Origin of the sequence: Lachnoclostridium sp. An118 (genome assembly GCF_002160985.1) — a bacterium.
Classification (GTDB): Bacteria; Bacillota; Clostridia; order Lachnospirales; family Lachnospiraceae; genus Claveliimonas; species Claveliimonas stercoravium.
On sequence record NZ_NFLQ01000016.1, the window covers coordinates 1 to 57,671 of the forward strand.

36 protein-coding genes, 2 tRNA genes, 2 pseudogenes and 1 other annotated feature (1 of these 41 running past the window's edge) are annotated in these 57,671 nt (G+C 54.6%); of the genes and pseudogenes, 30 read left to right on the forward strand and 10 right to left on the reverse strand.

Features of this window, described 5'->3' with window-relative positions; all coding sequences use genetic code 11:
- Positions 1-193: 193 nt before the first annotated feature.
- The 3 genes from B5E62_RS12720 to B5E62_RS12730 form a co-directional block, all read right to left on the reverse strand.
- A tRNA-Gly gene (locus B5E62_RS12720) sits at positions 194-264 on the reverse strand.
- A gap of 35 nt (positions 265-299) precedes the next feature.
- A tRNA-Gly gene (locus B5E62_RS12725) sits at positions 300-370 on the reverse strand.
- Between the two features lie 155 nt (positions 371-525).
- Positions 526-843 (reverse strand): sporulation initiation factor Spo0A C-terminal domain-containing protein, encoded by a 318-nt coding sequence (locus tag B5E62_RS12730; RefSeq protein ID WP_191384747.1) that lies wholly within the window; start codon positions 841-843, stop codon positions 526-528.
- A gap of 185 nt (positions 844-1,028) precedes the next feature.
- Here B5E62_RS12730 and B5E62_RS12735 point away from each other — a divergent pair, with 185 nt between their 5' ends.
- From B5E62_RS12735 to B5E62_RS12755, 5 genes are all read left to right on the forward strand, one after another.
- The gene (locus B5E62_RS12735) at positions 1,029-1,658 is read left to right on the forward strand and encodes a GH25 family lysozyme (RefSeq protein WP_162610308.1); all 630 of its coding nucleotides are present in this window, start codon (positions 1,029-1,031) and stop codon (positions 1,656-1,658) included.
- A 97-nt stretch (positions 1,659-1,755) separates the two neighbouring features.
- Positions 1,756-2,451 (forward strand): response regulator transcription factor, encoded by a 696-nt coding sequence (locus B5E62_RS12740; protein ID WP_087174928.1) that lies wholly within the window; start codon positions 1,756-1,758, stop codon positions 2,449-2,451.
- Positions 2,452-2,463: 12 nt separating this feature from the next.
- Positions 2,464-5,088: a sensor histidine kinase gene (locus tag B5E62_RS12745; RefSeq protein WP_087174929.1), complete on the forward strand. Its 2,625-nt coding sequence runs from the start codon at positions 2,464-2,466 to the stop codon at positions 5,086-5,088.
- 110 nt (positions 5,089-5,198) lie between these two features.
- Positions 5,199-6,380, forward strand: a complete 1,182-nt coding sequence (locus tag B5E62_RS12750; protein WP_087174970.1) for a class I SAM-dependent methyltransferase — start codon at positions 5,199-5,201, stop codon at positions 6,378-6,380.
- Positions 6,377-8,806, forward strand: coding sequence for a hypothetical protein (locus B5E62_RS12755; RefSeq protein WP_087174930.1), 2,430 nt, complete (start codon positions 6,377-6,379; stop codon positions 8,804-8,806). The genes B5E62_RS12750 and B5E62_RS12755 overlap by 4 nt, the downstream gene beginning before the upstream one ends.
- 114 nt (positions 8,807-8,920) lie before the next feature.
- Here the strand turns inward: B5E62_RS12755 and B5E62_RS12760 are convergent, their stop codons facing one another.
- Together B5E62_RS12760 and B5E62_RS12765 are read right to left on the reverse strand one after the other, a co-directional pair.
- Positions 8,921-9,418, reverse strand: coding sequence for a QueT transporter family protein (locus B5E62_RS12760; RefSeq protein ID WP_087174931.1), 498 nt, complete (start codon positions 9,416-9,418; stop codon positions 8,921-8,923).
- Between the two features lie 269 nt (positions 9,419-9,687).
- Entirely contained in the window at positions 9,688-10,530 is an 843-nt protein-coding gene (locus B5E62_RS12765; RefSeq protein ID WP_087174932.1) for an acyltransferase domain-containing protein, read from the reverse strand.
- 139 nt (positions 10,531-10,669) lie between these two features.
- Between B5E62_RS12765 and B5E62_RS12770 the strand changes: the two genes are divergently transcribed.
- The 8 genes and pseudogenes from B5E62_RS12770 (at position 10,670) to B5E62_RS12805 (ending at position 35,097) form a co-directional block, all read left to right on the forward strand.
- Positions 10,670-11,527 (forward strand): tyrosine-type recombinase/integrase, encoded by an 858-nt coding sequence (locus B5E62_RS12770; protein ID WP_242957912.1) that lies wholly within the window; start codon positions 10,670-10,672, stop codon positions 11,525-11,527.
- Positions 11,528-11,830: 303 nt separating this feature from the next.
- Positions 11,831-12,772 carry a transcriptional regulator gene (locus tag B5E62_RS17080; protein WP_242957914.1) on the forward strand — a complete coding sequence of 314 codons (942 nt, stop codon included), beginning with the start codon at positions 11,831-11,833 and terminating at the stop codon, positions 12,770-12,772.
- A gap of 61 nt (positions 12,773-12,833) precedes the next feature.
- Positions 12,834-28,787 carry a Spy0128 family protein gene (locus B5E62_RS12780; RefSeq protein WP_087174933.1) on the forward strand — a complete coding sequence of 5,318 codons (15,954 nt, stop codon included), beginning with the start codon at positions 12,834-12,836 and terminating at the stop codon, positions 28,785-28,787.
- A gap of 365 nt (positions 28,788-29,152) precedes the next feature.
- Positions 29,153-30,544, forward strand: a complete 1,392-nt coding sequence (gene asnS / locus B5E62_RS12785; protein WP_087174934.1) for an asparagine--tRNA ligase — start codon at positions 29,153-29,155, stop codon at positions 30,542-30,544.
- A gap of 118 nt (positions 30,545-30,662) precedes the next feature.
- The gene (gene vanR / locus B5E62_RS12790) at positions 30,663-31,352 is read left to right on the forward strand and encodes a VanR-ABDEGLN family response regulator transcription factor (protein ID WP_087174935.1); all 690 of its coding nucleotides are present in this window, start codon (positions 30,663-30,665) and stop codon (positions 31,350-31,352) included.
- The gene (locus tag B5E62_RS17690; protein ID WP_087174936.1) at positions 31,342-32,643 is read left to right on the forward strand and encodes a sensor histidine kinase; all 1,302 of its coding nucleotides are present in this window, start codon (positions 31,342-31,344) and stop codon (positions 32,641-32,643) included. Before vanR ends, B5E62_RS17690 begins: the two co-directional genes overlap by 11 nt.
- A pseudogene (locus B5E62_RS12800) lies at positions 32,546-33,547 on the forward strand (metallophosphoesterase family protein); the annotation flags it as partial. The gene B5E62_RS17690 and the pseudogene B5E62_RS12800, both read left to right, overlap by 98 nt.
- Positions 33,544-35,097 carry an ATP-binding protein gene (locus tag B5E62_RS12805; RefSeq protein ID WP_087174937.1) on the forward strand — a complete coding sequence of 518 codons (1,554 nt, stop codon included), beginning with the start codon at positions 33,544-33,546 and terminating at the stop codon, positions 35,095-35,097. The pseudogene B5E62_RS12800 and the gene B5E62_RS12805, both read left to right, overlap by 4 nt.
- 131 nt (positions 35,098-35,228) lie before the next feature.
- Here the strand turns inward: B5E62_RS12805 and B5E62_RS12810 are convergent, their stop codons facing one another.
- The 4 genes from B5E62_RS12810 to murC form a co-directional block, all read right to left on the reverse strand.
- Positions 35,229-36,413 (reverse strand): ribose-phosphate pyrophosphokinase, encoded by a 1,185-nt coding sequence (locus tag B5E62_RS12810; RefSeq protein WP_087174938.1) that lies wholly within the window; start codon positions 36,411-36,413, stop codon positions 35,229-35,231.
- Between the two features lie 32 nt (positions 36,414-36,445).
- Positions 36,446-37,438, reverse strand: coding sequence for an ATP-binding protein (locus tag B5E62_RS12815; protein ID WP_087174939.1), 993 nt, complete (start codon positions 37,436-37,438; stop codon positions 36,446-36,448).
- A gap of 41 nt (positions 37,439-37,479) precedes the next feature.
- Entirely contained in the window at positions 37,480-38,583 is a 1,104-nt protein-coding gene (locus B5E62_RS12820) for a DnaD domain protein (protein WP_087174940.1), read from the reverse strand.
- Positions 38,584-38,728: 145 nt separating this feature from the next.
- Complete coding sequence (gene murC, locus B5E62_RS12825) at positions 38,729-40,108, reverse strand: UDP-N-acetylmuramate--L-alanine ligase (protein ID WP_087174941.1); 1,380 nt, start codon at positions 40,106-40,108, stop codon at positions 38,729-38,731.
- A 457-nt stretch (positions 40,109-40,565) separates the two neighbouring features.
- Here murC and B5E62_RS12835 point away from each other — a divergent pair, with 457 nt between their 5' ends.
- From B5E62_RS12835 to B5E62_RS12855, 5 genes are all read left to right on the forward strand, one after another.
- A complete protein-coding gene (locus tag B5E62_RS12835) occupies positions 40,566-41,840 on the forward strand; it encodes a glucose-1-phosphate adenylyltransferase (protein ID WP_087174942.1) in 1,275 nt (424 codons plus the stop codon).
- A complete protein-coding gene (gene glgD, locus B5E62_RS12840) occupies positions 41,837-42,955 on the forward strand; it encodes a glucose-1-phosphate adenylyltransferase subunit GlgD (RefSeq protein WP_087174943.1) in 1,119 nt (372 codons plus the stop codon). Before B5E62_RS12835 ends, glgD begins: the two co-directional genes overlap by 4 nt.
- 49 nt (positions 42,956-43,004) lie before the next feature.
- Positions 43,005-43,292 (forward strand): septation regulator SpoVG, encoded by a 288-nt coding sequence (spoVG, locus tag B5E62_RS12845; protein ID WP_033125804.1) that lies wholly within the window; start codon positions 43,005-43,007, stop codon positions 43,290-43,292.
- Positions 43,293-43,456: 164 nt separating this feature from the next.
- Positions 43,457-46,045 (forward strand): PEP/pyruvate-binding domain-containing protein, encoded by a 2,589-nt coding sequence (locus B5E62_RS12850; protein WP_087174944.1) that lies wholly within the window; start codon positions 43,457-43,459, stop codon positions 46,043-46,045.
- Positions 46,046-46,111: 66 nt separating this feature from the next.
- Entirely contained in the window at positions 46,112-46,414 is a 303-nt protein-coding gene (locus tag B5E62_RS12855) for a hypothetical protein (RefSeq protein ID WP_087174945.1), read from the forward strand.
- Between the two features lie 48 nt (positions 46,415-46,462).
- Here B5E62_RS12855 and B5E62_RS12860 read toward each other — a convergent pair whose 3' ends face one another.
- Entirely contained in the window at positions 46,463-47,170 is a 708-nt protein-coding gene (locus B5E62_RS12860; protein ID WP_087174946.1) for an RluA family pseudouridine synthase, read from the reverse strand.
- Between the two features lie 217 nt (positions 47,171-47,387).
- Positions 47,388-47,601, forward strand: a binding site (T-box leader).
- A 164-nt stretch (positions 47,602-47,765) separates the two neighbouring features.
- On the opposite strand from B5E62_RS12860, the gene proS reads away from it, so the two are divergent.
- The 12 genes and pseudogenes from proS to ftsH all read left to right on the forward strand — a co-directional run.
- Positions 47,766-49,208 carry a proline--tRNA ligase gene (proS, locus tag B5E62_RS12865; RefSeq protein WP_087174947.1) on the forward strand — a complete coding sequence of 481 codons (1,443 nt, stop codon included), beginning with the start codon at positions 47,766-47,768 and terminating at the stop codon, positions 49,206-49,208.
- Between the two features lie 220 nt (positions 49,209-49,428).
- Entirely contained in the window at positions 49,429-50,748 is a 1,320-nt protein-coding gene (locus B5E62_RS12870) for a CCA tRNA nucleotidyltransferase (RefSeq protein ID WP_242957917.1), read from the forward strand.
- An 80-nt stretch (positions 50,749-50,828) separates the two neighbouring features.
- Complete coding sequence (locus B5E62_RS12875) at positions 50,829-51,836, forward strand: phosphotransferase (protein ID WP_087174949.1); 1,008 nt, start codon at positions 50,829-50,831, stop codon at positions 51,834-51,836.
- 169 nt (positions 51,837-52,005) lie between these two features.
- A pseudogene (locus B5E62_RS12880) lies at positions 52,006-52,296 on the forward strand (HU family DNA-binding protein); the annotation flags it as partial.
- A 112-nt stretch (positions 52,297-52,408) separates the two neighbouring features.
- Positions 52,409-52,648, forward strand: coding sequence for an RNA-binding S4 domain-containing protein (locus tag B5E62_RS12885; protein ID WP_087174950.1), 240 nt, complete (start codon positions 52,409-52,411; stop codon positions 52,646-52,648).
- A 49-nt stretch (positions 52,649-52,697) separates the two neighbouring features.
- Positions 52,698-52,982, forward strand: coding sequence for a sporulation protein YabP (yabP, locus tag B5E62_RS12890; protein WP_087174974.1), 285 nt, complete (start codon positions 52,698-52,700; stop codon positions 52,980-52,982).
- Positions 52,983-52,985: 3 nt separating this feature from the next.
- The gene (yabQ, locus tag B5E62_RS12895) at positions 52,986-53,318 is read left to right on the forward strand and encodes a spore cortex biosynthesis protein YabQ (RefSeq protein ID WP_087174951.1); all 333 of its coding nucleotides are present in this window, start codon (positions 52,986-52,988) and stop codon (positions 53,316-53,318) included.
- A gap of 72 nt (positions 53,319-53,390) precedes the next feature.
- Entirely contained in the window at positions 53,391-53,714 is a 324-nt protein-coding gene (locus B5E62_RS12900; protein ID WP_087174952.1) for a septum formation initiator family protein, read from the forward strand.
- A gap of 103 nt (positions 53,715-53,817) precedes the next feature.
- Positions 53,818-55,221 (forward strand): SpoIIE family protein phosphatase, encoded by a 1,404-nt coding sequence (locus tag B5E62_RS12905; RefSeq protein ID WP_087174953.1) that lies wholly within the window; start codon positions 53,818-53,820, stop codon positions 55,219-55,221.
- A 90-nt stretch (positions 55,222-55,311) separates the two neighbouring features.
- Positions 55,312-56,739 (forward strand): tRNA lysidine(34) synthetase TilS, encoded by a 1,428-nt coding sequence (tilS, locus tag B5E62_RS12910; RefSeq protein WP_087174954.1) that lies wholly within the window; start codon positions 55,312-55,314, stop codon positions 56,737-56,739.
- On the forward strand, positions 56,696-57,223 hold the full coding sequence (gene hpt / locus B5E62_RS12915) for a hypoxanthine phosphoribosyltransferase (RefSeq protein WP_087174955.1): 528 nt from the start codon (positions 56,696-56,698) through the stop codon (positions 57,221-57,223). The genes tilS and hpt overlap by 44 nt, the downstream gene beginning before the upstream one ends.
- A gap of 17 nt (positions 57,224-57,240) precedes the next feature.
- On the forward strand, positions 57,241-57,671 hold the 5' portion of the coding sequence (ftsH, locus tag B5E62_RS12920; RefSeq protein WP_087174956.1) for an ATP-dependent zinc metalloprotease FtsH. 1,420 nt of this gene lie beyond the right edge of the window; 431 of the gene's 1,851 nt are visible here — the first part of the coding sequence; it begins with the start codon at positions 57,241-57,243; its stop codon lies off the right edge, out of view.

Below are 57,671 nucleotides of genomic sequence, written 5' to 3' on the forward strand. Positions count from 1 at the left end.
GGGCTTATAAAAGTGCCTCTACTCTCGGTGCTGCCATTCTAAATCTCTCAAAAAATGGGCAGATTGGTACTTTGGGTAGACATAGCTATTTTTTTATTGCAGTTTGCGGAAACTCAAGGTTTATGGCAATAGCAGCATTCAGGCATCATAAAAGCCGGAGACACTGATCTTACAGCATCTCCGGCCTGTCAAGAGCAGATAACGGGAGTCGAACCCGCCTTTCCAGCTTGGGAAGCTAGCGTCATACCGATAGACTATATCTGCATATTTCTAGTATAACAGCTTTTGTAAAAAAATCAAGCGGGTGATGGGAATCGAACCCACGTATCCAGCTTGGAAGGCTGGTGTTCTACCATTGAACTACACCCGCGAACGAATGTTATCTTATCATAGAAAGTTGCAAAATGCAAGGGAAAATGTGAAAATCAAAATAAATCTATATAAATATCCATATCAGGCACGTGGGAGCCTGCCTGTCGTGGCGGGAAAGAAAAGCAGGAAGGGAGGAGGCCCGTTTTGCTTCTGCTACCTTAAATGCCCTGTCAGGATATCGACAAATTCACCGGTTGTAGGCTTGCTGAAAAGAGGGCAGGGAGAGATAGCCTGCAAAAGATTTTTGTTTCCTCTTTCCCAGCACACGGTAATAACTGTGCGCAGATCACGCTCCACACTCCCCGCGCTGGTGTGACAGATTTCTGCGATTTTAGGATATAGTAATTTGCTGATGCCGAGCAGGTAGTCCTCGTCTTCAAGGCAAAGTGAAACCGCAACGATCAAATATCTATATCCCCGATATGTAGCACCAATTCCAAGAGAACGCACAAGGTATTGAATATCTTTCATTTCAGCGATAACTATAACTCCCTTCCTGCCTGGCAGAACTCCACATTCTATATTATCGGAAAGCAGCCCGCTTCTAATTATAAACGACATTATCCGACAATCCACGATAAAACAAGACGCACAGAGAACTCTTCGGGAAAAAAGACATATACTGATCAGGAGAAGGTATAAAAGGCGGTGGATTTGTGGGAGCCTTCGGAATTGATGTGAGCAGCCTTCAGGGGAATGTGGAATGGCCGGAGGTGAAGAGAGCAGGCGTGGGCTTTGCCATGCTCCGTGCCGGGTTTGGCAGCGGCAGCATTGACGTCCAGTTCCGCAGGAACGCCCAGGAGTGTGCCAGGAATGGGATCCCCTTTGGAGCGTACTGGCTCTCCTACGCCTGCGCGCCGGAGATGGCGAGGGAGGAGGCCCGGCAGTGTCTGGAGATCATGGAAGACTACCAGGTGGCATACCCGGTGTGCATTGCCTTTGGGCAGGACTCGGTCCGGTATGTCCGGTCCCGGGGGGTGACAGTGACAAGGGAGCTGGCCACCCGGATCGTGGAGGCTTTTTGCGGGAGGGTGGAGGAAGCGGGATGCTCTGCCATGTACTATAGCGGCCCGGACTTTCTGGAGCGGATGTTTGACGGCAGGCTCCGGGAGAAGTATGCTCTCTGGTTTGCCGGGGACGCCGGGAGGGCCGGAGATGGAGACATTGCCATGTGGCAGTACAGCAGGAGAGGAAAGGTCAGCGGGATCGACGGGGACGCGGGGCTGGACCTGGCTTTCTGTGGGGAGGCGGGAACAGGGGGAGAAGCCATCGGGAGCACTATCTGAAGAAATCTTATTCGGTTTCATAATTTCTTAAGAATTTCCCCATCTGCCTCTTAAAAAATCCCTGCTATTCTTGTAATATGTAAGGGAGGTGATAAAGATGGCAAAAATATTAGTATGTGATGACGACAGAGAAATTGTGGAGGCGATCGATATATATCTGACCCAGGAGGGCTATGAAGTGCTGAAGGCCTACGACGGGCAGGAGGCGCTGGGCGTGCTGAAGGCAAACGATGTGGACCTTCTTGTGATAGATGTCATGATGCCCCGCCTGGACGGGATCCGGGCAACGCTGAAGATCCGGGAAGAGAACAATATTCCCATTATCATCCTTTCTGCAAAGTCGGAGGACGCAGATAAGATCCTCGGACTCAATGTGGGGGCGGACGACTATGTGACAAAGCCGTTTAATCCGCTGGAGCTGGTGGCCAGGGTGAAATCCCAGCTGCGCAGGTACACCCAGCTTGGGAGCACGGCAAAGGAGACAGACGCGGCAGTGTACACGACAGGCGGGCTCTCCATCAATGATGACCTCAAGGAGGTGACCGTGGACGGTGAGCCGGTGAAGCTGACACCGATCGAGTACAATATCCTGCTGCTTCTCGTGAAAAATCAGGGTAAAGTTTTCTCTATTGAACAGATTTATGAAAATATCTGGAATGAGGATGCCATCGGAGCGGACAACACAGTGGCGGTGCATATCCGGCACATCCGCGAGAAGATCGAGATCAATCCGAAGGACCCCAGGTACCTGAAGGTGGTCTGGGGCGTGGGCTATAAGGTGGAGAAGCTTTAGAAGGGAGAACATATGAATAAGTGGTATAGATCAGCTCCCGTGAAGGGAGTGCTGCTCCTGGTCCAGCATGTGCTCGTGGTCCTGGCGGTCATCAGTCTTGTGTGGCTGGCGGCCTATCCGGGCATGACCCAGGATATTTTCTCGGGGGAGACAGAGACCAGCTACGCCCGGTCAGAGGGCTTCGGACAGCAGGCATATTATGACTCCCAGAGCATACTAAACGCTCTGGCGGACAAGGAGGACCTGGAGACAGACGGACAGCTGGATGAAAATAAGCTGGTGGACATCCGGACAATATGCGACACAGGACATATTTCAGGAGAGAATCAAAACGGCCTGGCGTACACCGTCCGCGAGCTGGTGGACTGGGGAGAGAGGCTGAACAGCGGAAATCTCTCCTACAGTGACAACATGTCATCCTACGGCGGGGAGGATTCTGTCGTGGTGTGCCAGAAGCCGGACGGCACATACGAGTATTACTACTATGAGGACCTGAGGAGCCGGATCGATTCGGGAGAGCTGTTTTTCATGACAGACCCGGATACCGGGGTCACATCGGAGGACATCCTGTCCTATCTGCAGGCGGGTACCCTGTATGAGGGGGACAGCATGGGAACTGTGGTGGACCAGAACAACCAGGTGATCTACCGCACCATCTGGAACTATGACAGCTTCTGGCTGCAGGAGGGGGCCAAACCAAACGGGGCCCAGTCCATCCTGGATGTGGTGAACGATGACGAGCGCTGGAACGGAAAGCTCTACGACGCCTACTCGGACATCTACTCAGCCATCGACCTGGTGACGTCGAAAATGAGCAACTATGAGGCGGCAAGCGACACATGGGAGGAAGGAAACACCAATCTCACCTATATCTATGCGGATACCTCCTCCGGAAGGGTGAGCACAAACAGAGCGGCCTTTGCGGATTATGACAGCCTGGAGGAAAATATCCAGAAGCTGAAGGAGGAAGGCAGCTACACGGTGGTCCGCCCGGCTCTTGCCGACTTTGAGAGCAATATGAACGGCGTGGAGGGAAATGACTGGAGACATACCGTGGAGAATATGGGAACCGCGGGAGAGGATTTCGTTTACGCAGTGGGGATCAACACAGACTACCCGGTGCAGGACAGCTACTACGGGCAGAACCAGCGATATGAGAAATATGCGCCTGCCATCCAGGGAGTGATCGCCATGGGCATCCTCTCGGTGGTCGGTATCCTGGGCGTCCTCGTGTGGCTCACCATTGTGGCCGGCCGCACAAACAGGGACGGGGAGCTTCACCTGAACTTTTTTGACCGGATCAGGACAGAGCTGGCGGCGGCGCTGACCGTGGCGGCATGGTTCTTCCTTGTATACCTGGCCACCAATGTCTACGGACCTTTTGTGGGAGTTGTCTATCAGGGGGACGCGTCCTACTACTACACGGAGACCGCATTTGACATCAATGTGGCGGATGTGATGATCGTGTCCCTGATCGCGGTGCTCAGCTGTGCCATGTTCATGGTCGGTTACCTGAGCCTGGTGCGCAGGATCAAGGGAGGCACTCTCTGGAAGAACAGCATCCTGAAATGGCTGTGCGGATTTTCGCACAGGGTGGCCCGGCATATGGGCGAGGTGTGGCGCATCGTGCTGGCGCTGCTGGCAGTGCTGTTCCTCCACTTCCTCGTGCTGGAGTCCGGAGGGAGTGTATTCCTTTTTGTGCTCCTCATGTTTGCGGTGGATATCCTGGTGGCGGTCTATATGATCCAGCAGGCCATCGGAAGGAACAAGCTGGGCGCAGGCATCGAGAAGATCGCGGCCGGGGAGGTGGACTACAAGATTCCTCTGGAGGGGCTTAAGGGCGGCCAGAGAGATATTGCGGAGAAGATAAACACCATTGGGGCGGGGCTTGACGCGGCCCTGGAGGCCAGCATGAAAAATGAGAGGCTGAAGACGGACCTCATTACCAATGTGTCTCACGACATCAAGACGCCCCTCACCTCCATCATCAACTACGTGGACCTCCTGAAGAGGGAGAATTTCACAGACCCGAAGATACAGGGGTATCTGGATGTGCTGGAGGCCAAGGCCCAGAGGCTGAAGACCCTGACGGAGGACGTGGTGGAAGCGTCCAAGGTGAGCTCGGGGAATATTTCCCTGGAGTACATGAACATCAATCTGGTGGAGATGATCCAGCAGACCAGCGGGGAATTCGAGGAGAAATTCAGCGCCCGGGGACTGAAGGAGATGCTGACACTCCCGGAGGAGGAGGCCATCATCCATGTGGACGGGCGGCGCATGTGGAGAGTGCTGGAAAATATCTACAACAATGCGGCCAAATACGCCATGGAGGGCACCAGGATCTACGCGGACCTGACAGTGGATGCAAAGACCGTGACCTTTAATCTGAAAAACGTGTCTGAGCAGCCCCTGAACATTGACGCGGATGAGCTGACCGAGCGCTTTATCCGGGGGGATGTATCCCGGAGCACGGAAGGGAGCGGGCTGGGACTTTCCATTGCGAAATCCCTGACGGAGATGCAGGGAGGTACATTTACGCTCTATCTGGACGGCGATCTGTTCAAGGTGACCATCACCTTCCCAAGGGTGGCCAGGGAGAGGGCCCCGGAGGTGCGGGAGACGGCGCCGGAGCGGTAATGGCGCGGGAATGAAAAGAGAAGCAGGATAAAGAATGAACGGGGATTGGTATTTTCTGAAAAAGACCAGTCCCCATTTACTCATTTCCCATCTTGCGCTATAATATGGCTATGGAAAATTTAAGAGTAGTTTTTGAAGAAAATTTAAATACAGATTTTATCTCCGCCACCCTGAGCAGTCCAAGGACAAAGGGCGGCGCGGTCAAAGTGAAGGTGCGCCCCCTGCTGAAGAAGGGCACACTTTTCTTTCAGTTAGAGGAGTTTAAGGGGAACCAGGCGTTCCACCGGAACCTGCCGGCAGACGAGGCCTGTGCGGCCCTTCTTCTCTATATGGAAGAGATGAAGCAGCTCCAGATGGAGACGAGGCAGTCCTCCATCACGGCTCTGGTGAGCAAAAAGGGGAAGGTTACCGTGAAGAAGAAGGCCAGAAGGGAGCCGGCAAAGGAGGCGGACCTGTCCCACAACAGGCAGAAGAGATATATCCTTGAGGAGGGCGTGCCCGTGCCCTTCCTGGTGGACCTGGGGGTCATGACCGGGGAGGGGAGGGTGGTCCACGCAAAATTCGACAAGTTCCGCCAGATCAACCGCTTCCTGGAATTTATCGAAGACATCCTGCCCCGCCTTGAGGACAGGGCCCGGGGTGGCGGGGAGCTGACCATACTTGACTTCGGATGCGGGAAATCCTACCTGACCTTTGCTATGTACTACTATCTCCATGAGCTGAAGGGGTATGATATCCGTATCATCGGCCTGGACCTGAAGAGAGATGTGATCCGCCGCTGTAATGAGCTGAGTGAAAAATACGGCTATGAAAAGCTGCGGTTCCTGGAGGGGGACATTGCGGATTACACCGGCGTGGACAGGGTGGACATGGTAGTCACTCTCCACGCCTGCGACACGGCTACGGACTATGCGCTGGCAAAGGCCATAGGGTGGGACGCCAGGGTCATCCTGTCGGTGCCCTGCTGTCAGCATGAGCTGAATCGGCAGATAGAGAGCGATGTCCTGGAGCCGGTGCTGAAATACGGGCTTATCAAAGAGAGAGTGGCAGCCCTGGTGACAGACGCCCTGCGGGCCCAGTATCTGGAGCGGGAGGGCTATGAGACCCAGATACTGGAATTCATAGACATGGAGCACACGCCGAAAAATATACTGATCCGGGCTGTGAAGACCGGAAGGAAGGGGAGCAATGAGAAGAAGCTGCAGGCATGCGAGGAGGCGCTGCATGTGCGCCCCACGCTTGGGAGGCTGTTAGATACCAAGTCAGATGCGGAGCGAGGAACAGACAGATGAAGAGACGCCTGATACACGCGGGCATACTGGCCGCCGTCTTCGTCGCGGCGGTCATCGTGTTCAGCTATGTGACAAACAGAGGAAACAACAATATGACTGCGGACCTGGGGACAGCGACCCTGCCCTCGGTGTCCTTTGCCTGTCAGGGATATGAGGTGAATTATCTGACCGGCTATGTGCGGGAGATGGATGTGACTACCATGCGGGACAGCATCACCCCGGTGACAGACCAGACCCTGGAGCTGCACATCCAGACCTACGACGCGCGGGTCCAGTCCCTGGACTATGAGGTGTACACCCTGGACGGCTCCCGGCAGCTCTCCCAGGAGAGTGTGGATGATCCCCAGGAGACCGTGAGCCTTACCTTTGACGCGGAGCTTTTGACAGAGGAGCGGCTCCTCCTCCTGACCCTCCATGTGGACGGCCGGGAAATCTACTACTATACGAGGATAGCGGACGGGACGGGCTTTTCCCTTCCGGAGTGCATGAAATATATTTCCGACTACCATGTAAATGCTATGGGAAAGGTGGAGAACGTGGGTGTGGGGGCAGCCCTCGAGCCAAGCGGTGAGGAGGGGACGAGCTTTTACCATGTGACCATCAATTCCGACTATGACCATGTGTCCTGGGGAAGCCTGCAGCCCCAGGTGACGGGGACTGAGCGGTGGAAGATCACCGAGTCCAACTCTACATACACATCGGTCATCCTGGAATACCAGGTGCAGTGTGCGGGAGAGGAAAATGAGCAGGACCTGTATAGGGTGAAAGAATTTTTCCGTGTGAGGAACGCGTCCGGCACGATGTATCTCCTGGACTATGACCGGACTATGGAGCAGGTATTTGACCCCTCCCAGACGGTGCTGAGCGAGAAGGGGATCCTCCTTGGCATCACGGACCCGGAGGTGCCCTATCTTGTCAGCGAGGATGGCACCCGGGTGGCCTTTATCCAGGCGAACGAGCTCTGGTACTACAACCAGGAGGCGGATGAGATGTCCCTTCTCTTCAGTTTTATGGACTCAGAGAGCAAGGACATCCGCAATTTGACGGATGAACACGAGATCCGTCTTCTGCGCATGGATGGAAATGGGAATGTCACCTTTGCCGTCTACGGCTATATGAACCGGGGTTCTCACGAAGGGGAAGTGGGGGCGGCCATCTACTACTATCAGGCTGAGCAGAATAACATTGACGAGAAGGCGTTTATCCCCAGCAGCAAGTCCGCCGCGGTTGCCTCGGAGGAGCTGGGAAAGCTGGTCTACTACAGCGTGGACCGGGAGATGCTCTATGTGCTGGCAGGGGGCACTCTCTATGAGATCGATATGGCCAATGAAGAGCAGACAGTCCTTGCGGAGGGCCTGGAAGAAGGGCAGTACGTGACCTCGGACGACGGGCAGATGGCGGCCTACCAGACCAGCGGCACGCTGTACGAGGCTTCGGAGGTCACCGTCATGGACCTGGAGACCGGGGACAGCTACACGGTGCAGGCGGAGCAGGACGCCTCCATCCGGCCACTGGGATTTGTGAACGCGGATTTTGTGTGCGGCATGTCCAGACAGTCGGATGCGGGCCGCACAGTCTCCGGCGAGGAGGTCTATCCCATGTACAAGGTAGAGATACGCAGCAGTGCCGACAAGGTGCAGAGGACCTATCAGTCGGACAGCGACTATGTGCTGGGCGTGGAGGTGTCCGGCGGCATGATCAACCTGGAGCGGGTGGTGAAGAGCGGGGACTCATACACGCAGATAGCATCCAGCCAGATCACGAGCAATGAGGAGAAAAAGGAGAGCAACATTTCCCTCGAGTCCTATGTGACAGACCTGAAGGAGACTCAGATGAGACTGACCTTTGCGGACGGCATTCCAGACAGGGATCCCAAGGTGCTGAGGCCCAAGCAGGTGCTCTATGAGCAGGCGGCCCAGGTGGCCTTCGAGGAGACAGGAGAGGGGGATGTGTACTACGTATACGGAACGGGGCGCTTCCAGGGAACCTACGACAGGGCCGGGGACGCCATTGTAAAGGCGGACGAGGTCAGCGGCGTAGTGGTGTCCGGGGACCAGAAATATGTGTGGGAGAGAGGAAACCGGTATCTGGAATATCTCATCACGGACAGGGACGACGCGGTGAACGCTCTGCGGGAGAGACTGGCGGGGGACGCCTCCGCCGTGGACGCGGTCCGGGAGGTGCTGGGCGGCCAGATCCTGGACCTGACCGGGTGCACCACAGAAGAGATGCTGTACATTGTCAATAACAACATGCCTGTAGTGGGCGTTGTGGGGGACGGGAGCTCTGTGATCCTGATCGGCTACGACCAGTCCTATGTGACCTACATCGAGACGGCAACGGGAAACAGGACGGCGATCTCCTATGAGCAGATGGACAGCCTTCTGGCGGGAAGCGGACGCACATTTATCAGTGCATTAGAATAAGAACAGAACAAAGAGAAAGGGGCGCAGGACGTCTGTGTGTATCACATCACAGGACCGTCCTGCGCCCCTTTTTTATTTATCCGGGCAAAACAGTAGATTTATGCCGGGTCCGGCCTACATGGCAGCAGCCCTTGGAAATAAAGTGTTCCGATAGCGGTTCAGCGCATAGTAGACAATGAGTCCCAGGATGGTACAGGAAAGCACCTCTCCGATGCCTACTGTCAGCATGAGGAAGGGCAGCGGCAGGTTTACGCCGTAGGCGATCCGCAGCACCAGGGGGACGATGCCTACATTCGCGATGATGGGAGGCAGTGTGCCGATGACCGGCCTGTGGCTCCGCAGCAGCCAGGTGAAGACGGCGCCGATCAGTGTGGCCAGGCTTCCGAAGATGATGTCCGGAAGAAGGGCACCGCCCACAACATTTCCCAGCAGGCAGCCGATGAAAAGTCCCGGGATGGCCGCCGGTGTAAAGAGGGGCAGGATGGTCAGTGCCTCTGCGATCCGCACCTGGATCTCCCCGAAGGAAATAGGTGCGAAAATGTAGGTCAGCACCACGTAGATGGCAGCGATCATGGCTGCCTGTGTCATAAATGCTACATTCTTGTTCTTCATATTCAGTTCTCTCCTTTAGTTTTGTTTTACGAGTGGAAGGTCTCGAACACTCGCGCCTGAGCGGTTCCCAAAGGCCTCCGGTGGATGGCTCTGGGAACTTCCCATAACGCCGGGAATCGGCGGCAAGCCCCTGCAGCCCCTGGTTTTCACCCTGGCGTATGATGGGCCTTGCAACGGAGCATAGTATAGCATGGCAGGATGGAAAAATCAAGGAATGTCCGGGATTTGTCCGATATACCATGTAAGGCAGTGGTCCGGTACTGGTCATATCAGAGATGCAGATCCAGAACTCCTGCGGCTTCCCCTATCCGGCCGCCAGCCAGCAGATATTTTTTCAGATTCCGCTGCAGGGTGGTGCTCTCCGGCAGGTCGGCCAGGGGAATGTCCGGACGCTTGTACACCCATGTGAGGAACTGGTCGTGATCCGGAAATACTTCTGTCACCTTGTACTCACTCTGAAATGAGAGAATGCGGGAGCTCTCCGGCAGACATTCCTTCAGGGCAGGGCTCAGGAGCCAGGAGGTACAAAGAAAGGGGACGCCCTCGTATGCGGGGAAAAGCCGGGCGATAAAGTCCCGCGCTGTATCGTAGGAGCGGTGGCGGGCCTGAGGGGAGAGGTCCGCGTCCGAGGGGATGTGGACGTGGACCGCCTTCTGTCCCCTGTCCTCTGTCAGCTCAAATTCCAGCGTGCCCAGGCGGAAGAGCCGGGCGGAAAGCTGGCGCATGGTCCAGAAATCCCGGTCAAAGCCGAAGGTCCCGTAGCTTTCCAGGTGCTCGTTTATAAAGCGGGTAAAGCATTTCAGGGTCTCGATATATATATCATCGGAAATGCCAAGAGACTGATAGGAATCCCAGGTTTCCCCGCAGCACACGAGCATAAATGTGAGGACCTTCATGCCTCTGGGATCGTCTCCTATCAGTGCTTTCAGGCGTGCCAGGGCATCATCCCAGGCGGCGGGGATAAGAAGAGCCTTTAGAAGGGGGCGGGCCTGTGGGAGGAGCGCCTCAAATCCGTGACTCTGGTGAAAGCAGCGGACATGAGAGCGGCATTCCCCCGGCAGATCGATAGCGTGGCACAGCAGTTCCAGTTCAAAATCAGACAAAAAATTCATGAGCAGATACCCTCCCTTATTAATCTGGCTTTATTGTAGCACAGAAGGGAGACAGCGAAAAGCTGATTGCGTTTTGATGTATGACAGGGGAGTATTATAAGAACACTAAAAGCAAAAAATATATCCAGGAGGATTTGTAATGATGAAAGGTACAGTGAGGAACAGGGAATACAGTCTGGAGAGGTTTCAGGAATATCTGCAGGAAAGAGAGAATTCTCAGGCAACGATCGGAAAATATCTCCGGGATGTAAGAAAATTCTTTTGGTTTATGGATCAAAGAGAAGAGGTCGATAAAGAAGTCCTGATGAGCTACAAGCAGTGGCTTATAGATAATTATTCTGTCAGTAGCGTGAATTCTATGATCGCCGCGCTGAACCAGTATCTTGTATTTGCCGATATGGAGAGACTGAGACTGAAGCGCGTCAGAGTCCAGAGAATGGACATCCAGTATCTGGAAAAGGAGTTGAAAAAGGGAGAATTTCAGAGGCTGGTGAGGAAGGCCAGAGGCCAGGGGAAAGAGCAGATTGCCATGATCATGGAGACGATGTGTGCCACAGGGATACGTGTGAGCGAGTTGAAGTTTTTCCGGGTGGACAATGTAAAGAGCGGGATCGTGAAGGTGTGGAACAAGGGAAAATGCCGGCTGGTCATCCTCCCTGCGCTTCTCAGAAGCAAGCTGCTCCTCTACATCAGCCGGAATCGGATCAGAGCCGGGATCGTGTTCAGGACACGGACGGGGAGAGCGAAGGACCGTTCCAATATCTGGCGGGAGATGAAGGATATTGCGGCAGAGGCAGGAATCGGGCTGAAAAAGGTATTTCCCCACAATCTGCGCCACCTCTTTGCACGGACCTTTTATAAGGAAACAAAAAATCTTCTCAATCTGGCGGATATCCTGGGACACAGCAGTCTGGAGGTGACAAGGATCTACGCGTCGGACGGGCTGACGGCATGGAAGAAAAATCTTGAAAGGATAAAGCTGCTTGAAACAACATAACGTTAATTATGTTGTAAACAAACTGTCCATAAAAACTAAAAATAGTGAATTCTTAATAATTTTATACTACATAATTCAAAAAGTCAATAAAATCGACAATACAATACAAAATATCAATTTATTCTATACAGCATGTGCATTGCGTATATTTATTTCACACGTCCTTCTTTTAACGTCCTCAGCTCACCGATTACCTGAAAGCCCACTTATTTCAAAGGAAACCGTACTTTACAACATAATTAACGTTATGTTGTAAAACAGCTCTCGCTGTACCTGAAAGAGGAGGGGAGAGGAAGAAGAATGATGTCAGAGAAAAATAATCTGATTGGAAAAAGATTTGGGAAGCTGGTGGTCACGGAGTGTACAGGACAGACTCAGGACAGGTACAGGCTGTGGCGCTGCAGGTGTGACTGTGGAGGCGAGATCCTGGCCAACACAAAGCGGCTGAAGGCCGGCACTGTTACAAGCTGCGGCTGTGTTCCCAGGGCAACAGCCCAGCGGGGCAATGTGGCGGAGGATTTGAGCGGAAGGACCTTTGGCTATCTGACCGTGCTCAGGAGAACAGAGAACAAGGGAGGCCGCACCTGCTGGCTTTGCCGCTGCGACTGCGGAAAAGAGAAGGCGGTCCTTGCCAGGGACCTGAAGGCGGGGAAGGTGAAAAGCTGCGGCTGCCATGCCCACGATCACAGGCATAACCGGGTAGATCTGAGCGGGCAGAGGTTCGGCAGGCTGACTGCTATAGAGCCCACTGACCGGAGGGACAGGAAGGGAGCTGTATACTGGCGCTGCAAATGTGACTGCGGTAATGAGACAGAGGCGACAGAGGACGCCCTGGTACACGGAAACTGTGCAAGCTGCGGCTGTCTGAAGAGAGAAAACCAAAGAAAGATTGCCGGCAAGCTTAACCGTATTGATGGCACCTGTGTGGAGATACTGGAGAAGCGGAAGTCCCGCCGGGACAACACCAGCGGCTTCCGTGGGGTGTTTAAGCTGAAGGGAGGCAAATACCGGGTAGACATAGGCTTCAAGGGGAAGCGCTACTATCTGGGAAGCTTTTCCGACTACGGTGAGGCGGTAGCTGCCAGGCTTGAGGCAGAGCAGGCGATCCAGCGGGGATTTCTGGAGTCCTACTATGAGTGGAAGGAAAAGGCGGACCGAGATCCGGGGTGGGGCAAGACCCATCCGCTGATTTTTGAAGTGGAAAAAAAGAGTGGCGGTCTGGTCATAAACAGGCAGAGTACGTGAGAAAAAATGTGGAGACACCCAGGCTGAGAAATAGAAAGGGATCGTGAAAAGGAGGAGGATTATGAAAGGAAGAAGAGTGTTGGCGGGTCTTCTGGCCGCTGTCATGATCATGAACAGCGGTGTGCTTTCTTCCTATGCATCGGATACTCAGGCTCCGGTGGAAGAAAGTGTGCAAACAGATACTGCCCCGTCAGAAGAACAGAGCGGGGACAAGGCGGATACGCAGCTGCCACAGGCAGAGAGCAGCGTCTCGTCCGACAGCGGTGCCGCTGATGTACAGGAAGGACAGGGCACCGGAAACCAGAATGTGGAAGCGCAGGACGCAGAGGGGCAGAATGCGATGCCCCGGGATACACAGACGCCTCCTGCCTCCGGGCAGGATACACAGCAGGCAGCTCCGGCTGCGCCTGCACCAGCACCGGCAGTGGAACTGTCAGTCAGCATTTCGTCCAGCACGGACCGGGCTGCCTACGGTGATACAGTTACACTGACGGGAAATGTGTCAGTGGAAGAGGCTGCCCTGCAGTGGCAGTATTCCAGTGACCAGGGAGCAAGCTGGCAGGATGTAAGCGGACAGACAGGCCCAAGCTATACATTCCAGTATAGTGAGACAAATGCATCCTATGTCTACAGACTTCACGCTGCATACGGCGGAGCGACTGCTGATTCCAACACTCTGACCATTGCACAGAGCAAGACGTTTGCCGAAGTGGCTGAGGAGTATTACGGAGAAAACGGAACAGTGACTCCGGCCACTGTGACCATCTCCCGCCAGACATCCGGCGATACAGTGAAAGCCGGGGAGATTCTTCCTCTGAGACTGGAATATGTCCTGAAAGCGGCGGCGGTTTACAATTACGGTGAGCAGGTAGAACCGTTGTATGATGAGTATACAACGATTGAAGTAAGGCTGCGCCTGCCGGAGGGACTTAGCATCGTCAATGAGGAGGAGATCCTTGATGATGTTAAAGAGCTGATCAGACCGGATGACAGCCAGATACCCGGAGATAAGGAAAATAATATCTGGACTTTTAAGATAGCAGGGGGCGTGCGGGCGACTACGGATACAACGAGAAGCTTTAATGTGAATGTCCGGGTGGACGGCAACGGCGAGATACCGGTGGGGACATGGTTTGACTTCGCAGGTGATGAGGGCGAGCCGGAGAACCTGGCGGAGATCCGGACGGAGTTTACCATCAAGGACCGGACAGATCCGGATCATGTGACGGATGGGAAAACCTATGACAAGACAACTCCTATGAACGGGACGGTCAGTGATGTCCGTACTGAAACCGACGATGAATGGGTAGTTGACAAGACGGCAGTCGATGCCAAGGCAGACAGCAAGAAGGAGAAGGTGACAGTTACCTACACCTTGAACATCGGTCTGAAAGGCAGCGAAGGGGAGGCTGTAAGTAATCCTGCTACCTACGGAAGACCGGGCCGTGTTCCCTTTAAAGACGGAAAGGCAGAGATCAGTCTGAAGGAGACCCCTTCCGTTCATGACAGGGATGGTAACCCGATCACGGCAGAGAGTATTACCATCACCCCGCAGTTCGGAGATAAAAAGTCCATACAGGTTCCGGAAGCAGGCGTTACGGTTACGGTTCCCGTCGATACCTGCCAGGGGAAAGACATCAGCGCAACCACGGATGTGGCGGGAACAGCCCCCTTCTTTTCTTCTTATACAGTAGAAGTGGTTTATCCGTATGAGAAGTTTATCGCCAGCTACAAGGATGTAAACCAGGCAATGCTGAAGGTGGAGAATAATGTGGAGATCTCCTACACGCTGGCAGGAGAAGATCAAATACGCACAGATGACGGCCGTGCAGAGCAGGAAGCCGGCGAAGTGACGCCTCCTGCAGAGCTGACCATCGGAAAATATATCTTTGGCTATAATAATGATGATCCGCAGGACTACATCTATGATAATTTCCCGGCAGGGGACATTGTCAGCGGCCCTGCCAGGTTTCAGATAGAATATGCGGATGAACCAGGGAAATATCCGGATCTGTATGTGAAAAAGGAAGATAATACATATGAGAAGCTGGAGGTGACAGATGGAACAGTCACCATTGAACCGGAGAATGAGGTGCTCTCTCCGACAACGACAGTTTACCTTGATGCGGGAACATATGTAATTACAGAGGTCGCATGTCCTGAAAATACAAGGCGGGTAACGGCAGAAGAGAATGAGGACTATAACGCGGATCCCAGAGAGGTTATCCTCGAAGCGGGTAAAGGCGCAACGACTGATTTTTATAATATAGAGAAGCTTGGCGCGGTCACCGTGGAGAAAAAGGGATTCCGGGACGGTAATGAGACCGTGCTGCAGGATGCAAAGTTCGGTCTTTACACAACGGAGGCCTGCAGGGATGAAGACCAGGTGGGAGAGCCCCTGCCTACTGGAGCCAATGGAAGGGTGACCTTCGACCGGCTGCCATACGGCACTTACTATCTGAAAGAGGTTGAGGCGCCGGAGGGCTATATCAAGGACAGCACTGTCCGGAAAGTGATCATCTCCGAGGAAAACAAGACAGAAACAGTAACATTTACAAATAAATACAACCAGGCCTACGTAGTTATGCAGAAGAAGATCCGGGATGTTGGAACCGGAAGCTATGAAAATGTAGACCAGATATATAGCGGTGAATTTACGGAACGGTTCTCCCTGGAAAAGGAAGTTGCCAAGGGACAGTGGGAGACAGTGGAGGATAAGCTGTCTCTGGGACAGAACGGGCAGATCCTTCAGGCGCTTCCAGTCTACGAGGATGACGGAACGACGCTGATCCGCTACCGCTTTGCGGAACTGCTGCCGGATGGATGGTATGCTCCGGAAGAAACAGAGCTTTCCACTGATAAGACGACAGCCTACTCCGAGGAGTTTACCCTGGAGAATGACCTGGGGAACAGTACAGCCACCCGTCGTGAGATCATCATGAAAAATGACCGGAACGGCAGTATCACTCTCACAAAGAAGTTTTACGAGGCAGCCGCCGGAGGTATGAAAGAGACACAGTCTGGAACGGCTACGTTTGAACTCTATTATAAAAATGGGGAAAAAGGAACTCTGACAAAATATGGCGACAGCAGCTATGAAGTGTCAGCCGGGAATCCCCTTACGATCAGAGACCTGCCAAGGACAGAAGGCAGTGAGGACAGATACTACTATCTTGTGGAGACAGAACTGCCGGAGGGCTACGGCGCGTCACAGGAGGATCTGTCCGGGAACAATGCGGCAGAGCGGACGACAGTGACGATAAACGAGAAAGAACTGACAGCTTACGGTCCCTTTAACTTCACGGAAGAGATGAAAGAAGGATCCGGAGTTGTGCTGGCCCAGGATATTACCATTGCCAATGTGGAACAGAAGGTTCCAGTGGTGGTAAAGAAGGAGAACAGTTACACACATTCGTTTGTGGCCGGCGCGTCCTACACGGTCTCTTTATATGATAAGAAGACAGGTGAAAAAGGGCAGACTGTCATCGGGCAGAGGGAGATTACAGATGCAGCCGGATCTCTGGCGAAGCTGGACCCGGGAGCGACTTATATTGTTGAGGAGACAGTAACGCCTGTCGGTTATCACAATGTAACCGATGCGGATGATCTGATCATAGACCTTACCGATGTGACAGTGGACACAGGCACTAAAGGCAGGGAAGTCACCATCAAAAATGAGCCGGATCCTACCATGACGGTAGAGAAGGTAAAGGTAGACGCGGCAGGGAAAAAGACGGATCTTACAGGTGTGGAATTTGAAGTGTACACGAAGAATGCTGATGGTTCCATGCAGCCTGCGACAGGATATGACGGCAAGAGTCTGTCCCTTACAGCAGGAGGGGCAGCCCTTCAGCTCCCGGCAGGCCAATACTATCTGAAGGAAGTGGTGCCGGAAGACAATCCGAATCAGATCCTGGATCCTTCCCGCCACAGTAATTTATATGCGAAAGAGGATGGCGTCAGCGTCGATGGCAGCTTTTACTTTGGACCTTACGAAGTGAAACAGCAGCAGGCTGTCAATGACCTGGGTACTATTACGAACTACTCAGACAAGGGTGCTGTCCAGGTTAGGAAGTACCGGGCAGCGGTGGGCAGCGGCGCGAAGGTAGAACAGGACGGCGCCACCATCGGAATCTTTACAGAGAATGCAGACGGTGAGCTGGAACGTGTGGCCAGTGTGAAAAGCGCCGACGGTGGTATTGCGGAGTTTAAAGATATCCCCATTTATGATGCGGACGGAGATAAGATCAAGTACATTGTAAAAGAGATAGAAGCCCCTGCCGGTTTCACAGTGAGTGAAGAAGAGTTCCAGGTTGAACTGGAAGCAGGAAAGACGGTGACTACGGATACAAAAAAGGCTCCTCTGGAGTTTGTCAATCAGCCGGTGACATCCCTGACTGTGACGAAATCCTACTATAATATGTGGGAGCATGCTTTTACAGGCAAGTCGTATGCGCTGCCCGGAACAGTCATTGCCCTCTACCAGAAGGAGAGAGAAACGTATACGTTTAAAGAGACACAGGTTGCGGATGAGGACGGAAGAGTCACATTCAACGGCCTGACCCAGAAAGACGAGTATGTAGCCATAGAGGTGCGGGTGCCGGACGATGACGCCTACACCTATCTGGAGCCCAAGGGCAAGAAGGCGTATCTGGATCCGGATTATCAGGAAGATAAAGACCTGCCACCGGAACTTACTGCGTCAGAGCTTGCAAATTACAGCTATGTGACAAAAGCAGCCAATCCATCTGACGTTCCGGAGGGGGCGCAGTCGGGAGAACTTATCAATGTCGAGAACTGGGCGCAGCTCAGAGTTGAAAAATTTGCGATAGAGACACAAGATACAGAGACCACAGATATCGGGGAAAGACGCGAAATCAACAACGCTGAGTTCACCCTCTATCGGCAGGTGCTGGATGATGTAAGCGGCATTGAGGATACAGACAGGGTGCTTACATTTGATTCAGCCGACTGTACAGTGGTAGGCAGCTACACCAGCGGTACTTTCTATGAGGATAAGGAACGTCAGGACGGCTGGTTCAGCACGGATATTCTGAAGTCTGCCAACAACGTGGTGTACTGGCTGGTGGAGACAAAGGCTGGCATTGGTTCTGAGATTATCCCGGAGAACGCTGTCACCCTGATCAAGAGGGAGGGCACAAAGTATAGCAACAACAGCATGTACCAGCTTGTGGATGATGAGGGAAATCCGGTTGGAGATCCGGTGCTATGTACAAATGAGGATACATACCATGATAATAAGGTTACAGAGGATGTGGCGGTAGAAAACAAACCTCTGTACGGAGAGGGAGGCGGTATGTTCTCCACGGTGCGTATTGCCAAGTGGGCAGGAAAATACAATGACACAGGAGAAAAGATACACGAATATACACCTCTTGGAAACGCTGTCTTTGAGCTGTACCTTGCCGATAAAGAAGGCCGTCTGTACGAATCGCTGGGTGAGATGACCACCGGACTGGACAATACGATCCAGGAGGATGAGCCGCAGGGAGACCTGGACGCACTGGCCTCCTCCAGGATGTTTGAGTGGACGGATCTGCAGAAGGACTATGCGGAGAGGCTGGAGAATCCAGATATATGTACAGTAGACAAGGATGGAAATGTCTATGTGCGGGTAGCCATTGTAGAGAAGGATGTGCCTACCGGATACATGGCAGACAAGGATTGCTGCTATATGTACATGTACTTCCAGAACGTGCCTGGGAAGGTGACGGAGATTTTCAATGACGCGTACTATGTAACGGGCGATCAGACGGAAGAGAAGGTTCCGCTTGCAGAGGATCAGAATGACATCCAGTGGGCGCTGTATCCTACCAGAGAGAATGGAGATGGCAGCTATGGGCTGGTTGCTGGTGTAGGTGAGACCAGCAAGTACCGGCTGGTAAACTGGCCGGTGGACGCCTTTGCAGTGACCGTTCAGAAATACGGATATGAAGTGCAGGAGGACAACGAGGGATATACGTCTCAGCAGCTGGATGAATACTATTTCTCCGGCGCGCACACGGACCGCGTGGGGCTGCCGATGGTTATGCGCCTGGACCGTCTGCAGGACGGAAAGTGGACGCCTTATAACTATGACGGCAACACGCAAAGCGGGCAATTCACCACGGATGCATCCGGCAGATACGTGTTCCGCAACGGATTGCGGCTGGGCAGCTACCGCATCGTGGAGGTGAGAAGCGCGTCAGGATATGAGGATCTGGTGAACCAGTACGAGATGATCTATGACGGCAGCACGCCCCAGGGAGCCAGCGGGGAGAGAAGTGCTCAAGCGTACTACTTCAATGTGACGGCGGACAACGTGGATGTCAGCATGTACAACCCGAAGAAGGTTGAGCTTGATATCCGGAAAACGGATGTAGGCGGAACTACAAACCTTTCGGGCGTAACCTATACGCTGATACAGCAGGATGGTTCGGGTAAGGTGACAGCTACCACGGACAACAGTGGTAAAGCTTCCCTGGAAGGTATCGGAACCGGCACCTATAAACTGACCGAGACAGGCAGCCAGACGCACTCCGGCAGCTACTTCAGCGAGTATTTTGAAGCTACGTACGGAGGAAAAGCACTGAATAACCTGGTGAACGGGGATGGGCTTTTCCTGGGATACACGGTTCAGTCTGAGCCAGAGCCGGGAGAGAAAAGCGGACTTATTGTGACGGAGAAAAAAGATCTTTCCAGCTATGGACTGGATGCAGGGCTGTCCCTTGATATAGAGAACCCCCGGAAGGGCGGATTTACGATTCAAAAGACGGATAAGCTGACAAATGGACCTCTGAAAGAGGCGCAGTTCCAGGTGTCCCATCAGAAATTCACAGGATGGGGCGGAGATCAGGCGTTTACAGATACAGGATGGTCAGAGCCTGTGACCTACACAACAGATGAAGATGGTACCTGCCAGGTAACCGGACAGGAGCCGGGACTGTACAGGATAAAGGAGACAAAGGCTCCGGGCGGCTATGACATTACGGATTCCGCTTTCAGATATTTTGTCATTACCGGCGGCATGGACATCGGAACAGTGACACTGGGCGCCCAGGAAGTGACAATGAAAGATCCTAAGGAATCTCTTGCCTTCAAGGACAGCAAACAGGTACACCTGACAGTTACAAAAAAGATCAATAAAGGAGAGCTTTCTGTAAGCGGCAGCAGTGCATTTACATTTGCATTATATAATGAAGCTAAAACGCAGATCGACACGATAAAGATAACCTCTGTTGATGGAGGAGATGTCCAGGGTACTTTCAAGGTGGGACTTAGCCAGGGCGGAACTTATTATCTGAAAGAAACAGGCATACCTTCCGGCTTTGCGTTTGAGTCCCTGGAAGGGACAGCAGGACTGACACTTACAGAGGAAGAAGATGGCTATTACCGGTTTACAGTACCGGAAAGCAACAGTAATCTGGCAGTGACAGCGGTCAACAGGTACCTGCAGGCAGAAGTGGCTGTACTGAAAGTAAATGGAGAGACAGGAGAGCGCTTAAGCGGCGCGGATTTTGCCATCTACCGGATGAACGGCCAGGAGCAGGGAGAAAAGCTGGATGTGACCTTCACAGAGGATGTGGAGAATCAAGGCGTGTACAGGGTTGTGGTTCCTCTTTCTGCTAACCAGAGCGAGACATTCCGCATCTACGAGACAAAGCAGCCGGAGGACTATCTTCTGAACAGCCAGCAGCATGTGGAGGTGACAGTAGGACCCGGAGAAAAGCAGCAGGCACCTGTATGGAATGCTAGCTATGCCAATGATAATGATGAGATGCTGGCCGAAAGGATCTTCCCCAACTACAGGGGGGCCTACATTGATCTGACAAAATATGACAATGTACATGATTCCAAGGATGCAGCGCCCCTTGAAGGAGCCCGGTTCACACTCTACCAGTATAATGAGGATTCGGGTACATGGACGGCCAGCGCTGACGATGTGACCAGCGAGGATGGAACGCTGCGCTTTACCGTGACAGACGGTGAGATTTATGCTGTGGATGAGACGGCCATGCCGGCGGGGTATAACGGAGCCGGACTGGAAGGCGTGTGGACGGATCTGCAGGATGAGAAAGTGGAGGCACAGCAGATAACAGTAGCAGGTACTGGAGGAGAGCCGGAGACAGCAACCGTGTATCCGGTCAACGGCAGTGAGCCGCTGGAGGCAGGACGGTCTTACCGGTATAATGCCTACAATATTCCGCATGTGCCCATGGAGATCCGGAAGCAGAACGTGGATGGAAGCGCTCCGGCGCCTACGGCCACAGTCTCTGTCTATGAGATGCCGGATGGAATGTCCGATACACCGGATCGGGCGGCAGTGGAAGAGCTGCTCGCAGACGGGTCAGCACTGCTGAACGGAGTAGAAGTTGATCAGTTCTCGAAGGATAAGGACTACACTTACGCAGAGGATCCCAGACTGCAGACAACTTTTGTGGCAGGAAAGAGATACCTTGTAGTGGAGACGGACAGCAGTATATCCCAGATCCGGGACGACAGCAGTGTCACCTGGTACACAGTAGTGAAGTACCCGGAAGGCACACGGGCCGGACAGACCGCAGTGCTGAAAAATATAAACGGAACAGCGGATCTTACGCTGGTAAAGAGTGCGGAGCAGGCAGAATACACGAGCCTGTTTACCCAGGGGGCGGATATTACCTACACCATTACTCCTTCTGTAAATAACACATATCCTCTGCACGAATTTGTCCTGGAGGATACAGGGCTGGAAGCCTATTATGAGGATGGCAGCCAGGAGTATCAGCCGATGGGAGAGGGAACGCTTGATGATCAGTATTCCATCACCAGTGTCACGGTGGGACAGTCCAGCCATGACACAGGAGCGTATAAGGAGCCCGGAAATGACACTATCTATGCAGAAGTGACATTTAAAGGATTTGACGGGAAGACATACGAGATGGCACCTGTAAATGTAAGCCAGGGCGCTGCGACTGTGCAGATGCCGGGAGATAAGGGCAGGGCAGAGAGCTTCTCCATCAGATACTATTCAGAAGGCATCGCAAAAGCTTCGGATAATGCTTATGTGCTGGGAACAGACTTTAATCCGGGACCTGTGACGGCCAGAGTACAGGTGCAGAAGCAGGAGGGCGGACCGGATGCCCACGCGATCGCCATGATCCGCAACAGTGCAGACAGTACGCTGAAGTACTATACATGGACCGGGGCGGGTGCAAGAAACGATACGCCTGAAGAAATAACACAATCTGCAGATGCGGATGTAACCTTTAAAGACCAGACAGCGGCTCTTGTAAGTGTGACAAAAGAGGCGGATACGGCAACTGTGAGGCTGGAGGATACTGTAACCTACAGTCTGACACTGGAAAATAAAAGTACACTGACAGCGGAGGAGGCGACCATGAGGGAACCGTTCCTTGTGGATCTTCTTCCACAGGGAACTACATGGGCGCGCACAGATGATGAGTACGGCGTGACGTTAGAGGCAGGCAGCACAGGTATTACGTTGAGCCATACAAGGAGCCAGAGCCATGACGGCGAGACCGCGGTGTTTATATACATGAACGGAAGTCTGGAGCCGGGAGAGCAGGTGACAGTCAAGATCCAGGTGAAGGCAGAGAAGGAGGTTGTAAGCTACGGCCCGGATCTGAATAACTATGTGCTGGCCGGCAGCGATGAAAAAGGAGAAGCAAGTGTGGATAATCCGCGGGCGGCGTCCTTCAAAAATGAAAATGGAAAATGGCCGGAGAGCGTGGATACTGTACTTAGTTCCCTGCCGCAGGACAGAAGAGATGATCTTAAGCAGATCCTGGGAGAGAGGAAGGAACATGGCTTCGTGTCTGCCGGGAACACACTGACGTGGAATACAGGCAGTGAAATGCAGATCGTCAAATCCGGATACGGAAATGTCAATGCAGAAGCGGGATACAGTTCTACGACCCTCTCCACTATTACGAACGAGGGCGGTCTGATGCACTACAGGCTCACAGCGTCCAATACCAATGAACAGGACGGGCGTACAGATATCAGCTTTGTGGATGTGCTCCCGGAGGTGGGAGACGAGACGGCCAACAATGCTGACAGAGACAGCGCCTGGTCGCTGGATCTGAAGGAGGTAGCGAGCGTCTCTGTAATAGATGAGAAGGGGGTTGCGACACCGGTACCTGCCGATAAATACAAGGTATACTGCTACACCACGCAGGGACCCATCGCATCATATACGGACATTTACAATGCGGCTAAGGTTATTAAATATGCTACAGAGACGCCTCCGGCCGGCTGGTCTGAAGGAATACCAACGGATCCGGCAGCACTTTCAGATGTGAGAGCCTTTATCGTGGCAGTGAGCGATGAGTTAAAGCTGGGGGCGCAGGAGAGTCTTGTTGTTGAGTATACTGCGGTTGTAAACAGCGGAGAAGGCTTTGACAGCGACGACCTGACACTGAATGCCTGGAACAATGCAGTAAATACATGTGCCTGTCATTACAGTAGCTACAGCTTATCTGTGGAAAACCCGGTTCCATCACCGGCATCCGAGATCATCGAGTCCAACGCTGTGTCCACCACCATCGTGCCGGAAGGCGCAAAGGTAGGCGGCCATGTATGGATTGACAAAGATAACGATGGCCTGTGGGAAGAGGGAGAGGATATAGCTGATCTGTCAGGCGGCAATCGTCTGATTCAGGATCTTCTGGATAAGATGGTAGTGCAGCTCTACACCTATACAGGAACATCGAACAGCTCCTCGGACACCACGTCTTATGTAAAAGGCTCACAATGGGGAGGGTATTTTGAGTTCGGAAAGGAGAATGCTGACCCGGATGATCCAATGGGAGGCCTTCTCACACCGGCGGGACGTAAGAATGTATCTGATGACACTCTCTATCCGGATAATGTGCTGGATCCGGCCCAGTTGAAGGGAACAGCTCCTGTCACTTACACCATCGGGGCAGATTTCCAGAATGCCAAAGGAAAATTTGAGGTCGCGAAGACGCTCAATGTGCGCAGGATGTCCTTCCAGCCGGGACACATACCAGATGATCATAAGACAGACAACAACTTTACCTACCAGAACTCCAGCGCAGTATCCGAGCGGTTCTACCTGTGGTCGGGAAGTGAGACTTACGATACGACAAAGGATATTGGTCTTGTACCATACCGTGACCTGGAGATCACCAAGGTGGCGGATGACGATCCAAACGAGTTTATCGAAGGCGCACAGTTTACTGTATACGGCCCCTTTGACGAAAAGGCTGAAAGCTATGAACTGAACGAAAAAGTCGGTACTTATACAACAGACTCAGACGGAAAGGTCACAGTGCCGAACCTCCTCTGGTACAAAAAGTACATCATTGTGGAAACCGGAGCCGATGCCGGCAGTGAGGCGGAAGGCTACCTGCTGACCGGTGCGACAGGGAAGGCAACTGTCCCGGGAACAGACATTGAAAATCTGGAAAATGAGAAACCAGCCTGGGTGCTGGGCGTGCCGACAGCCGAGAAAGAGGATGCGCTGGATAAGATGACCGTAACCAATAAGCGCCAGACAGAGGTTCAGCTCACTGCTTCCAAGAAGCTGATGATGAATGGACAGGAACAGAAACTTGAGGCAGATCAGTTTACGTTTGAACTGCTGGACGACGATGGGACAACGGTGCTTGATACCAGGAAGAATGATGACGAAGGAAAAGTCATCTTTAAAAAGCTGATTCTGGAAGGTGCAGGAGAGAGGATCTACTACATCCGGGAGAAGATAGAAGGAGACGATCCAAAAGACGGTATCACCTATGATACATCACTTTACAAAGTGACAGTGAATGTACAGTGGGATGCGGAACAGAATAAACTGGTGCCGGAGATTACCTACGAAAAGCAGGCGAAAGATGAAACTAAGTGGGAGACGGCTTCAGATGTAACTTTTGAGAACATCTACAATGCCACGGGAAGCCTGGACCTGACTGCAGCAAAGACCGTCAATGGTGAAAAGCCCCAGGAGGCAGAAGCGGGAAGATTCAGCTTTACACTGTTATCCGGCGCAGATACGCCAACTGTAAACCAGACGAAATATAATGACGCTGATGGAAGGGTAACATTTGACCCGATCCAGTATGACACAGACGACATCGGTCAGACCTACACCTATACGGTCAAGGAAGGGACGGTTCAGGCAGATAGTGGACTGGCAGATAACTATACACCGGATGGAGCGGAATATACGGTTACAGTTACAATCAGTGATGCAGGAAAAGGAAAGCTGAACGTTGACAAGACGATCACGAAAGATGGTAAAACAGTAGAAGACATCACCTTTAACAATACTTATACGGCATCTGCATCCTGGACGCCCGAAGCTTCCAAGATCCTTACCGGAAGAGATATCACTAACGGGGAGTTCTCCTTTGAGGTGCTGGAAGGAACAGATGTAGTGTCCAGAGGAAGCGTATCTGCGGGAACAGCCGGACAGACGGCAGCCATTAACTTTGACTCCATAGAGTATGACATGGACAACGTGGGAATCCATACCTACACAGTGAAGGAGACCACGAAAAATGGAAACGGCGTCACCGTAGATACGAACAGGTATGAGGTGACAGTCACAGTCAGCGACAACCGGAATGGAAGCCTGGGAATTACAGCAGTGTATCCGAAAGGCGGCATTACTTTCAGCAACAGCTATCAGGCAGAAAAAACTTCTTACGAACCTAAAGTGACCAAGACAGTGACCGGACAGCAGATGCCGGCCGGCGGGCAGGAATTTACCTTTACGCTGAGTCAGATAGACGGACAGAATTATGACGGTGTGACCATGCCGGCCAATGCGACTCTGAAGCTGAAAGCGGAGAGTACGGGAGTGCAGGTGAGCGGAAGCTTTGAAGCCATCACCTTTGCGAAAGCAGGCAGCTATCAGTTTAAGATTGAGGAAGAAGCCGGAAACGCTGCAGGAGTCACATATGATCCGGAAGACTGGATCCTGACCGTATCGGTGAAGGATGATCTCACAGGAAATCTGTACATTGATACGACAGAGACCATCTATCAGACAGAGGACGGCGGGGCCGGCGATGATGCCGCCGCGGCATTTGAGAATATCTACCAGCCGCAGAGTACACCTCTTGCACTGAAGGCAGTCAAGACTGTGACGGGCAATGCGATGCCTGGAGCAAAGGACTTTACCTTCCTTCTGGCGGCAGGCGGAACCTATACGGGAGACCAGCTTGAGATGCCGAAAGACCTGACAGCGACGGCCCATGTGACAGAGACAGGAACACCTGTCGAAGCACTGTTCCAGGAGATTACATTCAAGCAGGCAGGCGAGTACAGCTTTACCATTACGGAGCAGAAGCCGCAGTCCGGACAGGAAGGTGGTTACCACTATAGTGATGCTAGATGGAATGTGGTTGTGAAAGTAACGGATGAGGCAGGACAGCTTAAGGCGGAAGCCACATACACCTGTGCTGATGAAAGCAACCAGACTGGAGCGGCCTTTGAAAACAGATATAACCCGGAGGACGCGCCGTTCACACCAGAGGTGAGGAAGACGCTGAACGGATATGAAGACCTTCCGGGCCAGACAGACTTTACCTTTACACTGACAGCAGCAGAGGATAATCCGGCTGGAGCGTCCCTTGAAAATGGAAAGAGTATCACTACAAGCCTTCCAATGACAGCACAGACAACAGAGGGCAGGGGTACAGCTACCTTCGAGGAGATCACCTTTGACAGAACCGGCATTTACACATTTGCGATCAGCGAAAATGGAACAGACGGCAAGGGATTTGACTACGATGAGACAAAATGGACGCTGACAGTGACGGTGACAGATGACAATGGAACCTTGAAAGCGGAAGGAAGCTACGCTCCCAAAGACGGAACGGCCAACGATGAGGCGGCAGCTTTTACAAACAGCTATACAGTAAAGGAAATTCCGTACACACCAGAGGCCGTGAAACAGTTCACTGAAGACAGTGCGGACAGACCGCAGAATAAAGAGACCTTTACCTTTACGCTGAAGCAGGCAGATGGAAACAGAGAGGGCGGAGCGGTATTTACCAATGGAGAAGAAGCTCTCAAAGCCTCTGTCACGGATGCAGGCAAAGCAGCCTTTGACGGACAGATCACCTTTAAGAAATCCGGACAGTACAGCTTCCTGATCACAGAGGATGTGCCGGATACGAAGTCCTACAACTATGGCTATGATGATACAAAATGGACGCTGCAGGTGAAGGTGATGGACAAAGAAGGACAGCTTACAGTCGAGTCTGTCAGCTATACAGCCGATGACGGCAGAACAGGCGACGGGCAGGCAGTCTTCAGCAACAGCTACAAGGTAGACCCCACAGCTTATGCACCCCAGGTGGAGAAGACAGTGACAGGCGCGGATATGCCTGACGGCCAGAGCTTTACCTTTGATCTGAAGAAGATTGAGGGAGAAAGCTACGAGGGAGTGACCATGCCGCAGGGACAGCCGGGAAGCAGCATCCAGATTAAGACAGACAAGACCGGTGAGAGCTATACAGGTAAGTTTGGCGAGATTGGGTTTGCAAAAGCAGGCGAGTACAGATTTGCCATTACAGAGCAGGATGATACAGCAGACAGCTATCCGGATGAGCATTACGGATTTGGATACGACAAGACAGAGTGGACACTGACCGTGACAGTGGAGGATGTGGGTGGAAAGCTTGACGTGACCAGCACGGCATACGAGTCCAGGGACCATGAGACTTCTGAGACGGAGGCATCTTTTGAGAACAGCTATCAGACAGAGCCCACAGACTATGCGCCGGCGGTTGTGAAGACGCTTTCAGATGACAGCGAGCCTACGCCGGCAGATGAGACGTTTATCTTTACTCTTACAGGAGAAGAGCAGGACGGAGCGGTTCTCCCGTCTGATACAGAGGCGGAAGTGTCCGGGGAAGGCACGGCCCGGTTCGACAACATCCACTTTACAAAGGCAGGCAGGTACAGCTTTACCATTAAGGAAAAACCAGGCAGCGCCGAAGGTTATACCTATGATCCTGCGGAATGGACACTGACTGTGACAGTGGACGATCTGGGCGGAAAGCTCTCGGTGATCGGAACAGTATATGAAGCCAAAGGACAGGAGAGTTCACAGACAGCGGCAGCATTTGAAAATGCTTACCATGTAGATCCGGTTTCGTTTGCACCGGAGGTGCAGAAGAAACTGACAGGAGACAAGGCGCCCGACGACAAGACCTTTATCTTTAACCTGGAAGCAGGGGAAGAGAGTCAGGGAATGGCCCTTCCGGAGGAGACGACAGCAGAGATCACAGGAGAGGGAAAAGCAGCCTTTGATGAAGTGACATTTACAAAGGCAGGTACCTATATCCTTGTGATCACAGAGGAAGATACCAGGGAGCCTGGATACACCTACGATGAGACGGTATGGACAGTGACAGCGGAAGTGGTGGACAAAGGCGGATATCTGGAAGTGGAAGATGTGACTTACCAGTCTTCCGATGAGACGGCGGACAGCAAAAACGCAGACAGTGCAGTATTTACAAACCGCTTTACTTACACAGAGGCAGAGTACACGCCGTCTGTGAGAAAGAACATCAGCGGGGATAAGCCGGGCCAGAACGATACATTTACCTTTACGCTGAAACAGTCACTGTGGGATGACAAAGAGGCAGTGCAGCTGACAGGGGCGTCCGCTTCTGTGGTAAACAGCGGCACAGCACAGTTTGGCAGGATCCTCTTTGGAAAACCGGGAACCTATGAGTTTAAGATCCAGGAAGACAAAGGCAGCGCAGCAGGATATACTTATGACAGGAGCACCTGGACTCTGAAGGTGACAGTGGTGAATGAAGAGAATGTACTCGTTGTGGAAAGCGCCGTGTACACAAAGAACGGCACGAATGTGACCAGCACAGAGGCAGCCGCATTTACTAATACGTACAGTGCAGCGAGAGCAGCCCGGACAGGCGATATATCGCCGTGGCAGCCGCTTGCGGCAGCGCTGATCCTCTCGGGAGGAGTCATCGTTGTCCTGCACAGGAGAAGAAAGCGGCAGGCAGAATAATCAAATCCGGACGTAACGCTTTTCAAAAGTGTTACGTCCGAATCTAAACTAACTGGTGTATAATTGTGTAAAATGTAGCTGGCAGCTTTTCTGCTTGTTGAAGCTGCTGTCATAAAAAACCAAGGGCTTCTCCTGCGTTACGCGGAAGAAGCCCTTGGTTTTTTATGACAGATTAATCATAGTATGAGCGAAAAAAGTATGTAAACAATGGGTTGGCCTGACACAATTACACACCAGTTGGATTAGTTTGGGGCGTAACATTTTTGAAAAGTATTACGTCCCCATTCTGCCTTTTAAAACTGCCATCGGTATGCTATAATGTTTGCAAGTGCTGAAAAAAGATAGTATCAGAAGGAGTAATGATTATGGAACTGACAACGATCAAGGAATTATATAGGAACACAGAAAGTTACCTGGACAAAGAGGTGACTGTGGGCGGCTGGGTGCGCAGCATCCGCGACTCCAAGACCTTCGGGTTCATCGTGGTAAATGACGGCTCTTTCTTTGAGACCCTGCAGGTGGTGTACCATGACAGCATGGACAACTTTGCAGAGATCTCCAAGCTGAACGTGGGAGCTGCCATTATCGTGAAGGGAACACTGGTGGCTACGCCCCAGGCAAAGCAGCCTTTTGAGATCCAGGCTGAGACTGTGGAGGTGGAGGGGGCTTCCGCTCCGGACTACCCGCTGCAGAAGAAGCGCCACAGCTTTGAGTACCTGCGGACCATCGCTCATCTGCGCCCCAGGACAAACACCTTCCAGGCTGTGTTCCGGGTAAGATCCCTTACAGCCTACGCCATCCACAAATTCTTCCAGGAGAGGGGATTTGTCTATGTGCACACCCCCCTGATCACAGGAAGTGACTGCGAGGGGGCAGGGGAGATGTTCCAGGTGACCACCCTGAATCTGAACAATGTGCCTAAGAAGGAAGATGGCACAGTGGACTACTCCCAGGATTTCTTTGGAAAAGAGACTAACCTGACAGTCAGCGGACAGCTCAACGGCGAGACGTTTGCCCAGGCTTTCCGCAATATCTACACATTCGGACCTACCTTCCGGGCAGAGAACTCCAACACCACAAGACACGCGGCGGAGTTCTGGATGATCGAGCCGGAGATGGCATTTGCGGATCTGAACGACAACATGGATCTGGCGGAGGCCATGCTGAAGTATGTCATAAACTATGTGCTGGAGAACGCGCCGGAAGAGATGGATTTCTTCAACTCCTTTGTGGACAAGGGACTTCTGGACAGGCTTCACAATGTTGTGTCCTCCGAGTTTGCCAAAGTGACCTACACGGAGGCTGTGGAGATCCTGGAGAAGAACAACGACAAGTTTGAATACAAAGTTTCCTGGGGCACAGACCTGCAGACAGAGCATGAGCGCTATCTGACAGAGGAAGTGTTTAAGAGACCTGTGTTTGTCACAGACTATCCAAAGGAGATCAAGGCCTTCTACATGAAGCTGAATGAGGATGGAAAGACCGTGGCAGCTGTAGACTGCCTTGTGCCCGGCATCGGCGAGATCATCGGCGGAAGCCAGAGGGAGGACGATTACGAGAAGCTGTCCGCCCGCATGAAGGAGCTGGGACTCAAGGAGGAGGACTACGGCTTTTACATGGACCTGAGAAAATACGGCTCCACACGCCACTCCGGGTTCGGCCTTGGCTTTGAGAGATGTATCATGTACCTGACAGGAATGGGCAACATCCGCGACGTGATCCCGTTCCCAAGGACAGTGAACAACTGCGAGCTGTAAAAGGCAGTTAAAAGAGAACGCAAAAAAGGAATGAAGAGGGGACATCACGGATTCCCCCGCCGGAGGGAGGGCTAAAGCCTTCTCTTCGCCGGGGCAGAATAAGGAGGTTCACGAGAGTATGAATATCGTAGTAGTGGATGACGAGCGGGAGATCGCGGACGTCATCGAACTGTATCTGCAGAACGACCAGTATACGGTCTACAAATTCTACACCGGCCAGGAGGCTCTGGACTGTATCTTTCAGAAGAAGATAGACCTGGCTATCCTGGATGTGATGCTGCCGGATATCGACGGGTTCCAGATACTGAAGAAGATCCGGGAGAAATACACCTTTCCGGTGATCATGCTGACGGCCAAGACCGAGTACATGGACAAGATCACAGGGCTCACCATGGGGGCAGATGACTACATACCCAAGCCCTTCAATCCTCTGGAGCTGGTGGCCAGGGTGAAGGCCCAGCTCCGCCGCTACACCCAGTACAATGACGGCGGAAAGGAGCCGGGAGAGGTCATCGATTTCGGCGGCCTTCTGCTGAACCGTACTTCCCACGAGTGCATTTATAATGAAGTCCCTCTGACCCTCACCCCCATAGAGTTTGATATTCTCTGGCTCCTCTGTGAGAACAGGGGCAAAGTCATAAGCTCCGAGGAGCTGTTCGAGAAAGTATGGCATGAGAAATACTATAAAAACAGCAACAATACAGTGATGGTGCACATCCGGCATCTGCGGGAGAAAATGAGCGCACCCACGGGAACTTCAGACTTTATCAAGACAGTGTGGGGAGTGGGTTATAAAGTTGAAGAGTAATTACAGAAAATTAAAATTCAGTATCCTGCTGCAGACAGTGCTGGTGACAGCACTGACTGTACTTGTTGGCGGCTTTCTTCTGAATTATGTGATCGACGGGGTATACAATGACAGCTTTGCGACGACATTTGTAAAGATACTCACAGCCTTTCACGTGGAAGAACAGACCGCCATTGATTTATATTGGCGGCTTATAGGAGACAATAAGGAGTTCTTTATGATCGTCGGCTTCCTGCTCCTGTTTGCCCTGTTTTTCTACGTGGCCCTGTCCAAGATGACAAAGTACCTGGACCAGGTGGGGGATGGCATCGAGAACATCATCTCTGAGTCCACGGAGCCCATACACCTGATCACGGAGCTGAAGCCTATCGAGATCCGGCTGAATGAGATCAAGGCCACGCTGAAGCGGCAGGACCTGGAGGCCATAGAGAGCGAGAAGAAGAAAAATGACCTGGTGCTCTTCCTGGCCCATGACCTGAAGACCCCCCTCACCTCTGTGGTGGCCTATCTGGCTATGCTGGACGCCCACCCGGACATGCCGGAGGCGGAGCGGGCCAAGTATATCCACATCTCCCTCGAGAAGGCCACAAGGCTCGGGGAGCTGATCAACGAGTTCTTTGACATCACCAAATTCAATCTCCAGGATATCGAGCTGGAGCCGGTGGAGCTGAACCTGTCCATGATGCTGGAGCAGATCGCGGACGAGCTGTACGGCGTCCTCCAGGAGAAGCAGCTCACCTGCGAGGTGGAGACAGAGGACGGCCTGGTGGTGTACGGGGACCCGGATAAGCTGGCCAGAGTCTTTGACAATATCCTGAGGAATGCCATAGCCTACTGCTATGCGGGGACAACCATACAGATCAGTGCCTGCAGGAAGAACCGGGATGTGGAGATCACATTCTCGAATAAGGGGAAGAAGATTCCGGGGACAAAGCTGCAGACTATCTTTGAGAAATTTTACCGGCTGGATGACTCCAGGTCCAGTGAGACCGGAGGGGCAGGTCTTGGCCTTGCCATAGCCAAGGAGATCGTGGAGCTTCACGGTGGGCGCATCATGGCCAGGAGTGACGATGAGAGGACACAGTTTATCGTGACGCTGCCGTCTGAAAAAGAGCAGGAGGAGAAGGAAGACAATGAAGTTCATACACATCGCGGACGTGCATTTAGGGGTGTCGCCCGAGGCAGGAAGAGCGTACAGCGGGGAGCGAAGCGGAGAAATCTGGGAAAGCTTCCGAAGACTGATAAGAGTGTGCAAGAAGGAGATGCCGGACCTTCTCCTGGTGGCCGGTGATCTTTTTCACAGGCAGCCCCTTCTGCGGGAGCTGAAGGAGGTGGACGGCCTGTTCGCCTCTCTGGACAGGACTCAGGTGGTCCTCGTTGCGGGCAATCACGACTACATGCGCAGGGAATCCTACTACCGCACCTTTCAGTGGAGCCCCAACGTGCATTTTCTCGGCTCGGACAGGGTGGAGGCTGTGGAGCTTCCCGCCCTTGAGACAGCAGTGTACGGGTGCAGCTACCACGAGAGGCAGATCCGGGAGCCCCTCTATGACAGCGCGCCGGCGGCCGGGAGACAGAAAACGGAGATCCTCCTGGCTCACGGCGGAGACGGGACCCACATTCCCATCAACAGGGAGAGGCTGGCCGGCCTGGGCTACGCCTATGTGGCCCTGGGGCATATCCACATGCCTCAGGTGGTCATCCCCGGACTTGCGGCCTATGCAGGGGCGCTGGAGCCCACGGACAAGAATGACACGGGGAAGCACGGCTACATACAGGGGGAGATCACGGAGGGGGGGACTTGTTTCTCCTTTGTCCCCTTTGCCGGCCGGGAGTATATCCACTGTGAGGTGGAGGTGGACCGCCGGACGACAGGTGCGGGACTGGCAGAGCTGATCCAGGGAAAAATAGAAGAAAAAGGCGTGGAGAATATATATAAGTTTCTTTTGAAAGGATATCGTGACCCGGACATCCTCTTTGACCTGGATGCCCTGGACAGGAGAGGAAATATCACTGACATCACGGACGAGACAAAGCCGGCCTGGGACATGGAGAAGCTGTACAGGAACAACAAGAACAATCTGATCGGCAGATACATAGAGAGCTTTTCCGGTGCGGAAAAGGACAGCGTGGAATACAGAGCGCTCTTTGAGGGGGTCAGTGCTCTCATGGAGACAAGAAGGGGAACAGAATGAAAATTCAGAAGCTGGAACTGAGACATTTCGGGAAATTCAGAGACAGGACCATCCTGCTGGGAGACGGCATACAGCTCCTCCAGGGTGAGAACGAAGCCGGTAAGACCACGATCCACACCTTTATAAAGAGTATGCTCTTTGGCATGGAGAGAGGGCGGGGCAGGGCGGCGGCCGTTGATACCTTCAGCCGGTACGAGCCCTGGGATGAGTCTGGCGCCTACGGGGGAGCCATAGAGTTTACCTGTGGGGGCAAGACCTTCCGGCTGGAGAGGAGATTTGACAGACAGGGGAAGAGAGCCGGGCTGGTCTGCCTGGATGACGGAGAGCAGCTCTCCCTGGAGGACGGGGACCTGGAGATGATACTGCCGGGACTGGAGGCGGACAGCTATGAGGATACACTTTATATCAGGCAGTCCGGCGCCCAGACAGGACAGACGCTGGCGGCGCAGCTGAAAAACTTCGCTGCAAACTATTCTGTTTCCGGGGATGCGAGGATTGACCTTGCGGCGGCTCAGGAGGTACTCCGGGAACAGGAGAAGGCACTGGACCGGCAGGCAAGGGACCGTACCCGGGAGCGGCAGAGCCGCAGGGAGAAGATCGAGCAGGAGGCATCCTATGTGTGGAGGGATATCCACCGGCTGGAGGAGGAGCTGGAGAGGGTCCGGGAAGGCCTCGAGCTGAAAAGAGCGAAAGAAGAAAATGAAAAGAGGGAGAGCGAGAAGCGCATGATCGATGAGCTGCGCCCGGACAGGTGGCGGATCCATCCCCTGGAGGTGGCGGGCATCATCCTGGCGGTGGTCGTTCTCTTTGTCCTGATGCCGCGCCCCTGGAATTATGCCACATCTGTGGTGGCAGCCCTGGCGGGAGGGATTTATATCTGGAACCGGATGAAGGTGGAGAAGAAGCGGCAGAAGACCGCTCCTGAGCTGATGCTGGAGGAGATCACCCCGGAGGAGGAGCTGGCCTCTGCGGAGAAGCTGCGCTGGGAGCAGCAGCACCTGGAGGAGGAGAAGAAGGAAAAGCAGACCCAGTACGAGAACCTTCAGGAGGAGCTGGCAGAGCTGGGAGAGCTGGATGGCATCTACAAAGAGCAGGAGAAGGAGCGGGCGGCCCTGGCCCTGGCGCAGGACAGGCTCTCCCAGGTGGCCCGGGACATGCAGAGCCAGGTGCGCCGGGATCTGAACGGAGCTGTCTCCGGGATCGTCCAGGGCATCACCGGTGGAAAATATACCAGGCTGCTGGTGGAGGAGGGGGCCCGTCTGGTCTTCTTCCAGGATGGGCGCCGCATTCCTCTCTCCCAGGTGAGCCGGGGCACCATGGAGCAGGCCTTCCTGGCCCTTCGGCTGGCGGCGGCAGACCTTCTCTACGAGGAGGAGTATCCCCTGATCCTGGACGATGCTCTTGCCAGCTACGATGACAGGCGGCTGGCCAATACTCTCCGGTGGCTGGCAGGGAACAGGGAGCAGGTCCTGCTCTTTACCTGTCAGCACCGGGAGGGAGAAATCCTCCGCAGGGAGTCTATCCCCTTTGACCGGATAGATCTTCCCTGATATGCCGTGGGGGTGGGCCCCCGGCAGGACTGGCTTAAGACAGACAGAAAAAAGCAGGCCCTGTTTCCGCCTGTGCCGTGAGCATAAGACGATCCGGCAGCGGAAAACAGGGCCTGTCCTTTTTATTCTTCTTAGATTTCCTCGCCTCTGCGGTATTTCTCCACCACATGCTGGATCCTCGCGCTGGGATTCAGGATGCTGCTGATGGAGCCGTCATGGTTCAGCGTGTCGATCATGAGGGCGATGTACTTGCTCATGTCGCAGTTGATATAGTAGGGGCGTGAGAGCAGCTCAGGCGTCTGATAAATGAGGTTGGTGGTCAGGATGCCGTTGATGATGCCCTCCTCGTAGGCCTTGTCAAATTTCTCCATTCCGTTTGTGAAAAGGCCGAAGGTGGCGGCGGCGTAAATCCTCTTCGCGTTCCGCTGCTTCAGCTGGCGTGCCACATCCAGGATGCTGTCTCCGGAGGAGATCATGTCGTCCAGGATGATGACGTCCTTGCCCTCCACGGAGGAGCCCAGGAACTCGTGGGCCACGATGGGGTTGCGGCCGTTTACGATCCTTGTGTAGTCCCGGCGCTTGTAGAACATGCCCATATCCAGGTTCAGCACGTTGGCCAGGTACACGGCCCGCTCTGTGGCGCCCTCGTCAGGGCTGATGGCCATCATGTGGTCGCTGTCTATCTTCAGATCCTTCACTGTGCGCAGGAGTCCCTTCACAAACTGGTAGGTGGGGCGCACGGTCTCGAAGCCGCTTAAGGGGATGGCGTTCTGCACCCTCGGGTCGTGAGCGTCAAAGGTGATGATGTTGTCCACGCCCAGGTGTACCAGCTCCTGCAGAGCCAGGGCGCAGTCCAGGGACTCCCGGCTGCTCCGCTTGTGCTGGCGGCTCTCGTAGAGGAAGGGCATGATCACGTTGAGGCGTCGTCCCTTGCCCCCGATAGCGGCGATGATGCGCTTCAGGTTCTGGAAATGGTCGTCAGGAGACATATGGTTGGTGTGGCCTGACAGAGAATAGGTCAGGCTGTAATTGCACACATCGACCATGATATAGACATCCTTTCCGCGGACAGATTCTCCGATGATCCCCTTTGCCTCACCGGAGCCGAACCGGGGCACTCTCGCGTCGATCAGATAATTGTCTCTCTCATATCCGCTGAAGACGACATCATTCTTGTGTACATGTCCGTCCTCTCTCCTCCATTTCACGAGATAGTCGTTGACACGTCTTCCCATATCCTGGCATCCGTCCAGGGCGATGATCCCCAGGGCTCCCACGGGAATATTGTCTAAAATACGTTCGTTTCGGCGCAGCATCTTATAAGGTACCTCCTGTTGATTGAAATATTTTATTGCACTCTGTTCATCAGTTTTTTCTGTATCCGGATATCGTCACCTGTCAGGCGGAGCACGGTGTAGGCGCTTGTGATCCTTGAAAATACTCTCTCCGAGTAAATGTTTTTCAGGTCCTCCAGCGAGAGATTTGTTGATATCAGGGTGGACTTTTTGCGCAGGATCCTCTCGTTCAGACAGATAAAAAGCTGGGAGTTGGTGAAGGAATTGCTCATCTCCGTTCCCAGGTCATCAATGATGAGAAGATCGCAGCTGTAGATGTGGTCGCAGTCAGCCCCGGCCTCCTCCTCCCGCCGGAAGGTGCTCTTTGCGAATATGTCAAAGAGCTGGGCGGCCGTGAAATAGATCACGGAGAAGGACTGCTCCAGAAGCTCCTTTGCGATACAGTGGGAGAGAAAGGTCTTTCCGACCCCTGTGTCGCCGTATAGGAGCAGATTGCGGAACTCTGTCCCGAATGTATCGATAAATTCGCGGCAGCTCTTCAGGGCGATCTCTATGGCCTCCCTTGAGGACCGCCCGGTGAGGCGGTCGATGTGGCTGTTGGAGTAGTATTCCATGGAAAAGGTGTCAAAATTCTCCCGGTCCAGCACCTCCTGCAGGTTGGATCGGGTATAGAGCAGATCGATGACCGCCTTCTTAAAGCAGTGGCATTTCCTGTCTCCGATATACCCCGTGTCCTGGCAGTCCGGGCATGTGTAGTGAAGCTCCAGATAATCCGAAGGATAACCGTTTTCCCGAAGAAGTGCAAGCTTTTTTTGGGAAAGTGCGTGGATTTTTTTCTTTAAAGTGTCCAGGGCTGACTCGTCCCCCTCCAGGAGGCGGCGGGCCTGCTGTAGGGAAAGGCTGGAGATCTCATTGTCCAGCTCCTTTATCTGAGGGATCTTTATTTCGATATCAGCATAGCGCCTGCGCCGCCTGTACTCATTTTCCAGGCGGTGTTGCTCATAGGTGTGCATGATCTGTTCGTACTGGGAATTGGTAAGAGCCACAAGTCTTCTCCCTTCTCAAGTGGTGGAGGGCAGCCATGTCCCTACTGGTTCTGTATGAGCCTGCGGGTCAGGTCTTCCATGTCCTCATAGGTCCTGCCCTCAAAATTGTTAAAGCGGTTCCGGGCAGCTTTGGGTGTCTCGGCGGAAGAGGAGGCGGACCGCGTCTGGCGCTTTTCCTTCCGCTCCAGCTTTTCCTTCTGGTATGCCTGGTCCAGAGCCTCCACGTCCTTCATGGTCCGGGCGCCCCCGTCCATCCAGCTCTTTAAGATGGACTCCGCATAGTCGAAGCTGGGCTGGTGGATGCTGTTCATGGTCCGGTTGCAGGCCTCCAGGATCAGCTCGTCCGAAAAGCCGTACTCCCCGCTCCAGCGCTGGATGTAGCCAAGCTCGGAGGAAGCGGGAGAGCGGCCGGTGATGCCGAAGGCCTTCAGGACACCGTAGCAGCTCCGGCTGTAGAAGGCAGCGCTCTGCTTTGCCTCCTCCGGTGTCCGGATCTTACGGTCCGTCCAGGACAGGGCCACCTTCTGTATGTAGTGCATGCTCTTGTGCCCGTTCTCCACGCAGTACTCTATCAGGTACTCGATCAGGTCCGTGGACATGCCCAGCTCGTCATAGAAGTAGGTGATGGTCCTCATATCCGTGGCAGAGAGAGTCTTGCCCAGATACTGCTCCGCCACAAAAAGCAGCTCCTTGAGCTCCTTGCGGTTGCGGAAGCGGGTCACGTTCTCAGGGGAAGAGGACGGCTCCCTTCCCTCCCCTGTCTCCGCCCTCTCGGGACCGGCCGGCACATCGGTCTGGACCGAGGGAGAGGCGGCGCGGGAAGGAGCGGCAGGAGAAAGCACTGCGGAGGATGCCGCCGAGGAGGCAGGCATGCCGCTGCCAGGGCCATCCGTGATCTCGTAGTCCAGAAGCCCCTGCTTTTTCCAGTATTTCAGAGCGCGGATCACATCCTTCTCCGTGTCGTCCAGGATGTCCGCAATGCCGGATATGGTCAGCTCCCTGTCCGGGCAGGCCTGGCAGCGCAGCAGAAGAAGATAGACCTTCACGTACTCTCCGTTTGCCTCCGGCATATAGTTGTCAATGAATTCGAAATCCAGCAGGAGTGCCTTGTCCTGCCGGCAGTTTTTCAGTGTCAGTTTCTTCATGCTTCTCCTATCCTCGCTTGTCGTTATCTGTCGTATACGTTTTATCGCAGACCTATTATAGCACCGGAGAGGGACGGGCAAAAAGAACTTTTTGAGCCAAAATCCATCTTTTTTGTGGATAAAATCCTGTGGAAAATGTGGATAACTAGCCTTTCAGCAGATCCTCTCCAATATTTACAACGTTTCCGGCCCCCATAGTTATCAACATGTCCCCTCTCTGGCAGCGGCCGGCGAGAAATCCCTCGATGGCCTCAAAGGAGGGGAGGTAATAAGCGTCAGAGCCCTTCGCCTTCAGCGCCTCTGCAAGCAGCTCCGAGGACACGCCGAGAGTGTCTGTCTCCCGGGCTGCGTAAATGTCTGCCAGCACCACATGGTCCGCGTGGGTGAGGGCGTCGGCAAAATCATCGAAGAGCGCTTTTGTGCGGGTGTAGGTGTGAGGCTGGAACACGCACCATATCTCCCGGTGGGGGTAGGCCGCGGCCGCCTTCAGGGTGGCCTTTATCTCTGTGGGATGGTGGGCGTAGTCGTCGATGACCGTGACTCCGTTCCAGTCTCCCTTGTGCTCAAAGCGGCGGTCTGTCCCCCTGAAGGAGGAGAGTCCCTTCTGCGCGTCCTCAAGGGACACGCCCAGCAGGTCTGCCGCAGCGATGACGGACAGGGCATTGCAGATGTTATGGTCCCCTGTCACGGACAGGCGGATGCGCCCTGCATTCTTTCCGTGCCGGATAAGGTCAAAGGAGGCGTCGCCGAACTCATCGTGGGAGACGGCAGCAGCGGAGTAGTCCGCATCCGGCTCCAGGCCGAAGGTGATGACCCGGCATTTCAGCCCCTCCGTGATCTCCTCCAGTCTCTCGATGCTCCTGTTGATGATGAGGACGCCGTCCTCCGGCAGGAGCTGGGCGAATTTCCGGAAGGAATGGCGGATATCCTCCAGGTCCTTGAAGAAGTCCAGATGGTCCGCGTCAATGTTGAGGATCACGGAGATCTTCGGGAAGAAGTGGAGGAAGCTGTTGGTGTACTCGCAGGCCTCTGTGACAAAGATGTCGGAGCCTCCCACCCGGATATTCCCCCCGATGGCCTTCAGGATGCCTCCCACAGAGATAGTGGGGTCCTTCTCCCCCGCCAGAAGGATGTGGGAGAGCATGGAGGTCGTGGTCGTCTTCCCGTGGGTGCCGGAGATGGCTACGGGAACCCTGTAGTTGCGCATGAGCTGGCCCAGGAGCTCCGCCCGGCTGAGCATGGGAAGGCCCTGCCGGACTGCCTGGGCGTACTCCTCGTTGTCCTCGTGGATAGCGGCCGTGTAGACCACCACATCGATCCCGGGGATGATGTTGGAGGCCTTCTGCCCGTAGAAGACCTGAGCTCCCAGGGCGGTCAGATGGTCTGTCAGGGCGGACTCCTTTGCGTCAGAGCCGGAGATGGTGAAGCCCTCCTTGAGGAGGATCTCAGCCAGGCCGCTCATGCTGATGCCGCCGATGCCGATAAAATGTACGTGAACAGGTTCATGAAAATTGATCTTATACATGGTCAACATACCTTTCTGTAAAAATGATATCCATATAATAACAACGCGATATGTGGATGCCGGCGGCGCCGAAAAGACACTTTGTGCATTGTTTATGATGTCGGGGCAAAAGCCCGGGACTACGATGCCTGCGGATTGTTCCGTGCTACGCACTTTCACAATCCTACCCAATATTCGCATATCGTGGGATATACATCCCACTTTTATGCTCATATTGGGGCGGGTCCCAAGGTCTTTCTCCCACTTATGAGCAAGCTCATGTGGGTTCAGACCTTTTGCCCCTGGCATCTCATTTATATTATTATAAACATATATAATAGAAAAGCCAAGAAACTTTTTTTGTGATATATCGATAAAAAAATGGTAGAATAACCACTTTTTTTGTAAAATATGTTCACTTAAATACGGAAGTATGGTATAATAAAAGTCATTAAAATTGCTGAGAAGGGGTGATGGCATGATCAAAAAAGAAATGATAGCAATGCTGCTGGCAGGAGGACAGGGCAGCAGACTTGGAGTCCTCACGGCGAAGGTTGCCAAGCCGGCCGTTGCTTTTGGGGGGAAATACAGAATCATAGATTTTCCGCTCAGTAACTGCATCAATTCGGGAATCGACACAGTGGGCGTCCTGACCCAGTACCAGCCGCTGCGGCTCAACACACACATCGGGATCGGCATCCCGTGGGACCTGGACCGCAACATCGGAGGCGTGTCCATTCTCCCGCCATATGAAAAAAGCTCAAACAGCGAGTGGTACACAGGCACAGCCAACGCGATCTATCAGAACCTGGATTACATGAGCACGTTTAATCCGGACTATGTGCTGATCCTGTCGGGAGACCACATTTATAAGATGGATTATGAGGTGATGCTGGATTACCACAAGGAGCACGAGGCGGATGTGACCATCGCCGCCATGCCGGTTCCTATGGAGGAGGCCAGCCGGTTCGGCATCGTGGTGGCGGACGGGGACGGCCGCATCACAGAGTTCCAGGAGAAGCCGCCGGAGCCCAAGAGCAATCTGGCTTCCATGGGCATCTACATCTTCAGCTGGCCGGTGCTGAAAAAGGCCCTGATGGACCTGAAGGACGTGCCGGGCTGCGATTTTGGAAAGCATATCATCCCCTACTGCCATGAGAAAGGAAAGCGGCTGTTCGCCTACGAGTACAATGGCTACTGGAAGGATGTGGGGACGCTGGGCTCCTACTGGGAGGCCAACATGGAGCTCATCGATATCATACCGGAGTTTAACCTGTACGAAGAGTTCTGGAAGATCTATACAAACAGTGACATCATCCCGCCCCAGTACATTGCGGACACGGCCATTATCGACAGGAGCATCATAGGGGACGGCGCGGAGATATACGGGGAGGTACACAACTGTGTCATCGGCTCCGGCGTGACCATCGGGGCAGGCAGTGTGGTCCGGGATTCCATTATCATGAAGGATGTGGAGATCGGCGCGGGCTGCATCATCGACAAGGCCATCATCGCGGAGAGCGTGCGCATCAGCGACAATGCCACCCTGGGCACAGGCGCGGATGTTCCCAACAGGCACAAGCCGAATATCTACTCCTTTGGCCTTGTGACCATCGGGGAGAACTCTGTCATACCCGGCGGCGTGCAGATAGGAAAGAATACAGCCATCAGCGGCGTCACCGTCAGGGAGGACTACCCCGGCGGCGTGCTGGAGAGCGGAGAGACATTGATAAAGGCGGGTGAGAGAATATGAGAGCAGTAGGGATTATATTAGCAGGCGGAAACAGCAACAAGATGAGAGAACTGACCCAGAAGAGGGCGGTGGCCGCCATGCCCATCGCGGGCAGCTACCGGGCAATAGACTTTGCCCTGAGCAACATGACAAACTCTCATATCCAGAAGGTGGCTGTGCTGACACAGTACAACGCCCGCTCTCTGAACGAGCATCTGAATTCTTCCAAGTGGTGGGATTTCGGGAGAAAGCAGGGGGGACTTTACGTGTTCACCCCCACCATCACGGCGGACAACGGCTACTGGTACAGGGGGACGGCGGACGCTATCTACCAGAACCTGGACTTCCTGAAAAAGTGCCATGAGCCCTATGTGATCATCACCTCCGGCGACGCGGTGTACAAGATGGATTACAACAAAGTCCTGGAATACCACATCGCGAAGAAGGCGGATATCACCATCGTGTGCAGGGACCTGCAGCCCGGCGAGGACGCGACCCGCTTTGGCACCCTGAAGATGGACGAGACCATGCGGGTGGAGGAGTTTGAGGAGAAGCCCATGATGGCGGCCTACAACACTATTTCCACAGGCATTTACATCATAAGGAGGCGTCAGCTCATCGACCTGATCGAGCACTGCGCCGAGGAGGAGAGGCATGATCTCGTCACGGATATCCTCATCAGATACAAGAATCTGAAAAAGATATACGGCTATAAGATCAAAGACTACTGGAGCAATATCGCTACAGTTGACGCGTATTATAAGACCAATATGGATTTCCTGAGGCCGGAAGTGAGAAATTACTTCTTTAAGGAATATCCGGGCATTTATTCCAAGGTCAGCGACCTGCCACCGGCGAAATACAACCCGGGGGCTGTGGTGAAGAACAGCCTTGTGGCCAGCGGGTCCATCATCAACGGTACGGTGGAGAACTCCGTGCTGTTCAAGAAGACCTTTGTGGGGAATAACTGCGTGATCAAGAACTCGATCATTCTCAATGATGTGTATCTGGGCGATAACACCTACATTGAGAACTGCATCGTGGAGAGCCGGGATACGATCCGGGCCAATACGCGCCACGTAGGTGAGAATGGCGTAAAGATAGTAGTCGAAAAAAATGAGAGATATGCACTGTAAGAGAAAAAAGGGAAAGATGCAGTGACTGACAAGAAAGGGGCTAGAAGACATGCAGATCACAGATGTACGCGTGCGGAAAGTTGCGAAGGAAGGGAAATTAAAGGCAGTAGTGTCCATTACAATGGACGAGGAGTTTGTCGTGCATGACATTAAAGTCATCGAAGGCGAGAAGGGACTCTTTATCGCAATGCCGAGCAAGAAAGCGCTGGACGGAGAGTACAGGGATATCGCCCATCCCATCAACTCAGCCACAAGAGAGCGTATCCAGAGCATTATCCTGGAGAAATACGAGGAGGCGCTGAGCCAGGAGGCAGAAGCCGAGCCGGAGATGGCCTGATCGATAGATTGGCAAAAGAGAAAACAGGCTGGTGTGAGTGACCAGCGGACAGCAAAGGCGCTGTGGAGATCCCGGGAGGGATTTCCCGGCGCCTTTTTGTGACGGCGGCGAGCCGGGCTCCGGGTCTTCCCGGGACAGCATTTTGAGGAGGCAGAGAGAAGGATATGAGTGCATTTGAAAGGATCTTAAGCGGCTTTCCGGATATAGACCGGCTGTTGAACTATATCCGGCTTGGGGACAATGTTGTGTGGCGGGTAAAGAGCCTGGATGAGTTCAGATGCTTTGCGGAGCCCTTTGCGGACCAGGCGCTGACTGACGGGCGGACGGTCATCTATATGAGATTTGCCGGCCATGAGCCCCTGCTCCGGCCCCGCCCGGGGCTGAAGATACGGGAGTTCGATCCGGACAAGGGGTTTGAGGCTTTTACAGTTGACATCTACAACTGCATTACGGAAAATGGAAGAGAGGCGTTTTACATTTTTGACAGCCTCTCCGAGCTCCAGTCCGTGTGGTACACGGACCTGATGATGGGAAATTTCTTCCGGGTCACCTGCCCGTACCTGTTCCGCCTGGATACCGTGGCCTGCTTTCCCCTGCTCCGGGGACGCCACTCCTTTGACGCCGTGGCCAGGATACGGGACACGACCCAGATTTTTCTGGATGTGTACAGGGGAGAGGGCCTGTACTACATCCACCCTCTGAAGGTGTGGGACCGATACTCGGCAAAAATGTTCCTCCCTCACGCCTGGGACCCGGGGGACGGGACTTTGAGGACGGTGGAGGACGGCGTGGCCCTGAGCCGCTACTACCGCGTCCTGGAGGAGGAAGAGGCCCAGGAGCAGGATCAGAGCCTGGACAGCCATGACCGCTTTTTCTCCGCGGCCAGGATGGCCTTCCGCCAGGGGAGCTTCAGCAGGGAGACAGAGCGGCAGATCGTGGAGAGCACCATGACAAAGGACCGGCGGCTCCAGGAAATGCTGCGCCGGTATTTTGAGCCCAGGGACTATTTCCTGCTCCGGGACAGGATGGCGGGGAGCGGTTCCATAGGGGGCAAGGCCTGTGGCATGCTGCTGGCCCGCAAGATCGTCCGAAAGGAGCTCCCCGGTTATGAGAGCTGCCTGGAGCCCCACGACTCCTTCTATATCGGCTCGGATGTGTTCTACACGTACATTGTGTCCAACAATTGCTGGGAGCTGCGCATAGCCCAGCGGACAAAGGAGGGCTATTTCAGCCGGGCGGAGGAACTCAGACAGGCTCTGCTGACAGGGGAATTCCCCGGGAATATACGGGAGAAGTTCCGGTCCATACTGGATTATTTCGGGCAGAGCCCTGTCATCGTGCGGTCCTCCAGTTTTCTGGAGGACGGCTTCGGGAACGCCTTTGCCGGGAAATATGAGTCTGTGTTCTGCGTGAACCAGGGCAGCCCGGCAGAACGCCTGCAGGAATTTGAGGATGCGGTCCGGACCGTGTACGCGAGCACTATGGATGTCTCCGCGCTGGAGTACAGAAAGCAGCGGGGACTGGAGGACCGGGATGAACAGATGGCAGTGCTGGTACAGCGGGTATCCGGCTCCTATCACGGGAAGCTGTTCTTCCCTGCCGCGGCCGGCGTGGGATACAGCTACAGCGCCTACAGATGGCGGGCGGACATGGACCCGTCGGCAGGACTTCTGCGGATCGTGGCCGGGCTGGGCACCCGGGCGGTGGACCGGACGGAAAATGATTATCCGCGCCTTGCGGCCCTGGACCGGCCGGCTGTGTCCATGCAGACAAACACGGCGGACAGGCATCGGTTCTCCCAGAGGAGGATGGACGTGCTGGATACAGAGAAAAACGCGTGGAGGACAGTGGAGGCGGATAAGGCGGCGAAGGATATGCCGCTCTGGCTCAGGAGGGCTGTGATGGAGAGGGACTATGAGGCCGAGGCCGCGCTGCGCCGGATGGGACGGGAGCGGCAGGTGTGGTTCATCACCTGCCAGGGGCTGCTGGAAAATAAGGAGTTTACGGACTATATGCGGGAGCTGCTCCGCGTCCTGGAGAGGGCCTACGGCAATCCGGTGGACATCGAGTACACAGTCAATCTGGACCAGGAGGGAAGGTTCGTGGTGAACCTGCTCCAGTGCCGTCCGCTGTACACGGGCAGCAGGAACGGGAAGGTGGAGATACCGCCCGTGCCGGAGGAGCAGGTGCTGTTCAGCCTGCAGGACTCCTCCGTGGGAGACTCCGCCTCCCGGCGGATCGATGTGGTGGTGCAGATAGACCCCAGGGCCTACTATGGATATCCCTACGGGCAGAAATACCGGGCGGCGGAGGCTGTGGGAAGGATCAACAGATATTACCGGGGACAGGGGAAAAGCCTGCTCCTGACAGCGCCGGGGCGGATAGGCACCTCCTCGCCGGAGCTGGGAGTTCCGGTAAAGTTTGCGGATATTTCCGGCTTTGCCGGGATCTGCGAGGTGTCCGACAGCAGGGCCGGGTACATGCCGGAGCTGAGCTACGGCAGCCACATGTTCCAGGACCTGGTGGAGGCGGGGATTTTTTACGCGGCAGTCTGGATGGACCGCAGGACCAGGAGCTATCACCCGGAGCTGACAGAAAAATGCGAAAATGTCTTCCCTGCCATCTGCCCCGACATGCCGGAGCTCTTCTCCATGTTCCGGGTGACGGAGACGGCAGGGCTGTACTACTGGAACGATGTGATGTCGGGGAAATGCCTGTGCGGATACAGGACGGAGGGGGAGACCGTGTCTTAGGAACTATTAGGGACAGGATATAGAAATTGCAGGAATGGAGACCGAGAACAGAAAGGAGAGACAGATATGGCAACGACAATGGAAATGCTGGAGGAGCTGCAGCACAGGGCCCACCAGGATCCGGCGCTTAAGGAGGAGCTTCTGGCCACCAGGAGGGGGGACGATCCCCTGGGGGCCTTCTGCCGGAAATGCAGGGAGCTGGGCTATGAGATATATGAGATGGAGCTGGTGAATGCGGGGGAGGAGTTCTACGCCGAGATCAAGCGGAGCACCAACGGCGGCGGAGAGAATTCGCCTCTCCTGGACGGGCAGAACGACGCCTATGAGCTCTTTTTCGCGGCTCTGGAGCAGGAGCCCATCGACGGGTAAGGCGCTGCCGGTATCGGTGGACCAACCCATCGACGGGTAAGGATCCGTCTACACGTCCTTCTCCAGGCAGAAGCGCATCTTTTTCCCGGTCACCGGGTGGAGAAATTCCAGCCGGAAGGCGCACAGCCTGAGCACCTGCCAGGAGCCGGGGGAGTGGGAGAGAGCTGCCGGGTTGTACTTGGTGTCCCCGGCCAGGGGGCATCCCACGTGGGCCATCTGCACACGGATCTGGTGGTGCCGGCCGGTCAGGAGATGGATTTCCAGCTCTGTCTGCCTGTCCTCTGCGTCAGGGAAAAAGGGAGCTTCCCCGGAGATAGTACGGTATTCCAGAACCGCCTTTTTGGCGCCCGGCGTGTCGGGGGAGCAGACTCGTGAGGTGTTGCTGCGCCCGTCCTTTACAAGATAGTCCTGGAGCGTGCCGCTGGGAGCGGGCGGACACCCGTCCGCGAGAGCCCGGTAGTGCTTTCCGAAGGAGCCGCCTGTGAGCTGTGCGTTCAGAGAGGCGGCACTTTTTTTTGTCTTCCCGAAGACAAGAAGGCCGGAGACGGGCTGGTCCAGCCGGTGGACGACAGCCAGGTAGGGCTCCTGTCCCTGGCGGACCAGATAAGTCTTCAGAAGGCTCTCCATGTCCGGGGAGCCGGCCCGGCGATTCTGGACAGCCAGGCCGTGGGGCTTGGCGCAGACAAGGATATGGCTGTCCTCATAGAGGATGCGCGGGGAGAGCTGGTCTGGATGTGTGGTGTGGATCTGAGGCATGCTGGGCCCCTCCTTTCTTATGGAACAAGGTAAGACCAGTATAGCATCCTGAGCGGGCTCCTGTCATTTTTTTCCTGCAGGACGTGCGGAAAAAAGAAAGAAGTGGGCGGGACGGGAAATTCACCCTTGACAAATAAAACTGTATTCGCTAAAATTCTGTTTAACTGATATATTCAGACAAAAGCATACCTGCCGGCAGTGATGGCTGCGGAAGGCAGGACTGGCAGTGAAGAGGAATAGTAATGGTAAGGCCGGTGTACACAGAGAGGGGATCCTGCGGCTGAAAGTTCCCTGCATTCGGGTATCATGAACCTACCTTGGAGCCTCTGTATGAAAATACAGCGTCATGTCAGCGTTAATGGCAGACAGAGAGAACTGCAGAAGGGCTGCAGTTAATTAGGGTGGTACCGCCGAACTTTTCGGTCCCTTTTTCGGGGAGACGAGAGGTCCGGCGATTTTTTATTTTCCCGCGGCAGGGCTCACCCGCCGGGGAGGAGCCTGCGGAGAAGAAAGATCAGCCGGAATATCATTTCCCACAGTCAGACAGACGGGGCAGGGGGCTCCGGAGAAAAATCAGAAAAAAGGAGAAAAAGTCATGGCTAATGAAAAGAAATTGGTGAAAAATATCACTTCCCGCGATGAGAATTTTGCGCAGTGGTATACAGACGTAGTGCGCGAGGCAGAGCTCTGCGACTACTCCAGCGTAAAGGGATGTCTGAACTACCTTCCCAATGGATACGCGATCTGGGAGCTGATCCAGGCGGATCTGGACAGACGTTTTAAGGAGACAGGCGTGGAAAATGTATGCCTGCCCATGCTCATCCCGGAGAGCCTTCTGGAGAAGGAGGCAGACCACATCGAAGGCTTTGCGCCAGAGGTGGCCTGGGTGACACACGGAGGCATGGAGAGACTCCAGGAGCGTCTCTGCATCCGCCCTACATCCGAGACACTGTTCTGTGACCTCTGGGCCAAGACGGTCAAATCATACAGAGACCTTCCCAAGGTGTGGAACCAGTGGAACTCCGTGCTCCGCTGGGAGAAGACTACAAGGCCCTTCCTCCGCTCCAGGGAGTTCCTGTGGCAGGAAGGACACACCATCCACGCCACATACGAGGAGGCTGAGGCGCGCACCATCCAGATGTTCCACGTGTATGAGGACTGCTACAGAGAGACGCTGGCTATCCCCTTCGTGTCCGGAAGAAAGGCAGAGCACGAGAAGTTCGCGGGAGCTCAGGACACCTACACCATCGAGGCTCTGATGCACGACGGAAAGGCGCTCCAGTCTGCGACAAGCCATTTCTTCGGAAGCGGCTTCCCGGATGCCTTCGGCATCAAGTATCTGGATAAGAACAATCAGCTCCAGAGCGTGTATGAGACATCCTGGGGATGGTCCACAAGAAGCATCGGCGCCATCATCATGGTCCACGGCGATGACAGCGGTCTTGTGCTGCCGCCTCACGTAGCGCCGGTAGAGTGCCGCATCATCCCTATCGCGCAGCACAAGGAGGGCGTGCTGGAGAGAGCCGACGCGCTGCTGGATGAGCTGAAGAAGGCCGGCTACAGAGTGAAGATCGACGACTCTGAGAAGAGCACCGGCTGGAAGTTCTCCGAGCAGGAGATGCTGGGCATCCCCACCCGTATCGAGATAGGGCCCAAGGATATCGAGAAGAACCAGGTGGTGGTAGTACGCAGGGATACAAGAGAGAAGATCGTTGTGTCTCTCGACGAGATCGCGGTAAAGCTGCGTGAGATACTGGAGACCATCCAGCAGGATATGTACAACAGAGCGGAGAAGTTCCTGAACGACCACATCGACACAGCCACCACCATGGATGAGATGGTGGAGAAGTTCAAGGCGAACAGAGGCTTTGTAAAGGCCTGCTGGTGCGGAGATCCGGAGTGCGAGGGTGAAGTGAAGTACGCCACAGGCGGAGCGGCCACCAGGTGTCTCATCGAGGACGAGGAGTTCATCTCCGACAAGTGTATCTGGTGCGGCAAGCCGGCCAAGCACATGGCATACTGGGGTAAATCCTACTAATCCCTGCCTTTTGTCTTCCCGGGCGGAGCCCGGAAAAGGAAAAAGCGGGAGAAACGATACAACAAAGTCAGGACTAAGGGGCGGAAGGATAAAAACCTCCGCCCCTTAGCTTCCCCTATCCGATTCTGAAACAGAAAACAGGCTATGATATGATAGAGATACGATAACAGAGGGTAAAGGACTGATAGATATGAATGGCGCCAGACAGACACATATAGCTATGCCGGACAAGGTAAAGGAGATCATCCGCACGCTGCGGGGGGCGGGCTTTGAGGCCTGGGCCGTGGGGGGGTGCGTCCGGGACTCTATCCTGGGGCGTGCGCCCGGGGACTGGGACATCACCACCTCCGCCCTGCCGGAGCAGACAAAAGAGCTGTTTCCCCGGACCTTTGACACGGGGATCCAGCACGGGACCGTGACCGTGCTCCTGGAGGGGGAGGGCTTCGAGGTGACCACCTACCGGATCGACGGGACCTACGAGGACAGCCGCCATCCCACGGAGGTCACCTTTACGAGAAGCCTGCGGGAGGACCTGCTGCGCCGGGATTTTACCATCAACGCCATGGCCTACAGCGACGAGGAGGGGCTGGTGGACATCTTCGGCGGCATGGAGGACCTGGAGCGGGGCGTGATCCGCTGCGTGGGGGATGCCAGGGAGAGATTCCGGGAGGACGCCCTGCGCATCCTGCGGGGCGTGCGCTTCGCGGCCCAGCTGGGCTTTGACCTGGAGGAGGAGACCCGGGAGGGCATGCGGGAGCTGGCCCCCACGCTGCAGAGGATCAGTGCGGAGCGGATACAGACAGAGCTCCTGAAGATCCTCCTGTCCGGCAGGCCGGACATGCTCCGGACCGCCTGGGAGCTGGGGATGACCGCCTGGTTCCTGCCGGAATTTGACAGGATGATGGAGACTTCCCAGGAGACGCCCCACCACATGTACACAGTGGGGGAGCACACGCTCCACGCCCTCCTGAATGTGCGGCCGGACAGGGTGCTGCGGCTCACCATGCTGTTCCACGACATGGGGAAGCCGGATCTGAAGACCGTGGATGCGGATGGGACCGCCCACTTCAAGAAGCATGCCCTGCGCAGTGAGGAGCTCACAAGGGAGGTCATGCGCCGCCTGAAGTTCGACAACGAGACGCTGAAAAGCGTGGCCACCCTCGTGAGGTACCACGATTACCGGATGCCGGTCCGGGGGGAGGCTGTGCGGCGGGCCATGAACCGGATCGGGCCGGCCCTCTTTCCCCTCTACCTGGAGGTGCGGCGGGCGGATGTGCTGGCCCAGAGCCTGTACCTCCGGGAGGAGAAGCTGGCGGATATAGCCGGGGTGGAGCGCCTCTACAGGGAGGCCCTTGCCCGGCGGGAGTGCGTTACCCTGAAAGACCTGGCGGTCAACGGCAGTGACCTCATAGAGGCGGGCTTCCGGCCGGGAAGGGAGCTGGGGGAAATCCTGCAGAGCCTCCTGGACGATGTGATGCGGGAGCCGGAGCTCAACGAGAGGGAAAGGCTGCTGGCTCTGGCTGAGGAGAAAAAGAAGTAAAAGAGGAACAGGCATATTACCGTTTCCGATGACATACATTAAACAGAACATGATATTGGAAGAGTGCAGGGGACGGTAATATGCAGGATTACGAATTGAGTATATTGGAGCAATATCCAATCAATGTAAAGTGCACCCGCAAAACAAGGGGTGCGTTTTTTTGTGATACAGACCAGGGACTTTTTCTGCTCCGGGAGGCGGGGGTGTCCAGGCGCCATGCCATCCTGATGCGGCATGTGGGAGTTTATCTGTACCAGGAGGGAAATATGCGGACGGACCTGCCTGTGGCCAACTGCGACGGGGAGCTCCTCTCCACCTCCCCGGAAGGGCGGACCTATATACTGAAGCAGTGGTTCAGAGGGCGGGAGTGTGACGTCCGGAAAAGCCGGGAGCTCCTGGAAGGGACCGCCAATCTCGCCCACCTGCACCGGTTCATGGGGCAGGTCCCTCCCTGCCCGGAGCCGGAGGAGGGCGGGACACCCGCGCGGCCGGAGGGACTGGAGAAGGAGTATGAGAGGCATAACCGGGAGCTGAAAAAGATACGGCGGTTTATGAGGGGACAGTCCCCAAAGGGAGAGTTTGAGCTGGAGTTCCTGCGGTATTTTGACAGAATGTTCGATTGGGCCCGGTGTGCGGAGGAGGAGAGCAAACGCAGGGATTTTGGCAAAATATGGGAGGCTTCCGCGGAGAATAACACCATGATACACGGGGATTATAATTATCACAATATCCTCGTCACGGCGGGCGGATATGCCACCACCAATTTCGACAGATGCAGGGCGGGCATCCAGATGGAGGACCTGTACTATTTTCTGCGGAAGGCTATGGAGAAGCACGGCTGGAATGTGAAGAGCGGGGATCACATGCTGGATGCCTACAGCGCCATACGTCCCCTCTCGGACGAAGAGGTGGAATATCTGAAGATACGTCTCATCTATCCGGAAAAATTTTGGAAGCTGGCAGACTCCTACTATTGCTCCAATAAGGCGTGGGTCCCGGCCAAGAATCTGGAGAAGCTGAAGACCGTGGTGACGCAGACGGAGGAGAAGAGCAGATTCCTGGAACGGCTGTTCTCATTTTCTCTGTAAAAAGCCCAGAAACCTTGAAAATGCCGGGTTTTTCGGGGATTTTCCCTTGACAAACAAGGGGAAAGCCTGTATAACTTTATTTGAAAGGCGTCCCGCGGGCCCAGTGGAAATACGGCGTGGGATGCACAATAAGCTGAATAGAATATGATAAGGGTTCTATCATAAGTCGAAGGAGGAGTTTTCCATGAACAAAACAGAATTGGTAGCAGCGATTGCTGAAAATGCAGAGATATCCAAAAAGGATGCTGAGAAAGCCTTAAAAGCCTTTGTCGATGTAGTGACAGAGGAGTTAAAGAAAGAGGAGAAGGTACAGCTTGTAGGCTTCGGTACATTTGAAGTGAGCAAGAGATCCGCAAGAGAGGGAAGAAATCCTCAGACAGGCCAGACCATGAAGATCGAGGCCTGCAAGGCTCCGAAGTTCAAAGCCGGAAAGGCTTTAAAGGATGCTGTGAACGCATAGAGGTTGTTGTGATAGAAGACGGCACTGCGGCGGAGAAGGCTGCAGTGCCGTTTTGTGCTGGTGCGGGGCATGAAGCATCAGGCCCCCGTACCGGGGGAGAGGGAGGTGAAGTATGAGGCTTGACAAATTTCTGAAGGTTTCCCGGCTGATCAAGAGGCGCACCGTGGCAAATGAGGCGTGCGACGCCGGCAGGGTGCTGGTAAACGGCGCCACGGCCAAGGCGTCCACCAAGGTGAAGGCGGGGGATGTCATAGAGATACAGTTCGGCACAAAGGCCGTAAAAGTGGAAGTCCTCGACATAAAAGACACGTCTAAAAAGGAAGAGGCGAAGGATCTGTTCAAATATCTGTAATAATCTCAGACAGCCTTTCATATGATTATCAAGAAAGGTTGTGATGGCAATGGAAGAAAAGCAGGCGCGGGGAGCGCACAAGCTTGTTGTGAATAACCGGAAGACCAGCCTGGTGACAGGCGTCCTGGATGTCCTGTCCTTTGACCTGAACGAGATCCTCCTGGAGACGGAGCAGGGGATGCTCATGGTCAAGGGCTCGGACCTGCATGTGAACAGGCTGAGCCTGGAGAAGGGGGAGGTGGACCTGTCCGGGACCATAGACAGCGTGGCCTACTCGGATGTGCATCCGGCGGCTAAGACGGGAGAAAATATACTGAGCAGACTGTTCAGGTGACGCATGTACGGGATAGAGGCAGAGAGCCTTTCGCTCCTGGAGGCAGTGCTTACAGGAATGACAGTCTGCAGCGTCTACACATGCCTGCGAGCGCTGCGGAGGATCATCCGCCACACCCCGGCGGCCATTGCCGCGGAGGACCTTTTTTTCTGGCTGGGGACGGCGTTCTACATGTTTGTGCAAATTCACCATACTACCAGTGGTAGCATCAGATGGTATTTTATACTAGGTGTTGTGCTGGGGAGCGTTTTTTTCTCCTGTCTGTCGAAAATCCCGGGAAAACTGCGAAAAAAATTGTACGCAAGGAGGAGGGGGAAATTCGGCGAAAACAGTTGAACAAACAGGAGAAAAAAGATAAGATAAAAGATAATAACCAGTGAAAGCTGGCGAAATGGGTGAGTAATTAATATGGGAAGTATCAAACAAAAGAACAGGGCAAGGCGCCGGAAAAAACAGGTGCAGCAGCACAGGAGGAGCATGCTGGGCATCAGTGCGGTGATCCTGCTTTTGGCAGTCATTGTCTCGGTGAGCAGCATTGAGCTCCGGGCCAAGAACAGCGCCTATATAGAGCAGGAGCAGGAGCTGGAGGAAGAGATCCAGGCTGAGAAGGACCGCGCGGAGGAGATCGACGATCTGGAAGAGTACGTCGGTACAGATGAGTACGTGGAGCAGACGGCCAAGGATAAGCTGGGGCTGGTCCATGAGAACGAGATTATTTTTAAGGGTAAGTAAGAAAAGTAAGTATGCGAAAGAAAAGCTTTGGGAAGGAGTCCCAAAGCTTTTTTGTTTCCCGGACAGCGCCTCCTGGGCTGCCCGGGCGCGGGGGAGTATAAAGATGGGTGAGGTTAAGGAAAAGGAGCTTTTTGTCAATCCCTATGTGATCCAGATGGATAAGTTTGCCGGGTCTCTCAAGCACCTCTCGGAGACATTCCTGGGTCTGGAAAAGGGAAGGAGAACGCTGACGGGCGAGGAGATAGACGAGATGTTCGGCGCGGTATCGGAGAAGGTCTGCCAGGGCTGTGAGAAGAAGAGCCTCTGTCTGGGAGAGGGCAGGGAGCGGACAAGGCAGATGGTCTATGAGATCATGGCGGCCGCTGAGGAGTACGGGGCGGAGCTGAATGTGGAGCTGAAGAGGAGGCTGCAGAAAAGATGTGTCATGGCGCCTAGGTTCCTGCGGGAGACGTTGGAGGTCTTTCAGGCCCAGAAGCAGAAAATGGTGTGGAACCGGAAGCTGGTGATGAACCGGGAGGGCTGCGCGGCGTCCATGAACGCCTTCGCGGACCTTGTCCAGCACGCGGCCCGGGAGCTGGGCGCAGGCATCTGCGTGGATGAGCACCTGCAGAGGAAGGTAAAGGTCCGGCTGAAGAAGAACGGGCTGAAGCTTCTGTCCAGCGTGTTTTTCGTGACAAAGCAGGGCAGGTACGAGGTCCATCTCACGGTCCGGGCGCCGAAGGGCCAGTGCGTAGCCTCCAGGGAGGCGGCGGAAGTGCTGTCCTCCTGCCTGGGAAGGCAGATGCTCCTGGTGAAGGGAGAGTGCCCGGTCGTCACAGAAAACTACGGCACCCTCGTGTTCATGGAGGGGCCTGCCTTCCAGACGATCCAGGGAGTGGCCAAGATAGGGAAGGGCTGTCAGAGGATATCAGGAGATACCTTTTCCATGACTCAGCTCCCGGGAGGCAGGGAGGGGGTGGTCCTCTCTGACGGCATGGGCTCCGGGGAGCACGCCTTTCAGGAGAGCGCCATGGTGGTGGAAATGCTGGAGGAGCTTCTGGAGGCGGGCTTTCCGCCCTGCACGGCTGTCCAGATGATGAACACCGCCCTGGTGGCGGGCAGGGAGGAGCTGTGCTTCTCCACGGTGGATATGTGTATCTTCGACCTCTATCAGGGAACCTGCGAGCTCATGAAGGCGGGGGCCTCCACTACCTTTATCCGGACCGGCGGCGGGGTGGAACGGGTCAGCTCTGCCACGCTTCCTGTCGGCGTGCTCCAGGAGCTGGAGATCGAGAGGACCGTCCGGCAGCTGGGGGACGGGGATTTTGTGGTCATGGTGACGGACGGAGTGCTGGACGCTCTGCCCGTGGGAAACCAGGAGGCCATGCTGTCGGCGCTCATCGGGGGTGCCGGCACCAACAATCCCGGTGAGCTGGCCCACTATCTCCTGGAGCAGGTACTGGAGCTGTCGGGGGAGGTGCCGGCGGACGATATGACCATCCTGGCTGTAGGGCTGTGGAAAGTATGAGAAGGCTTGCAATTTCCCGCCGGATTCTTTATAGTATAATATATTTGACAGACAGCGAAGAGGCCTGCCCTTGGGCAGGGAGGAAAGGACATGTATGAAAAGATAAGGGACTATGCGCGCGCGCATGGGATGCTGGATAAAGGAGATGTGGTCATAGCAGGCATATCCGGAGGAGCGGACTCCGTATGCCTGCTTTGTGTGCTTTTGGAGCTGAAAAAGGAGTATGATCTGGAGGTGCGGGCTGTCCATGTGAACCACGGCATCCGGGGGGCGGCCGCCGCGGCGGACGAGGCCTATGTGGAGGAGCTGTGCCGCGGGATGGGAGTTCCTCTGGAGAGCGTCCATGTGGATGTGCGCCGGATGGCCCGGGAGGAGGGGCTGACCCAGGAGGAGGCCGGGCGCGAGGCCAGGCGGCGGGCTTTTGAGGAGGCCGCCGCAAGGTGGAACGCCTCCAGGATCGCGCTGGCCCACCACAAGAATGACAATGCGGAGACAGTGCTCCTCAATCTGGCCAGGGGCACCGGCCTGCGTGGGATGGGCGGGATCCGGCCCTGCTCGGGCAAATACATCCGGCCTCTCCTGGGGGTGTCCAGGCAGGAGATAGAACAGCTCCTGGCTGAAAAAAATATTCCTTATTGCATGGATGCCACAAATTATGAGGATACTTATACACGGAACCGCATCCGCAATCATATAATTCCATATATGGAGGAGCAGGTCAATCCAAGGGTCGTGGATCATGTGTGCGGGACTGCGGAGCAGCTGGCACAGCTCTGGGAGTATATGGAGAGGCAGACGGACGAGGCAGCCGACCGCCTGACTGCCCTTAGGACGGGACCGGACGGCCGGGGGAGAGAGATGGTCATAGACGGTCCGGGCTTTGCGCGGGTGGACAGGGTGCTCCGGCCCTATCTTTTGAGGCGTGTGCTGGGGCTGGTCTGCGGCAGGGAGAAGGATCTGGAGACCGTCCACTTCAAAGACCTGGAGGAGCTGTTTGACAGGCAGGTGGGCAGACGGATCAGCCTTCCCTACGGCATGAAGGCCTGCCGGTGCTACGAGGGGGTGCGGGTGGTCAGTGCGGACTGGAAGGCCCCCCGGGAAGAAGTGTGGGATAAAGACAGGATAAAGCTGCGTATCCTGGAGCCGGCGGATATAGAAGGCCCTCTCCAGGAGGCAATTCCCAAAACACCCTACACGAAATGGTTTGATTATGATATAATAAAAAATAGTGTTATTATCAGGACCCGCCGCCCCGGAGACTATCTCGTGATAGACAGGGAGGGGGCGACCCAGAAGCTGAACCGGTATTTTATCAATGAGAAGATACCGTCACAGGAGAGAGACCACATCCTCCTGGCAGCAGACGGCAGCCGCATCCTGTGGGTGATCGGCTACCGGAGGGGGCTGGGCTGTGAAGTGACCGGACAGACGAGAAGGATACTGGAGATCACGATAGATAAGGGAGGAAAATACGATGGCAGAGACGATAAGAGAGCTTGTGTCAGAAGAGGAAGTTGAAAAGAGAGTGTGTGAGCTGGGAAGACAGATCAGCGAGGACTATGCGGGAAAGCATGTGCATCTGATATGTGTCCTCAAGGGCGGCGTGTTTTTTATGTGTGAGCTGGCCAAGAGGATCACGGTCCCGGTTTCCATGGATTTTATGAGTGTCAGCAGCTACGGCGACGGGACATCGTCCAGCGGTGTGGTGAAGATCGCCAAGGACCTGGATGAGCCGCTGGAGGGAAAGGACGTCCTCATCGTGGAGGATATCATTGACTCCGGGCGGACGCTGTCCTACCTCATCCAGATCCTGGAGAAGAGAAGGCCGAGGAGCCTTAAGCTCTGCACGCTCCTGGATAAGCCGGAGCGCAGGGTGAAGCCGGTGACCGTAGATTATGTGGGCTTTAACATCCCGGATGAATTCGTCGTGGGATACGGCCTTGACTATGCACAGAAATACAGGAACCTTCCCTACATCGGAGTTGTGGAAGGCGTGGAGTAGAAAGGAGCAGCAAAGATTTGAACGATAAAAGAGGCAGGGGACTGAGCGGCGCCACACTGCTTGTGTGCGTGATATTGCTGTTTGCAGCGCTCTGGTTCACCAATCAGATCGATCAGCGTGATAAGCAGATCGCGTATCAGGAATTTGAGAGCCTGGTGGAAAGCGGTGAGGTTTCGGAGGTGACTATCGTCCAGAACCGGGATGTACCGACCGGGCGTCTGGAGATCACGGCGGCCGACGCCCAGGAGGGAGACGAGGCCAAGCAGGTCTACGTATCCGATGTCAATGAGGTGCAGGACTATCTGGCCGAGCACGATGTGACCTACACCCTCAGGGATGTGCCCCAGGAAAACTGGTTTATGACAAATATCTTTCCTGTGCTCCTTATACTGGCGGCGTTTTTCCTGTTCTTCTACATGATGAACAGGCAGAATGGCGGAGCCAACGC

Coding starts and splice junctions, on each gene's coding strand:
- vanR (WP_087174935.1), top strand. CDS start 30,663: ATGAATATCGTAGTAGTGGATGACGAGCGGGAGATCGCGGACGTCATC.
- B5E62_RS12870 (WP_242957917.1), top strand. CDS start 49,429: ATGCCGGACAAGGTAAAGGAGATCATCCGCACGCTGCGGGGGGCGGGC.
- B5E62_RS12730 (WP_191384747.1), bottom strand. CDS start 843: ATGAAAGATATTCAATACCTTGTGCGTTCTCTTGGAATTGGTGCTACA.
- B5E62_RS12805 (WP_087174937.1), top strand. CDS start 33,544: ATGAAAATTCAGAAGCTGGAACTGAGACATTTCGGGAAATTCAGAGAC.
- yabP (WP_087174974.1), top strand. CDS start 52,698: ATGGAAGAAAAGCAGGCGCGGGGAGCGCACAAGCTTGTTGTGAATAAC.
- proS (WP_087174947.1), top strand. CDS start 47,766: ATGGCTAATGAAAAGAAATTGGTGAAAAATATCACTTCCCGCGATGAG.
- spoVG (WP_033125804.1), top strand. CDS start 43,005: ATGCAGATCACAGATGTACGCGTGCGGAAAGTTGCGAAGGAAGGGAAA.
- B5E62_RS12860 (WP_087174946.1), bottom strand. CDS start 47,170: ATGCCTCAGATCCACACCACACATCCAGACCAGCTCTCCCCGCGCATC.
- B5E62_RS12765 (WP_087174932.1), bottom strand. CDS start 10,530: ATGAATTTTTTGTCTGATTTTGAACTGGAACTGCTGTGCCACGCTATC.
- B5E62_RS12905 (WP_087174953.1), top strand. CDS start 53,818: ATGGGTGAGGTTAAGGAAAAGGAGCTTTTTGTCAATCCCTATGTGATC.
- B5E62_RS12780 (WP_087174933.1), top strand. CDS start 12,834: ATGAAAGGAAGAAGAGTGTTGGCGGGTCTTCTGGCCGCTGTCATGATC.
- B5E62_RS12755 (WP_087174930.1), top strand. CDS start 6,377: ATGAAGAGACGCCTGATACACGCGGGCATACTGGCCGCCGTCTTCGTC.
- B5E62_RS12855 (WP_087174945.1), top strand. CDS start 46,112: ATGGCAACGACAATGGAAATGCTGGAGGAGCTGCAGCACAGGGCCCAC.
- B5E62_RS12760 (WP_087174931.1), bottom strand. CDS start 9,418: ATGAAGAACAAGAATGTAGCATTTATGACACAGGCAGCCATGATCGCT.
- B5E62_RS12850 (WP_087174944.1), top strand. CDS start 43,457: ATGAGTGCATTTGAAAGGATCTTAAGCGGCTTTCCGGATATAGACCGG.
- B5E62_RS12875 (WP_087174949.1), top strand. CDS start 50,829: ATGCAGGATTACGAATTGAGTATATTGGAGCAATATCCAATCAATGTA.
- murC (WP_087174941.1), bottom strand. CDS start 40,108: ATGTATAAGATCAATTTTCATGAACCTGTTCACGTACATTTTATCGGC.
- B5E62_RS12750 (WP_087174970.1), top strand. CDS start 5,199: ATGGAAAATTTAAGAGTAGTTTTTGAAGAAAATTTAAATACAGATTTT.
- yabQ (WP_087174951.1), top strand. CDS start 52,986: ATGTACGGGATAGAGGCAGAGAGCCTTTCGCTCCTGGAGGCAGTGCTT.
- B5E62_RS12885 (WP_087174950.1), top strand. CDS start 52,409: ATGAGGCTTGACAAATTTCTGAAGGTTTCCCGGCTGATCAAGAGGCGC.
- B5E62_RS12820 (WP_087174940.1), bottom strand. CDS start 38,583: ATGAAGAAACTGACACTGAAAAACTGCCGGCAGGACAAGGCACTCCTG.
- glgD (WP_087174943.1), top strand. CDS start 41,837: ATGAGAGCAGTAGGGATTATATTAGCAGGCGGAAACAGCAACAAGATG.
- B5E62_RS12745 (WP_087174929.1), top strand. CDS start 2,464: ATGAATAAGTGGTATAGATCAGCTCCCGTGAAGGGAGTGCTGCTCCTG.
- asnS (WP_087174934.1), top strand. CDS start 29,153: ATGGAACTGACAACGATCAAGGAATTATATAGGAACACAGAAAGTTAC.
- B5E62_RS12835 (WP_087174942.1), top strand. CDS start 40,566: ATGATCAAAAAAGAAATGATAGCAATGCTGCTGGCAGGAGGACAGGGC.
- B5E62_RS12900 (WP_087174952.1), top strand. CDS start 53,391: ATGGGAAGTATCAAACAAAAGAACAGGGCAAGGCGCCGGAAAAAACAG.
- B5E62_RS12740 (WP_087174928.1), top strand. CDS start 1,756: ATGGCAAAAATATTAGTATGTGATGACGACAGAGAAATTGTGGAGGCG.
- tilS (WP_087174954.1), top strand. CDS start 55,312: ATGTATGAAAAGATAAGGGACTATGCGCGCGCGCATGGGATGCTGGAT.
- B5E62_RS12770 (WP_242957912.1), top strand. CDS start 10,670: ATGATGAAAGGTACAGTGAGGAACAGGGAATACAGTCTGGAGAGGTTT.
- B5E62_RS12810 (WP_087174938.1), bottom strand. CDS start 36,413: ATGCTGCGCCGAAACGAACGTATTTTAGACAATATTCCCGTGGGAGCC.
- B5E62_RS17080 (WP_242957914.1), top strand. CDS start 11,831: ATGTCAGAGAAAAATAATCTGATTGGAAAAAGATTTGGGAAGCTGGTG.
- hpt (WP_087174955.1), top strand. CDS start 56,696: ATGGCAGAGACGATAAGAGAGCTTGTGTCAGAAGAGGAAGTTGAAAAG.